Raw genomic sequence first — 57,671 nt, forward strand, 5'->3', positions numbered from 1 at the left:
GTTTATATTTCTGTTTTCAAAAGTGGAGGGAGTATTCCTAGAGGCATAAGCATACACCATTGCTTCTATTAGAGATTTCACCCAGATGTAAAGTTGCGTTTGGGCGAATCCATCCACTATTATCAATCATTTTGAAGGATTTTTTTCTCTCACGATTCAATACTAAGTTAATTATCATTTTTCATCTTTATAAATGTACAGTGGAATAGTCACCAGAATGACTATTCCACTAAGGTGCCAGTTAGCGAATGCCCCTGGCATCAATGAATCCAATTCCACCCTTGTAGTTATCTACCCAATATGCCATAGCTTTATCGTCTAGAATAGGGTCCTGTACACCAGTAATAAACGCATGATAAGAAGCGACTGTAAGCCTGAAGTTAGAATCATGGAAGTGCTTCTGTAGCGATTTAAGGATCTTGTTCCATGCTTTTTCAGTATCCTTAATGCTGGGTTTGATGGGATCGTTGACCAACTGCTTGAGTTGATTTTTCAGTCCCCTTGCCTTTTTCTCTGCCTCAGGGGTGAAGAATGGATCAATCTCAGCAAGAAGCTTTTCACGAAGTTCCTTCTCCTTGGCAGTTAGCTTTGCCTTCAGAGGGTTGGACCATGCTTCCGTAGTAGACTTCATCAGGTCGGCAAACTTCATCAGGAATCCTTTTCTAAACAAACAAGGGTGATATAAGATTTTATATCTTTTTAATAGTATCATAAAGAATTATGTCCTACTAAAAACACTCGAAACTCACTAACCATTTATTCCTATAAATTTCACTAGTAAAAATTACTTATTAAGTATTATATTTAAATTAAATACATTATTTTATATCGATGCTGTATCTATTTCTTCGCTTGCTTTTTTATTGATGGAAAAGGTGCTATAGTAAAAACCATAAGAAAAAGCGGAGTGTGGGCTATGCAGAAACATAATGAAGTACAACTTATTGTAGTAACAGGTATGTCAGGAGCAGGAAAAACAGTTGCAGCTCAGTGCTTTGAGGATCTTGGTTACTTTTGTATCGATAATCTTCCACCAATTCTAATCTCAAAATTTGCTGAGCTATTAGGGCAGTCAAATGGAAAGCTACAAAAAGTAGCACTTATTATTGATCTGCGAGGCAGGGCATTTTTTGCAACATTGTTGGATTCATTAAAGCAGTTAGAGGAACAATATGGAATAGCACACCAAATTTTGTTTTTGGAAGCTGATGATGAAACACTTGTGAGAAGGTATAAGGAGACCAGAAGAAGACACCCTTTGGCTATTGAAGGGACTCCGTTGGATGGAATTCGTCAAGAAAGAGTATTATTACAAGAGCTTCGTGAACAAGCAGATAATGTGATTGATACGAGTAAACTTCGTCCTTTAGAACTAAAAGAAAAGATCAAAATATTACAAAGCGATTCAAATACCGATGTGTTTGTAACCTTCCTTTCTTTCGGTTTTAAACATGGAATCCCTATTGATGCAGATTTAGTTTTCGATGTCAGGTTTTTACCAAATCCTCACTATATTGATGAACTTAGACCACAAACTGGTCGTGAAAAAATTGTATCAGATTACGTAATGAAGTGGGAAGAAACAAAGATTTTCTTAGAAAAAATCACAGATTTGCTAACTTTTCTTATTCCTCAATACAAAAAAGAAGGTAAGTCGCAAGTTGTTGTTGCGATTGGATGTACGGGTGGCAAGCACCGTTCTGTGGCAATTGCCGAGCATCTATATCATACATTGAAGGATCAGGAAAGATGCCAAGTGAAACACCGAGATATGGAGAAGGGCGGTTAACACATGTATGAAACGGAATAGACAGCACCCGCGCATTGTCTGTATTGGTGGGGGGACAGGATTATCCGTCTTATTGAGAGGACTAAAAAAGTTTCCTGTTGAAATTACAGCAATTGTAACGGTTGCAGATGATGGAGGAAGCTCCGGTAGACTGCGTAATGATTTACAAATGCCTCCACCAGGTGACATACGTAATGTTCTCATTGCGATGGCGGACACGGAACCGCTTTTAGAAAAAGTTTTTCAGCACCGTTTTCAAAATGGAAATGGATTAGCAGGTCATAATTTAGGAAATTTGATGATTGCTGCTATGCAAGAAATAACGGGTGATTTTACTACGGCTATTAAAGAGCTCAGTCGTGTACTAGCGATAAATGGCAGAGTTTTCCCAGCAAGTGAGCAAGATGTAGTATTGCTTGCAGAAATGGTTGATGGTTCCATCGTAAGAGGAGAATCACAAATACCAAAAGCAGGAAAAAAAATCCGGCGTGTCTTTCTTCATCCACCTAGTCCCAGACCGCAAGCAGAGGCGATTGAAGCTATTCGTGAAGCTGATGGTATCGTTATTGGACCTGGAAGCCTTTATACGAGCATTTTGCCTAATCTTCTTGTTAAAGGTATGGTAGATGAAATCCGTAAATCAAATGCATGTAAAATCTATATTTGTAACATTATGACACAGCATGGAGAAACGGATGATTTCTCGGCAAGTGATCATATTCGAGTTATTTATGACCATATTGGGCCAGAGTTATTTAATTTCACTTTATTAAACAATGAAGTGCCACCTTCTTTTCTCAAGGAAAGGTATGCTAGTAGTCAACAAAAGATGGTATTACCTGATTTGGAAGAAATTATGAGGCTGGGCTGTCATCCAATTATGGACAATTTGTTACTATATCGTTCTTTGCTTCGCCATGATGCATATCGAATCAGTAAACATATCTTGAGAATCGTACGTGGAAGACTCCGTGAGTATCAAAGTGTAGAGTTGCAGTCATAAGGGAAAATCCTTTAAAATGGATGGTAAGTATAGGTAGTAGAAGGGATCAATCATGTCGTTTACTTCGGATACAAAAAAAGAACTAACAAAGATGGAAACCAAATCATGCTGTAAACGAGCAGAGCTCTCTGCTCTGGTTCGCATGAATGGAATGCTTGAAATTAAAAATAAACAATTGATGGTAGAATTGGTAACGGAGAGCCCTTCTACAGCTAGACGAATGTTTTCATTACTTAGAGGTTTATATCATGTTCAGCCAGAGGTGCTTGTACGAAAAAAAATACGATTAAAAAAAAATAATGTATATTCAATCCGCCTTCATCAGAATTCAGCAAAGATACTTACCGATCTAGGGATCTTTGAAGGGATTGGTTGGGAAAGAATTTCAGGAATTTCTCCAGAATTGATATCCAAGTCTTGCTGTAAGCGGTCCTATTTAAGAGGTGCTTTTTTAGCAGGCGGTTCGGTGAATAATCCAGACAGTGGTTCGTACCATCTGGAAATCATGACTACTTATCACGATCATGCAGAGGCATTGCAAAGCCTGATGGAAGAATACCATCTTCATGCCAAAATGATTGAACGAAAAAAAGGGTACATTGTCTATATGAAAGAAGGCGACAAAATTGGCGAGTTCCTAAACATAATAGGTGCTCATCCATCACTACTACACTTTGAAAACGTTCGCATTATGAAAGATATGCGAAATTCGGTCAATCGACTAGTTAACTGTGAAACTGCAAATCTAAATAAGACAGTTCAAGCAGCGATGAAACAAAAACAAAATATTGAATTGATCGCTGAGCATCTCGGATTGGAGAATATACCAGAAAAATTAAAAGAAGTAGCAGAGCTGAGATTGCAATATCCAGAAGTGAATTTTACTGAACTCGGAGAACTAATCCCCAGCGGAAAAATAAGTAAATCTGCGGTGAATCACCGTATGCGAAAGATTGATGAGCTGGCCAAACAACTACGAGAAAAAATGGGGGAAACAGAAAGTGTATAAACAAAACGTAACGGTTCTATTAGATGTTGGCCTACATGCCCGTCCAGCTGCATACTTTGTTCGAGAAGCTAGCCGTTTTTCGTCGGAGATTTATGTAATCAAAGGTACAGCCAAAGTGAACGCCAAAAGCATCATGGGGGTTATGAGTTTAGCAGTGTCCAAAGGTACAGAGATTACAATAGAAGCGACAGGACGGGATGAACAAGAAGCGGTTGAACGTCTGGTAAAGATTGTACAAGAGAAAAATTAAATATAGTGTCACAATTGTAATGAAAAAAAACTTTTCTTTTTGTTATGATGTAGGGTGATAGAAGAATATGTGGAGGACAACATGGATATTCTACTTTACCCTCTTTTTTTTGTGGGTTGTATTGCATTACTCTTTTGTTGTTTTCGCTTCTTTCAGGAATCCCCTTTTTGGGGAACCGCATGGGTATTTTTTTTGGTCATTACCCTTGCATATGATAACCTGATATTAGCGTGTGGTCGATGGATCGGGTTTGGAGATACATTAGAAACGTTGAGTTTGATACGCTATCTTCTGCATGTTTTATTAATACCAACATTGGTATACGTTTCGCTTGATTTTATCCGTCGGACTGCTGTACGATGGGTAAAAAGTGTGATGGTGCAAGTATTGTTTCATCTTTATACATTAGTACTAACGATCGTGGGTATATTCCATGATTTTTTATGGGTGCATATGGAATCTATTTCTATAAATGGGATTGACAGGTATGTTATTAGTGATTCTCCATTTTCGTTAACTTTTTTCTTTTCCATGATTCCAATGATGATTGCTTCGATTATCATTTGGAGGAAAGTGGAGTGGTCCGTTTTATTACTAGGATGTACACTGACTCTTTTATTAGGATTTGTCTCTTATTTCTTTTCATTTTATGCACTCGGCTCATTTACAGAGCTTGTGTTTATCGCGGTACTAGTTATGACAGAATATAGACTGAAACAGGAAGATTATATTGCCAACCTATTTGAAGCATGAAGATCATTCCACCTAGACAAACTATGTTTAGGAGGTGAAACCATGCTTCGCTATCTAGGTTGGATTATTTTATGTATAGGATTATTATTAACTGGATGTCAGCGTTACTCTGCTCCTGAAAAACGTACTGGACTGGATAATGATACACATTCGTATAGTTATGTTAGTTATCCTGAGACGAAAATGGTACAGGCAGCAAAAACAGTTACTGCTGTGCATCGAGCAAAATTACATTATACAGGCAGAAATATTATAATGGATGTATATGTGAAACCAGGGGTAAAACCAAGTGATTATGCGCTGATTGAGGCTCAGGTGAGAAGAAAGGTCACGCAATCAGCACCACTCAATCCATTTATCCTACATATCCATCCAACAGAAGAAAGCCGAACCTAGAAGTAGGTTCGGCTGTATTTTTTATATTGGGTGGCTGGACGATAGATTAATATCGCCCAGCCGTGAATCCCAATGAGCTGCATCAAGATCGTCATGCCACATTTAAGACACCGGCAACCTCAGATCGCCTCCATCGGAGTATTCATATTATAATAACATTTCATTTATTGATTGTAATCAATTAATTTAATAATATACTTCAGATAAGCAAATTTATTAATTATCCAAATTCGCTTATCCACCCCACTCGCGAAGCGGAACCAGAGGTTCCAAAGTATTACTTTTTGAGAAACCGCCCTAGAGGTCCACTTTGCGAATGGAATATGCCTGCGGAGTTCCTAATATCCAATATGCACTCCGTCTTTCATTTCTTTCCTAAAACGAAAACGATTTAACCTTTATTCCCATGGGGGAACAACTGTTAAATAACTAGCTAATTGTTTGCTCTCTTGCCTTCTTATTTTGCGTATTTCAGCTCTAGCTGGAGCAGTTTCATGTAGTTTCTTTTCTTCTTCCGTTTCGGGCACTACTTTTGGAACTCGCACAGGTCGATTATTTTCCCCAAAGGCAACAAATGTGAGGAAGGAAGTAGCAGCTATTTTTTTTTCGCCATTGTACAGATCTTCTTTGATTACTTTAACAAATACTTCCATAGATGACGTTCCTGTCCATGTAACATAAGCTTCTAAACTAACAGAATCACTCGGCCTAATAGGCTGCAAAAAATCCACAGAGTCTGTTGAGGCAGTTACGACTGATCTTCGACAATGTTTGGTTGCAGCAATCGAGGCAATGTCATCGATATAAGACATTAACTTACCACCAAATAAAGTATTGTGATTATTTACATCAGTGGGAAAAATCCTTGATGTTTTGTAGCATCTTGATTCTCGTGAAAACCGCTGTTCCATGATCATTTTCTCTCCCAACATCTTTGCATGTGAGTATGTTTTCCTTTGATTACTAAATTCATTAAACGAACTTTTTTAAGCGGTTCACCTACTCCTTTCTTATATTCTTTTTATACTCAAATACTTTAAATTTCTTCAATCCATACATCCATTTTTCCGATCATATGCACTCTGATTCGCCTTTTATTTAATCGTCGTTCTAGTTCACGGAAACTAACAACATTATAGCATTTCAAGCGAGAAACCCTACGGTTTAAATGGTGGGCTGAAAGCGAGCGTGGAACGAGGGTGAGAAATTTCCCTTTATCTGTTTAACATTTGGAAAAAGTAAGTTTTCAAACAAAATATATGTATAGTCCCGACAGACGAAAAACCAAGTCTGCTCGTGGCAAAGAAAAAATCTACAAACATAAACTCGTTGGCACACGGGGATAGCTTGGTAATGAAATAGCCATGAGGCTATAGTCCCAAGAAACCAACGACTTTAGCTGTATGGAGTTGTCATTTTATAATTTGCGAGTGACTTAAAATAGGACGTCCCATTGGTTTTTCGCTTTGGCTCAACAGGGTATGTATCTTAGTACAATCCAATCGATATTAAGAAAGCCGAACCTAGTGATAGGTTCGGCTGTATTTTTGATATTGGGTGCCGGCCGCACGTCTTAGTAGAGGAGATCCTGTACCTAGACTTTGCGACCGGCGCCAGCCCGTCTCGTAGAGTTCTTCCCGAACAGAACCGAGAGAATGGTTGCCACTCCTGTCTCATAGGGATGTTTCCGAACGAAATTAGAGTATTCGGCTACCGGGTGTCCTTGTAGGGGTGTACTGTACAGACCTGACTGGCTGTGCAAGAAACTTCGAAGGTGGTAGGATGACCTTCCTTTGCCATCCCAAAGTCCACATCTCCATTGTCTCTTACGATACTATGACATAGTTAATTAGATTATAAGCAGAGTACAATCCTTTGTAAAGATTATTATCTATTTTTCGACTTCTTCTTTTTATCCATAAAACGATTTTTTTGTTTTCCAGATGCAAAGTTTCCACCTTTGTTACTAGGTCGTTTTGTCTTAGGAAAAGTACGTTTTTCTGTACGTCTTTCTGTTTTTTTAGGTGTACGCAGTCTGCCAGGAGCATTGAGATCTGACAAGCTGACTTTGGTTTTATTCGGTTCCTTTGTTATCATTTTTAACGCAGCGGCAACAATTGCTACGGAATCATGATCTTCTAATAATTTTTTAGCTAATTCTCGATATGCACCAAAGTTTTTTTCTTCCACAGTATTACGCAAGTTTTCAACTGCAGTGAGTTGCTGTCCTTCGAAAGCTTCATGTAGAGTGGGAATTGCTTCACGTTTGATTTTCTTTTTTGTCATTCTTTCGATATAGCGGAGATGATCCATTTCACGATAACTGACAAAAGTAATAGCTACTCCGGTTTTACCGGCTCTACCGGTTCTTCCAATTCGATGTACATAGCTTTCTGGTTCTTGAGGAATATCAAAGTTATAGACATGGGTTACGCCCGTGATATCGAGTCCACGCGCTGCGACATCAGTAGCCACCATAATATCGATTGTACCCTCTTTAAAACGACGTACAACGGTGTCACGGCGGGTTTGTGTTAAGTCGCCATGTAAACCCTCAGCAGCATACCCACGCTTGTTAAGAGCCTCTGTGAGTTCGTCTACACGTTTTTTTGTACGCCCGAAAACAATAGCTAGTTCTGGTGATTGAATATCAAGTAAATTGCATAATACATCAAATTTTTGTTTTGGTGCTAGCTCGATAAAAGACTGCTCGATATTTGGCATTGTTACTTCTTTTGCTTTCACTTTTACTTGAGTCGGATCAATCATAAATTTGCTTGCTAACTTGCGGATTTGCTCTGGCATCGTTGCAGAAAAGAGCAGCGTTTGGCGTTCCGTTGGTGCTTGATCTAAGATGGCTTCGATATCTTCGATAAAACCCATGTTCAACATTTCATCTGCTTCATCGAGTACAACGATCTGGGTATTCTGAAGGCGGATGGTTTTCCGGCGAAGGTGATCTTGTAATCTCCCAGGTGTACCTACAATGATTTGAGGGCGTTTTTTCAATGCTCTAATCTGTCTATCGATATCTTGACCGCCGTAAACTGGTAATGCACGAACTTGTTTAAATTGCCCGATTCGATTTAGTTCTTCTGCAACTTGAATCGCAAGTTCCCTTGTAGGGGCAATAACAAGTGCTTGGATACTTTCGTTTTGTGTATCAATGCGTTCGACTAAAGGAATACCAAATGCAGCGGTTTTTCCTGTTCCTGTTTGTGCTTGCCCGATTAAGTCTTTACCTGCTATTGTGATAGGGATTGTGTCTGCTTGGATATCAGTAGCTTCCTCATACCCCATCTGGTGAATGGCTTGAAGTAATTGAGCACTTAATCCTAGCTCAGAAAATGGTTTCAATTTGTTTAAAACTCCTTTGTGTGTAATTGATTTTTATTATTTGTATAAAATCTCATCCTATGTTGCAGGATGTAAAATTTAACTCTGATGAGCAAAGACACTAATTTGAATTGTTTCTTCTGCTTGATATATTTGTTGTTCTTACAAGGCGACTTATAAGAACATAAAAGATATTGTACCAAATATATCCTCGCTAAAATTTTGCTCAATTATAGAATCTAATCTTTTATCCCGCAAAAAATCCACCCAGCAAGGGTGGATTTGACTCAATTTATTTATTCATCTTATTTCTTTTCAATAACTTTGTCAATCAAACCGTATTCCAATGCTTCTTGTGCGCTCATAAAGTTATCACGATCTGTATCTTTTGCAATTCGTTCAATGGGTTGACCAGTGAATTCAGAGTACAAGTGGTTGAGTTTATCACGCATTTTGATAATACGTTTTGCACGTATTTCTATGTCAGATGCCTGTCCCTGTGCACCGCCAAGTGGTTGGTGAATCATCACTTCACTGTTTGGGAGAGCAAATCGTTTTCCTTTTGCACCAGCTGCAAGCAGGAAAGAACCCATAGAGGCTGCTATCCCAATGCAGTTTGTTTCCACATCAGGTTTGATGAATTGCATTGTATCGTAAATGGCCATCCCAGCAGTGATAGAACCGCCTGGAGAATTGATATATAGATGAATATCTTTTTCAGGATCTTCTGCTGCCAAAAATAACAATTGAGCTACAATTACATTAGCAACATCATCATCAATGGCACTGCCAAGAAGAATGATACGGTCTTTTAGCAATCGAGAGTATATATCATAGGAGCGCTCACCACGGTTTGTTTGTTCTACTACCATTGGTATTAGGTTGTTCATCATGTCGTCTCCTCCATATGTAGGAAATATTTTGTTTACAGAACTATCATACCCCATTGGTCAAAAAAGGTCAAATATAATATTTGACGAATTTACTTTTTGATTATCGGTTTAAACACTACAACTTTATACTTGTTTGACTATATTTGTGCTAAGAGTAAAGTTGTAAAATTCAAATTTTCTTGTTCTTTGTATTATACAACCTGTAGTGATTTTTGTTTACAAATCGAAAGTCAGTGATTTTTTTGAAATGTTTGCTGGCAAAAGGTATAGTGGATTCATAGGAAAAGGTGGGTTATTTCTAGAAAAGCAGTGATCTAATCTGATTTCTTAAAGGAATAAGAAGAAAAAGGTTTCTCTAGTTTAGAAGCAGCTTATTGAATCTCTTACATTATTATATAAAAATCAAAAATTTTTTATTGTGGTGATGAAATTGAAAAGAGCAAGAATAATTTATAATCCCTCTTCAGGAAGAGAGATTTTTAAACGAGAGTTACCTGACGTTTTGGTGAAGTTTGAGAAGGCTGGCTATGAAACCTCCTGTCATGAGACAACAGGTCAAGGAGATGCGGAGGCAGAAGCTAGGTTGGCTTCGAATCGGGGCTATGATGTTGTTATAGCTGCTGGTGGCGATGGTACGATTAATGAGGTGATTAACGGGTTGGCAGAAGCATTGGTACGACCGAAGTTTGGCGTAATTCCGGTAGGGACGGCAAATGATTTTGCACGGGCGCTTCATATTCCCCGGGTAATAGATAAAGCTGTAGATATCATCGTGCAAGGAAATTCTATACCAGTTGATATCGGAAAAATGAATTCCCGATATTTTATAAATATTGCAGGCGGAGGTGATCTTACAGAACTAACCTATGAGGTACCAAGCAAACTAAAAACGAGATTAGGGCAACTTGCCTATTACTTAAAAGGGATAGAAAAATTTCCATCACTAAAGGCAACTGAGGTTTCCATTGAGTATGATGGCAAGTTTTTTGATGGAGAAATTATGCTGTTCCTTGTAGCAAATACTAATTCTGTTGGCGGAATAGAGAAGCTGGCTCCAGATTCCAATATTCAAGATGGTAAGTTCTCCATGATCATATTGAAAAAGACAAATCTAACTGATTTTATCAGAATCGTAACTTTAGCAATTCGTGGTGAGCATCTCAATGATCCAAATATCATTTATGATAAAGCCAGCAGGATAATCGTAAACACGAAAGAAAAGATGCAGTTAAATATAGATGGGGAGTACGGGGGGGACGCTCCGGCTAATTTCATAAATCTGCAGCGGCATATGGATGTTTTTGTGCCGAGAAGACAAATAAAATAATGGTAGTATAGATGGGTCAATCTCCATTTTTCGCAATTAATCCAAATAGAAATATGATTTAAGATGATAGAAGTGCATCAATTTTAGATTGGAAAAAATTTTTGTTAATTAGTTGACAAGTCAACGTATTGTGAGTTACACTACTTATAGTTGATAAATCAACTTATTATAAAACCGCAGTGCCAGTTATATGCTGTGGCGGTTTATTACAGAAGGGTGCGAATGATATGTCTAGCGAAACATTTTCTAACAAAAAGAAGCGACTACAGGTTTTGGATTTGGAGATGGCATATGTAGAGGTAGGAACTGGAGATCCGATCGTCTTCTTACATGGAAATCCATCCTCTTCTTATCTCTGGCGGAACATAATTCCCTATGCACAAAAATTTGGACGCTGTATAGCACCGGATCTGATAGGAATGGGTGATTCTGATAAGCTATCGAACAGTGATTCTGATTCTTATACTTTTGTCCAACATCGAAAATATCTTGATGAACTTCTTAATAAACTGGGGGTTGATAAAAATATAATTTTTGTTGTACATGATTGGGGTTCAGCTTTGGGGTTTGATTGGGCGCGCCGTCATCCTGGGGCAGTAAAAGGGCTAGTGTACATGGAGGCGATTATTAAACCACGCAGTTGGAATGAGATGCCTGAACAAGGACGTAAAATTTTTCAAGCATTGCGTTCCTCTGAAGGAGAAAAGATGGTGTTGGAAGAAAACTCTTTTCTCAATGTTAATCTTCCAGTAAGTATTATACGAGAACTGACAGAGGAAGAAATGACAGAGTATCACCGTCCCTTTGTAAAAGCTGGTGAAGGACGCCGTCCAATGTTATCATGGGCGCGGGAGTTGCCTTTTTATGAAGACCCGTCTGAAGTGATTGACGTTGTGAATGCATATGGTAATTGGCTAGCACAAAGTACGATTCCTAAACTATTCATTCATACAGAACCTGGGAGAACTCCAAAATCCCACCTGGATTTTTGCCGCAGCTGGCCTGAGCAGACAGAAGTCGCCGTGTCGGGGCTTCATTACCCAATGGAAGATGCACCGGGTGAAGTAGGGAGTGCAATTGAAGTCTGGTTGAAAAAGATAAAATAGTTATTATCTAATCTGATAGTTATTTTGACTTCCTTAAAAACTATCAGATTTTTTCTTTTATAGATGACTTGAAAAAGGATTTTACCGAAGTTTGAAAGGATAAGCAAGATAATAGATTGACAATTCAAGCAAGAGTAGATACGATTATGATTAGAATTCTAACTAGATGTACTGAGTAGCAAGGGACGTGAGAAATTATGGAAACTTCCAGCTGGGATTGGAAGGATGGATCTCTTGGACGATTAATTAAAGTTTCCTATATCACCTTGCGTCGTGGAGTAGAGGATCAATTAAAGTCTATAGGCCTAACTCACACACAGTGGAGTGCGCTAGGGATTATTTACTATTTTCCAGGGATTACACCTTCGGAGATAGAGCCGATCTTAATGATTGAACGACCAAGTGTAACAAGTCTTATCAATGGTTTGGTCAAAAAGAATTTAGTGATGCGTGTAGATCATCCAAAGGATGCACGTTCAAAACAAATATTTTTAACAGATGAAGGAAAACAACTTGCCGTAAAAACACAATATTTCGCTCAAGTAGTAGAAGATCAGATAAAAGAAGGATTTACTTCTGAAGAGTTGGAAACACTTAAAAAGTTGCTTGTAAAAATGGTTGGTTTCTTTCCGAATAAGCCTTGATCAACCAAATTTTTTTGTTTATATAGTTAGAATTCTAATTAAAATAAGGGAGATAAATAGATGAGTAACGAGATGATCAAAGATCCAAATTGGCTAGGATTTCATCATATTGCTTTGGTTACAGCAGATTTAGATGCTACATTGACACTTCCCATGGCTGAAGCCATGGGATTCTTGGGACGGTAGCCTTCTGACTACTTCATTACCAAGCTAACTCCGTGAGCCCCACGGTTGAACAGAGTTTTTGTTGCTACGTCATAGCAAAGACTTACTGCTTGGATTTCGCATTTCAGTCTAGCCATTTTTCGGTACACATAGCATTTTACGTGCAAAACGATTGGTTTGCACAACCCTATATACTATCCACTTTTCAAAGAGCAACTGTCGATAGTCTAACAATAGAATGTATGTTTGTAACGTGTTTTTTGAAAGATTTGTCAGATTTACGAGAGGTAGAAACCTCCCTCATCTGAAAGTGAGACTTGCCACTTTAGTGGATTGGCGAAACTTGTGCTCCCGTTGTAGTGATGCTCGCTAACATCCCACGATTCAAACCGTGGGTTTTCTCACTCGCAAGATTATAAGTTTTTATCGAGATGTCCTTAAGATGAAAATAGGGCCAATTATTTCAGCTGCAAGACAACGTGGACGTCATTGTTTTATCAAGCCGGGTGATGTGGATACCTGGGGGATTCATTTTTTTGAAGACCCAGAAGCCCTAATTTTCCAAAGTATTGATGCATTGAAACAACTAGCAGAAAATCCAAAATCAACAGGGAGATTCGGCTTCCTGCCAGGTGCCATGCAACACATTGCTTTTCGTCTGAAAAAGAGGCTGCCTGGTCAAAGTAGTAATTTATAGACGGTTAAGTTTGAAAAGTTAATTACCTCTTTTTACAGACAATAGTTTTGTTCATCAGGTTTGATGTTAGATGATTCCATTATAGCATGTCGGAGCATGATTTTTACTTGCTTCATAACATCAAAAAGTCACAGTGCATGCTGTGTTTCACTGGTACATCTATACCGTTTGTGTTTTACTCCGCTGGATTTATCTTCTAAAGTATGGTATAGCAATAATAAAAAAGTTCTCCCTTCGTCTGATACAGACGAAAAGGAGAACATGTTACACTTACATTTGTTTCATTAAACGCTTTTAAAAAGATAACACATCATTAGAAATGTGGCTGTTTCATCAATATGGTGCGCCTACCAGGATTCGAACCTGGGCACCCGGCTCCGGAGACCGGTGCTCTATCCCCTGAGCTATAGGCGCATGATAGAACGACCATCATTATATCACGATATCAATCCATAGTACAACAATAAAAAAAGTGTACAATTTGTGGTTTACCTATACCCTAAAATATAGTAATTTAAAGAAGTAAACATTTTGTTGACAATGATTGATCCTATACATCATTTCTCATGATGATGATAGGAGTTGGTAGATGGCGATCTCATGAATGAACGATAATTTTTATCGTATATAGAGATAGTAAGCGGTTTCCATAAGGCATTTTGTCTTACACCTTAGAGATCAGTCAACGTATATCAACTCCCATTAGAAAGGATGATGGGATGCCATTCATCGTTAACAGTCCACTTGGACTGTTTTATTTATTTGAAATGGCATTTTTTTGGTCATACTACTAAGGAATGCATATAAGGAGGAAGTATGTATGGGTAAAGGTAGAGTTGCAATTAATGGATTTGGAAGAATTGGGCGTAATGTTTTTCGATCTTTGATTGATCATCCTAACTTAGAAGTAGTTACTGTAAACGATCTTACAGACAACAAAACATTGGCTCATTTACTTAAATATGATTCTGTACATGGTACATTGGATGCGACGGTGAAAGTGTCCGATAACGGCTTTAAAGTAAATGATCACGAAGTAAAAGTAACAGCTGAACGTGATCCTGAAAAACTTTCATGGGAAGAAGATAATATCGATATAGTAATTGAATCGACTGGGCGTTTTACCAAGCGTGCAGATGCAGAAAAACATCTCAAAGCCGGGGCGAAAAAAGTAATTATTTCTGCGCCTGCTACGGATGAAGATATTACGATTGTCCTAGGTGTAAATGAAGATAAATATGATGCACAAAGCCACCACGTGATTTCCAATGCATCATGTACCACGAACTGTTTAGCTCCAGTTGCAAAAGTACTGCATGAAAAATTTGGTTTGAAGCGTGGATTTATGACTACTGCACATGCATATACCAATGATCAGCAAATTTTGGATCTGCCCCACAAAGATTTAAGACGTGCCCGCGCTGCTGCTATGTCCATGATTCCGACAACAACTGGTGCAGCGAAAGCGATCTCTCTTGTTCTCCCTGAGCTAAAAGGTAAACTCAATGGTATGTCAATACGCGTTCCTTCTCCAACGGTATCCATTATTGACCTTGTAGCAGAATTAGATAAAGATGTGACAGCAGAAGAAATCAATAGTGCACTAAAAGAAGCAGCAGAAGGTGAATTGAAAAATATACTGGATTATTCCAATGAACCACTTGTATCAATTGACTACAAAGGAAATCCGCATTCTTCAATCGTAGATGGATTATCCACTATGGTATTAGAAGACAGCATGGTCAAAGTTCTCGCTTGGTATGACAATGAGTGGGGCTACTCCTGCAGAGTGGTAGATCTCGTTGATTTCATCTTAGAAAAAGGTGTTTAATCCTTTATTTGAGAAAGAATCTACATGTGTTGCTACTAAGGGAGGAATCATCTTTGAAGAAGCTTACTGTCTATGATGTAGATTTACAAAGCAAGCGAGTGTTTTGTCGAGTAGATTTTAATGTCCCATTGGCAAATGGTGAAGTGGCAGACGATACAAGAATTCGTGCTGCCCTTCCCACCATTAATTATCTACGCGAGCAAGGTGCAAAAATTGTTTTAGCAAGCCATTTAGGGAGACCAAAGGGAAAAGTAGTCGATGAATATCGATTAACCCCTGTTGCAAATCGTCTTTCTGAGCTTCTTTCTGTTAACGTAAAGAAAGTCGATCAAGTAGTTGGCCCGCAAGTAACGGAATCAGTAGAAAAGTTAAAAGATGGCGATATTCTACTATTGGAAAATGTCCGTTTCGAAGCTGGTGAGGAGAAAAATGATCCAGCTTTAGCTAAAGCGTTTGCCGATTTAGCAGATGTATTTGTTAATGATGCATTTGGTGCTGCCCATCGAGCACATGCTTCTACTGCTGGTGTGGCGGCTTATATCCCTGCTGTTGCTGGCCTATTATTACAAAAAGAACTAGAAGTGTTAGGGAAAGCGATAGGGGAACCGGATCGTCCTTTCACTGCCATCATCGGCGGTGCAAAAGTAAAAGACAAAATTGACGTAATACAAAATCTACTGCAAAAAGTAGACAATCTGTTAATCGGCGGTGGTCTAGCCTACACTTTTGTCAAAGCAGAAGGTTACGAAATTGGCACTTCTCTATTGGAAGAAGATAAAATTGATCTTGCAAAAAGTTTGATTCAAGAGGCCAAAGATCGAGGCGTGAAATTGTATCTTCCGATTGATGCAATTATTACTGACCATTTTGGAGAAGATGCAGTAGGAACTGTGGTAGATATTGACCAAATCCCTCCCAATCAGATGTCCCTTGATATCGGTCCCAAAACAAGAGAAAAGTTTCGAGACGTTATCTTACATTCTCAATTGGTGCTTTGGAATGGACCAATGGGCGTTTTTGAAATTGATCAGTTTGCCCAAGGTACTTACAAAGTAGCGGAAGCACTTGCAGAATCGGATGCTTATTCGATTGTTGGTGGAGGAGACTCTGCAGCAGCACTAGTGAAATCGGGTTTAGCAGATCAAGTGGATCATATATCAACCGGCGGCGGGGCATCATTGGAATTTTTAGAAGGTAAAGCACTTCCTGGTGTTGTGGCCTTAACAGATAAAGAATAGGGGGGGGAATCATGCGTAAACCAATTCTTGCAGGAAACTGGAAGATGTATAAAAATATTCTGGAAACAAAGGACTATTTAAGACAGTTTCATGAGAATGCAATTCCTGATGATCGTGAAGTAGTCATTTGTGCACCTTTTCCATCCTTGCCTTGGTTAACAGAAGCTTGTGAAGGGACTGCCATTCAAATAGGTGCACAGAATGTGCACTGGGAATTAGAAGGCGCTTTTACGGGTGAGGTAAGTGTGCAAATGCTAAAAGCTCTTCATGTGACCCATGTGATTATCGGGCATTCGGAGAGACGGGCATACTTTGCAGAAACCGATGAAATGATTGGGCGAAAAGTTCGTACATCCTTAACTGCGGGCCTTACTCCTATTTTATGTGTGGGAGAAACCTTGGAAGAAAAGGAATTAGGAAAGACAAATGAAGTAGTCAAACGTCAATTGCGCACTGCTCTAGAAGATATAAGTCCAGTAGAAGTGGGCAGACTAGTGGTAGCATATGAACCAGTATGGGCAATTGGATCAGGACTTGCAGCAACAACCGACGATGCAGAACATGTTATATCCTATATTCGATCTTTACTTCCAGAAAGATGTCAGGACAAAGTGAGAATTCTTTATGGTGGCAGCGTGAAACCTGAGAATATAGCAACATACATGAGTCAGCCAAATATTGATGGGGCACTTGTCGGTGGTGCTAGTTTAGATCCGGTCCAATTTCACCGAATGTTAGATGAGGTGTAAATCATGCATAAACCAGTAATGCTCTGTATTTTAGATGGATTTGGTTTGCGCGAAGAAACCAAAGGAAATGCAGTAGCAGCAGCTAAAAAACCAAACTTTGACCGTTATTGGAGCAAATTCCCACATACAACACTACAAGCAAGCGGTCACGCAGTTGGTTTGCCAGATGGACAGATGGGAAATTCAGAAGTAGGTCATTTAAATATCGGTTCGGGCAGGATTGTCTATCAAGATTTGACCAGAATAACAAAAGCAATCAATGATCGGTCTTTTTTTGACAATGAAACCTTTATTCAGGCGATTAAACATGTAAAAGACAATAATAGTAGTTTACATTTGTATGGATTACTTTCAGATGGTGGAGTACATAGTCATATCAAGCATCTGTTTGCTTTATTGGAATTAGCAGCTGAGGAAAAATTAGAAAACGTTTTTGTGCATGCTTTTTTGGATGGCCGCGATGTATCTCCTGATAGTTCGGTCAAATATATTCGTGATCTTCAATCGAAAATGAAGGAACTTGGGGTAGGTAAAATCGCTACGCTGCAAGGTAGATATTATTCCATGGACAGAGATAAACGATGGGAACGTACAAAAAAATCATATGATGCGATGGTATATGGAGAAGGTCCGACTTACCAAGATCCAGTTCAAGCTGTACAGGAATCGTATGAAAAAAGTGTTTATGATGAATTTGTTATGCCTACCGTTATTGTTGATGAGAACGGACAAGCAATCGGAAATATTAAAGATAATGATGCCATTATATTTTATAATTTTCGACCAGACAGAGCGATCCAAATATCCCAAGCGTTTACGAATGAAGATTTTCGTGGATTTGATCGTGGGAATCATCCGCCAAAAAACTTATTCTATGTTTGTCTTACAAAGTTTAGCGAGTCAGTAGGGGGATATGTTGCATATAAACCTACAAACTTAGATAATACATTGGGAGAAGTCTTAGCACAGAATAGATTGCGTCAGTTAAGAATTGCGGAAACAGAAAAGTATCCTCATGTTACCTTTTTTTTCAGTGGTGGAAGAGAAGATCCATTTCCAGGGGAAAAACGCATTTTGATCAATTCTCCCAAAGTAGCAACTTATGATTTAAAACCAGAAATGAGCGCATATGAAGTAACCGATGCATTGTTGACAGAGATAGAAGAAGAAAATTTTGAAGTGATTATCTTAAATTTTGCTAATCCAGATATGGTAGGACACTCTGGAAAAATGGAACCTACAATCAAAGCAATCGAAGCAGTGGATGAATGTCTTGGAAAAATAGTAGATGCCTTATTATCCAAAAATGGAGTTGCGATTATTACTGCCGATCATGGGAATTCCGATATGGTAATCGATGAAAATGGCAATCCATTTACTGCTCATACTACCAATCCAGTGCCATGTATTGTGACATTACCGGAAACAAAATTACGTGATGATGGAGTATTGGCTGACCTTTCACCAACTATTTTGGATTTGCTAGATGTAGAAAAACCAAAAGAAATGACAGGAAGGTCTTTACGATTAGGAGGGGATACCAAATGACAACGATAGAAACCGTTTATGGCCGCGAAGTATTAGATTCACGTGGTAATCCAACTGTAGAAGTAGAAGTGACACTAGAATCAGGTATTGTAGGACGTGCTATTGTTCCATCTGGTGCATCTACAGGAGCACACGAGGCAGTAGAACTGCGTGATGGCGAAAAAGACCGTTATGCAGGGAAAGGTGTGTTACAAGCAGTTCGCCATATCAATGGGATTATCGCTGAGGAATTAGAAGGTATGGATGCTTTGGATCAGTTGATGATTGATCAAGCGATGATTCAACTTGATGGTACGCCTAACAAAGGACGTTTGGGAGCAAATGCTATTTTAGGTGTTTCCATGGCTGTGGCTCGTGCAGCTGCAAACGCACTTGGGGTTCCATTATACAATTACTTAGGTGGTTTTAATTCCAAGGTGCTGCCTGTACCAATGATGAACATTTTGAATGGCGGTGCACATGCTGATAATAATGTTGATATCCAAGAATTTATGGTTATGCCAGTGGGAGCCAGCAACATTCGTGAAGCAGTAAGAATGGGAGCAGAAATATTCCATTCTTTGAAAAAAGTATTGAATGAACAGGGACTTTCTACCGCTGTAGGAGATGAAGGCGGATTTGCTCCAAACCTAGCTTCCAACGAAGAAGCATTAAAAACGATTGTGACAGCAATTGAACGAGCAGGATATAAACCTGGAACAGAAGTAAAACTCGCATTGGATGTAGCTGCAACAGAAATATATCAAGATGGAAACTATCACTTTGCTAGCGAAGGAATTACCCGTACTGCCGAAGAAATGATCGCTTTCTATGAGGATTTGGTTTCTAAATACCCAATTGTATCCATTGAAGATGGACTAGCTGAAGATGATTGGGATGGATGGAAATTGCTGACCGAACGTCTTGGCGAGAAAGTCCAGCTTGTTGGAGACGATTTATTCGTTACCAATACCGAGCGCCTAGCAGATGGAATCAGCCGTGGGGTAGGAAATTCTATCTTAGTAAAAGTAAACCAAATTGGTACATTGACAGAAACTTTTGATGCGATTGAAATGGCGAAACAAGCTGGGTATACTGCCGTTATCTCTCACCGCTCCGGCGAAACAGAAGATACGACGATTGCAGATATTGCAGTAGCTACTGGAGCAGGCCAAATCAAAACAGGTGCACCGTCTCGTACGGATCGTGTGGCAAAATATAATCAATTGATGCGGATTGAAGATGAACTTGCCTTCACTGCTGCATACTTAGGAGATAAAGCTTTTTACAACCTCAAGTAATTGTGGTACATTGAATGAGGCGAGGAGGTATGGAAATGGTACTTGCAACAAAAATTTTGTTTAGCATTGTTAGCGTAGCACTCATCGTTGTCATTCTTATGCAATCGAGCAAAAGCGCTGGTTTATCTGGTGCCATTGGTGGCGGCGCTGAACATAATATGGGCAAAGCAAAAGCAAGAGGTATTGACTTACTGTTGTCTCGTTTAACAGCAGTATTGGCAGTGTTGTTTATGGTTCTTGCTCTAGCGGTCGGATATTTTATAAAGTAATTAATTAAATCGAAAACAGCTGATACAGCTGTTTTTTCTTTTTGTTTCTTTATTATTAGGAATAGTTGAAAAAGGGGAAGAGTTTCTTTATAGTAAATTAAGGGGAATTTTCCCTTTCATAGACAGAAAGGTCACATCCCCATGGCTAAGATTACAGACATTGAGAAATTGTGAAAACTGACTAATGCTGAGCTGAAGGAGCTACTGAAGTCTCTTAACTTCGACAATAGTGATGTAAATTTTATTCTTGAGCTGTTTGTAATGAATCAGAATACTTTTAGGGAAGATCCGATCACAGAAGAGATCATTGACTCTATTCCGCATTATATGGATCAAGCGAAGGCAGTCCAGAAGAAGCTCTAGTCTTTATTAATCAAAAAGCAGGGACAGAATTTCTTTTCTGTCCCTGCAGTGCGTTTTGTAATAAATTTTATTAGGAATATTCTTTTATTATTACGCAATTCTTTAACAAATAGTTTGACAATTCCATACGGCTAAAGCCGTTGGATTCTTGGGACGATAGCCTCATGACTATTTCATTACCAAGCTAACCCCGTGCGCCATACGGTTTATGTTTGTTGTTTTTTCTTTGCCCCGAGCAAACTTGGTTTTCGTCTGTCGCGACTATACATATATTACCACGAGAACGTTTGTTTGTAAATCTATTTTTTCCAAAGGTTGAACTGCTGAAGGGAAATTCCTTCCCCTCGTTCAACGCTCGCTTTCATCCCACGATTTAAATCGTGGGTTTTCTCGCTCGCAATGCTATAATAAACAATAACTGACCACTCTTAACACAAGGCAGGGACAATGCTTACAGAGCAGGAAAAGCGTGTAGAGAGGAACAGCAAGTTTCTTGCGAAGGTTCTTCGACACAATCCGGAGCTGGTGGGTATCACACTGGATGAAGCCGGATGGGTTCTTATAGCAGTTCTGCTAGCTGCATGTGCAAACAGCGGTCGGCAGATGACAAATGCTGAGCTATTTGAGACAGTCGAGCTCAATAACAAGCAGCGGTTCGAGCTCTCACAGGACGGGCTTTCTATCCGAGCTACCCAGGGCCATTCGATTACAGTAAATCTCGATCACCCAGTGAAGAATCCTCCGGAGGTTCTCTTCCATGGAACCACTTGTGAAGCTTGGCGAAAGATCAAGCTGGAGGGATTGAAGAAGGGAAAGCGTCACGATGTTCACCTTTCTTCGTCTAAGGAGACAGCTACCCAAGTTGGATCGCGTCATGCAAAGGACGAGAACGACCTTGTAATCCTGCAGGTAGACACCAAGGCAATGGTACAGCAGGGACACGAGTTTCGGGTTACTCCGAATGGAGTCTGGCTGATCGAGCATGTTCCGCCTGCGTTTCTGTCAAGGGTGGAGTTTGACAACCTGGGTAACTAGGTTGTGGGGGTGATGTTCTGTTGTCACCCCGCATAATATTATGTCTAAACAAATAAAACTGCTGTGTATAGGATGCACCGCAGTTTTTTTAAATAGCATGATTTATTTGAGCAATTTTTCGATAGCCGATTTCTCCGTTGTTTTTAGCCAAGTATCGAAATTCATAAGATCAGGGACAATTTGTTGTAATGCCTGAAAATTTACTTGATAGCCCACTTCATTATAAAATTGATAGATTTTAGCAACTTCTTCACTATGCTGATATACAAGATCTAGAGGTACTTCTTTGTATTGAATAGATCTTCCAATTTTCTCAGACAACAATTGTACAATTTGTGGTGGTGTCATGGAGTCTCCAGCGATTTCGATCGTTTTACCAATAAACTTATTTGGAGAATGAAATGCAGTTGCTACGAATTTCCCAATATCTTCTACACTGATCATTGGCACTTCTACATCAGATTTTATCGGAATCGAGAAGAATCCATCGGGTGAAATAAATCGTGGACTGACCAATTCCTCCATAAACGCTGCTGGACGTAATACGGTAACAGGTAAACCGAGTTCAACCATATGTTGTTCTAACTCCCATTTTGCGACACTTCGATAAGCAGATTGCCCTTCTGATCCTCCAACAGAAGAAAAAACGAAGTGTTCTATACCATTAGATTTTGCAGCTAAAGCTACATTTTTTCCAAATCGGAGTTCATCATCGTAGTCACTAATAGGGAGCATAAAGAAAATACCATATACGTCTTTACTGACTTCTTTTAATGAATCTACATCATTCATATCACCTTGAAATAATTCAGCACCCATATCTGATAACTTTTTCGCTACTGCTGATTCTGAGTTTCGAGTAAGTGCTCGTATTTTCCATCCAAATTGTAACAAATGATGTATAACAGCTCCTCCTTGTTGTCCTGTAGCTCCTGTAACAAAAATCGTTTTCTTTTCTGTTTTCATATTCATTTCTCTCCTTTATATAGTTTCTCAAAAATATAAAATCGAATAACGCTATATCCGTATTAATTAACTGTTTTAAATGCATTTCGTATCGACGCTATGGTTTGGTCTGATATATTTCGAATAGTGGATTGGTCTAACTCCTTCCAGTTTTCTATCAACCAATTATCGCTTGCACCGTCGATTGCAATCATCCATTCCAATAGTAGCTCTTTTGGTAAATCAGTTCGAATGACTCCGAGTTCTTGACCTTTTTTTATTAGATTCATGGCGTGTTCTTTACTTTCTTGAACCAGTGATGCGAGTCGTTCGGATGGATCTGTAATCTTAGGGATTACACCGAATATTCTAAAAAGCCAAGGTCGGTCAAATGATCGTGAGATAGGCTCGTAGTGTTGTTGTTCTATGGTTTTCCAGAAATTATTTGCAGTCAAAGTGTTTAAATCTAATTCTAGATTGGATAGGCATAAACATTCATTCACATATCCCACTACTGTACAAAATAGATCAGCTTTGTCTTCAAAATAGTAGTAAGCAGCTCCTTTGCTCATATTCGATTTTTCAAGGATTCGATTAAGTGAGGATCGCTCGAATCCATAGGTTGAAAATTCTTGTGCTGCTTGTTTCAAGAGAATTTCTTTCTTCTCATTCGAAAGTTTTTCAAATCGTGGGTACGGCACTTGGTTACCTCCAATTCAAATAGACTGATTGGTTAGACTTGGTGGTCTGTATCTGTTAATAACATTATTACTATTAATCATAATTGTAAATATAATTAGAAAAATAATTTAATAGCAAATGAAAACGCTTATTAACTACATTGTTATCAATATTGTTGGTTCATTCAGTCAATCAGTAGAACTATTATTGTTTGTTTTTTGCGATTTGTTTCCTATCATGGTATAATTTCATAAGAGTTTCCAGCACTTTTCCTATTCAAGACGACTAAAGCGACTCCGGCAACGAGTCGCTTTCATTATAAATCGGAGCTGAATGTGATGCAGAAAGTAACCCGCTCAAAAGACCCTTTTTTTTATTCTGGAGGAAAAACGGGTATCCTACTAATACATGGATTTACTGGTACTCCTTCTGAATTAAGACCGATGGGAGATTATTTGTATAGTAAAGGATTTACTGTATCTGCACCGCTTTTAACAGGTCATGGAACAACACCAGAAGACATGCAACAAACTACTTGGCAGCAATGGGTGAGTGATGTAGAAACTGCTTATCGTGCGTTGAAGAAAGCAGATATCGATAAAATTTATGTTGCAGGGCTCTCTATGGGGGGAATATTAGCATTTCATTTAGCGTTAAATTACCAGACAGAATTAAGCGGATTAATTGCTATGTGTGCTCCAATTAAAGTGAAAGATTTTCGGGCAAATTTTGTTCGATTGATTCATTGGTTTATGCCATTTTCGTTAAGAAGCGAACCTAAGCACCCCGATATTGAGCAGCATCTTATTCCATATGATCGAACACCACTCAAAAGTGTTGGAGAGTTAAATCGATTGATCCGTTATGTACGAAAAAGATTGAGTAAAATCGAACTGCCTGCCTTAATTGTGCAGTCACGGAATGATGAAACAGTATCTCCGCAAAGCGGACCGATTATTTATAACAGTATTTCATCTCCAGATAAAGCGTTCACTTGGTACGAAAAATCATCACATATTATTACGGTTGATAAAGAGCGAAAAAAGTTATTTAAAGAAGTAGAGCAATTTATATTGCGAACTTCTTCTGAAAGGGAGTAATTTAGGTTGTTAACTACCCAAAAATTATTGCAGTTTTTAGATCAAGAAGCATATAAACCGCTGACTTTCCTTGAAATTATGGAAGCGCTTGATTTAAAGGCTCATGAGACAGAACTAAGAACCCTATTACAAGAATTGGAAGCGACTGGTCAAGTAGTCAAAACCAAAAAAAATAGTTACGGCACTCCAGAAAGAATGAATTTAGTTCGTGGAAAAGTTCAAGGGAATGCCAAAGGATTTGCTTTTGTCATTGCAGATAGTAGCGATTTAAAAGATATCTATATCCATGCAAGTGATATGAATGGCGCGATGGACGGGGATATCGTTCTTGTTCGTGTGTTCCAAAAGAAGAAACAAGACCGTCGTCCCGAAGGAGAGATTGCGAGAATCGTTAAGCGTGGTCGTTCACAAATTGTCGGCGTTTTTCGGGCGATTAATGAACATTTTGGATTTGTTGTTCCAGACGATCGCAGATTACCGGCAGATGTATTTATTCCAGCTGAATATCGTATGGGAGCGAAAAATGGGCAAAAGGTAGTAGTGAAGCTAAGTCATTTCCCTTCAGATCGTAATAGTGCAGAAGGTGAAATAATTGAGATTATTGGAAACAAAAATGATCCAGGTGTGGATATTGTATCTATCATACGCAAACATGGACTACCAGAGCATTTTCCTCCTGAAGTGGAATTGGAAGCAGAGTCTATAAGTGAAACAATTCAAGAGGAGGATCTCATCGGAAGAAAAGATTTACGGAAACGGATCATGGTTACGATTGATGGAGAGGATGCAAAAGACCTTGATGATGCTGTTTCTGTAGAACAACTGGCGGGTGGAAATGTACGACTTGGCGTTCATATTGCAGATGTTGGCTACTACGTGAAAGAAGGCAGCGCGTTAGACCGAGAAGCATATGAACGGGGATGTAGTGTATATTTGGTAGATCGTGTAATTCCGATGTTACCGAAACGCCTATCCAATGGTATTTGCAGTTTAAATCCACATGTTGATCGTCTAACAATGACTTGCGATATGGAAATCGATAATCGCGGTGAAGTTTTACAGTATGATATTTATCCATCTGTCATCTGTACCAATGAGCGAATGACTTATCGCAATGTGCAAAAAATATTGGAAGAAAATGATCAAGAACTGATCGAGCGTTACAAACCATTGGTTCCTCATTTTGAGTTGATGGCACAATTAGCAGGAAAACTCCGTTCCAAACGAACAAGACGCGGTGCTGTAGATTTTAATTTTACAGAAGCGAAGATTGTTGTAGATGAAAATGGAAAACCGATTGATATCGTCAAACGTCCACGTTCTGTAGCGGAAAGATTAATCGAAGAATTTATGCTTGCAGCAAATGAGACCGTTGCTGAGCATTACAATCGCCTTGAAGTGCCTTTTGTATACCGGATCCATGAAAATCCGGATGCAGAGAAACTGCAATCCTTCTTTCAATTTGTTACAACTTTTGGCTACCGTATGAAGGGAAAGGCAGATAAAGTAAAACCAAGAGCTCTCCAAGATTTATTGGCGAAAATTAGTGGAAGACCAGAAGAGACAGTTATCAGTACTATTATGCTTCGTTCGATGAAACAAGCAAAGTATTCTACACAAAACGCAGGACATTTCGGATTAGCAGCAAATTTTTATTCGCATTTCACTTCGCCTATTCGGAGGTATCCTGACTTATTAATTCATCGGGTGATGAGAGAAATATTCAATGAAGGAAGCCTATCAGCCGAACGAACAGAGCAACTGCAGATATTTCTTGCCGATGCTGCAGATCAGTCTTCTATTCGTGAGAGAATTGCTGTAGATGCTGAGCGCGAAACGGATGATCTCAAACAAGCAGAGTATATGACTGAGCATGTTGGTGAAGAATTTGACGGTATTATTAGCGGAGTCACAAGCTTCGGCGTGTTTGTGGAGCTGGAAAATACCATCGAAGGTCTGGTGCATGTTAGCTTTTTAAACGATGATTATTATCGTTATGAAGAGAAATATTATTGCCTAATTGGTGAACGTACAGGCAGAGTCTTGCGTATTGGGGATAAAGTTAGAATCAAGGTCAGCGGAGTAAATATGGAAGATCGTAAAATTGACTTTGAACTTTTGGAGCATATACCACAAGATATCCCATTGCCAACTTCATCCAAGGAAAAAGAAAAGAAAAAGAAGAAGCCAGTAAGAAAAAATCAGCAATCTGCAAAAAAAGTTCCTACACGTAAACCAAGAAACATAGCAAAAAAAGAGGATGGAAAAGACGATACAGCAAGTAATTCTGGCAAACGTCGCAGAAGAAAATCAAAAAAGCCGAGTGTAAAATAAAGGAAAAAGGCTTACTGCGTAAGATGCAGTGAGCCTTTTAGTGAAAATCGCATGATTAGGATTGTTTTGCAAAACGACGGTATGCAAGCAGTGAACCACCTAATACGAGAAGCACAAGACCAGTTACCATGCCAGTCGGATTTGCTGTAGCAGTTTTTGGCATTGGTCCGCCTTTTTTGGTGTTTTTGATAACTTGATCTACTGCACCTTTATCAACTGGCTTTGTTGGCTTATAATCGGATGGAGGTGGTTTGATGTCTCCTCCATTGCCCTCTTCTGTAACTTCTAATGTCAAATATTTAATCACAAATGTATCTTCACCGTCTACTTTCCCTTCAAAGGCAATGTATACAAGATAAGTGCCTTTTTTAATACCAGTAAAGGTATGGGAGAAAGTCGTTCCTTTATAGTTTTCTACATTTTTTTCAGCAATAAGTTTATCGCCGTTTTGATCTCCAACAGCGATTCCCCATTGACCTACTGCATTTTTCGCTGGATCCAGTGTGCCAGTGAATTTATCGTTATTTCCAATTTGTGTATAGTCAAATTTTAAATCTGGTAGCGTATGTGTGCCTTCTACTTTATTATCTTTACCATCTGTCTTTCCTTCGAAAATAACTTTGACATCATGTGATTTTGTTTCTCCATCATTCATATCATCATCCATCGATAACTGGAAAGTAACAGAGGTTTTTTTATTTTGTTTTGTGCTTTTTTTCTTACCATCAACATAAAATGTCCAAGTTCCTTCAGCGGACTTTACATCTGTTAATTTTGCATGGATAGCATATCCGATATCACTAAATTGCCGGTGAATTTCCAGCTTTGTATCCGTAACAGGAGTAGTGTTTTCTGTATTCGTTTTATCTTCTTGATTATTTGCAGGAGTTTCTGTGCTAGGTTTCGTTGTTTCTTTTTCTTTTGAATCATCTGCTGGATTTTGGGATTTATCATCAGCAGGTTTTTGCTCAGCAGGTTCATCTTTTGTAGACAGAGGTTGTTCCAATGTAGTTACTTTTTGTTCTGATTTTGTTTCTTCTGCTTTCACAATGGTATGTAATGGGGAAAGTGTGAAAATTAATGCTAGTGAGAAAACAGAAATAAGTAAGCGCTTCATCACGCAGTTTTCCTCCTTGAGGTAAATGAAATTATATTTAAGACTAGCTAATTATATGTTTTTAAAATGGGCAAATCAACTAAAATATCAAAGAAAGGTGGAGAAAATGTCGGTTTTTCGTGTATAGTTTGTGAAGTTTCATTCGTTATTCGTAATATTCGGGATGGAAATATTTTAGAGTAGATAAATTTTGAATCAAATTGTCAATTTCCAATTTTTATGTAATTATATAATTAACAAGTGAACTTCTATGAGGTGGAGATTATAAATCCTTCCTTTTTTTATGTTATTGTCATAGTTGTTGCAGCCATTGTCTTCTTGCGAAGAACACGTTCGATGTACAGACCTATGTCTGGAGATGGTTTTCGATTGCTTTTTCCGATCCTGCTTGTGATTGTGATTAGTGTGCCATATCTATTGAATTCAAAAGTACATCTTGCTCCTTGTATCTGGTGCAGTGCAGTTGGAACTGGTATTTTATTATTCATACCATTGATGTATACAACAAATTATGAAATTCGATCAGATAAGCTGATTTATGCTGTTAAAAACAATGGATTCATTGTCTCCTTTATCATCGTTTTTCTGATTCGGTTTTTACTTCGAGATTATTTGAGATTTCTGGGTCCGGACAAAGAGATTGCTTTATTTCTGGTGCTTGTGTTAGCATGTGTGATTCCTTGGAGGGTTATTTCCTTTCTGAAATTTCGCAAGCTTAAAGCAAGTGTAAACGATATATCAGTTGTTGCTGCATCTTGAAGTTTGATTTTGACATTTTATTGATGGTAAAATATAATAATAAGGTGTTATTCCATTATAAAAATTTAAATTTGGGGTATTAGCTCAGCTGGGAGAGCGCTACACTGGCAGTGTAGAGGTCAGCGGTTCGATCCCGCTATACTCCACCACCTAAACCTCTTGATATACAAGGGGTTTTGCTATGTCCCGAAGTTAGTATCAGGTGCTAAAAAGTGGCAATTTACCACAAATTTACCACGCACTTGGGTACAGTAAGGTTACAGGAGGAGATTTGGGCTTATAATAGAACCAATAGGCTTGTTTTTTATCGTAATTCAAATAGACATATTTTTAGGTGATAATTATACATATTTTTGAACGCCACAATCTGTCGTAAAAGAGAACAAAACCCTTGGTATACATTCCAAGAGTTTTGTTCTCTTCTTTATCTTATATTTTGTTTTCCAAAGTGTAATTTCTTGTTGGATTACACCAACTTTATAATGGTAATGGCTGCGGAATCTCCGATTAGAGTTCCTCCTGCAGTTGGATCAAGAATAATACTACCGGGTGCTGCTGAACTGTTATTTACTAAAGTTAGAGTACTTGGGGCAACAGTAACAGTAAAAATAGTTATACCCGAATTAATATTTTCGTTCGACATTTGTCCAAATCTTCCTCCCGGTATAGGTGATCCATTTAAAAAGAAAGAAAACTGGTTGTTCTCACGAGCAGAAAGACGAAATTCAGCTAGGTAAACCCCTGTTGATCCAACTATAATAGTTGGCGTTCCAGCTACGTGACTAAATGGAGCAGAAATTGGACCATTTGTGTTAAAAGAAACGCTTCCACCAATAGGGACTGTTTGGGTGGTTGTATCATAAACAAACAGATATCCAAGAGATGCTGTTCCAGTAGCGCCAGTAGTACCAGTAACCCCAGTAGCCCCAGTAGCGCCAGTAGCCCCAGTAGCTCCGGTTACCCCATTAACACCGAATGCTCCAGTAGGCCCAGTGACCCCAGTAGCGCCAGTAGCCCCAGTAGCTCCGGTTACCCCATTAACACCGGATGCTCCAGTAGGCCCAGTGACCCCAGTAGCGCCAGTAGTCCCAGTAGCTCCGGTTACCCCATTAACACCGGATGCTCCAGTAGGCCCAGTGATCCCAGTAGCGCCAGTAGCCCCAGTAGCTCCGGTTACCCCATTAACACCGGTTACGCCAGTAGCTCCGGTTACGCCAGTAGCTCCGGTTCCCCCGGTAGTCCCGGTTACGCCAGTAGCTCCGGTTCCTCCGGTAGTCCCGGTTACGCCAGTAGCTCCGGTTCCGCCAGTAGTCCCGGTTACGCCAGTAGCTCCGGTTACGCCAGTAGCTCCGGTTACGCCAGTAGCTCCGGTTCCTCCGGTAGTCCCGGTTCCCCCAGTATCCCCAGTTACTCCAGTAGAACCAGTAACCCCAGTAGCTCCGGTTACACCAGTAGTCCCGGTTACTCCAGTAGAACCAGTAACCCCAGTAGCTCCGGTTACGCCAGTAGTCCCGGTTTCTCCAGTAGAACCAGTAACCCCAGTAGAGCCGGTTCCCCCAGTAGCCCCGGTTACGCCAGTAGCTCCGGTTTCTCCAGTAGAACCAGTAACCCCAGTAGCTCCGGTTACACCAGTAGTCCCGGTTTCTCCAGTAGAACCAGTAACCCCAGTAGCCCCGGTTCCGCCAGTAGCTCCGGTTCCGCCAGTAGCCCCGGTTCCTCCAGTAGTCCCGGTTTCCCCAGTAGAACCAGTAACCCCAGTATCCCCAGTTCCGCCAGTAGCTCCGGTTCCGCCAGTAGCTCCGGTTCCGCCAGTAGCTCCGGTTCCGCCAGTAGCTCCGGTTCCGCCAGTAGCTCCGGTTCCGCCAGTAGCTCCGGTTCCGCCAGTAGCCCCGGTTACGCCAGTAGCCCCGGTTACCCCAGTAGAGCCGGTTACCCCAGTAGAACCGGTTCCTCCAGTAGCTCCGGTTCCTCCAGTAGTCCCGGTTCCTCCAGTAGAGCCGGTAACCCCAGTAGTCCCGGTTCCTCCAGTAGTCCCGGTGATCCCGGTAGAACCAGTAACTCCAGTAGCCCCAGTAACTCCGGTAGCCCCAGTGGGACCAGGAGGTCCTCCTGATGGACCAGTAGGACCAGTAACACCAGTAACACCAGTAACACCAGTAACTCCTGTGGGTCCAGTAGGGCATATACATGGCTGAGGTGGGAAAATCCCTAAACATTGTTGAGGGGGAGTTACGAATTGATTACAAGAATTGCGTGGTCTGGGTCTAATCATAAGGATTAATCTCCCTGTAATTTAGTGATATATCAATTTATGTTAGATGGCATTTGTTTGTAAATTGAATATACCCATTTGATAAATAAGCTAGTTTATAGCCGGGGCTTATGTCTTTCAAAAAATTGAGTTACCAATACCTCTTGTGCGAGTAATGTATAAGGGGTTGGAATTAAGATAAAGACCATGTTGACCACAAAAAGACCACGCACTTATGATAACTGGGGTAAACTAGAGGGGACTAAACAGCAAATGAAACCTTGAAACCCTGTACAACGATTCACTTGTGTACACTAAGATAATCTAGAATCCATTAGTAAGTTACACTGGCAGTGTAGAGGTCAGCGGTTCGATCCCGCTATACTCCACCACAGATGTTATAGTCGTTGGTGTACCGTTATTCTACCGTAGTGTTAATGTTCGCTCTTCGGAAGTGGTAGCGGTACACTTTTTATACAACCCTAAACCTTCTTACACGTATATACGCGTGATAGGAAGGTTTTTTATCTGCCAATGTGATTGAAAGACAATCTTAATATGATTAATAAGAATGTTGATATTGCTGTTCTTTTGGATAAATGGGTTGTTCTGGAATTGTCGCCTTTGGTCGGGTTTTGGCTCTTGCAACCGTTTACGTGTGGAAGCCTTTTGAGCAGTTTAAGCAGTATTCATTCTATATAATTTTAATCATAGAGGAAGCGTAAGTAGTGGCTTGTAATCAAATCCGACAAGTGGATTCATCAAGCAATCTTCGAAGTTGAAGAGCAAATCAAATATAAACAAGTATTTTATACCTATAAAGGAGAACAAGTATGTGTTTTCTTTCCAGCGAAAAACTGGGTAAATATAACGATTTTTCCTCGTCTACAAGTGAGACTTGCCACTTTAGTGAACTAGCGAAACTTGTGCTCCCGTTGTAGTGATGCTCGCTAACATCCCACGATTCAAACCGTGGGTTTTCTCACTCGCAAGATTATAAATTTTTAGAGATAAATTGAGGTACGCTTCAAATGATTAATATGTGCTTGCATACCTTCACTAAATCTTGTAAAAGTCCTCTAATATTTTTAGAGGACTTTTATTATTGATTGTATTTAGGTCACTTTTTCTAATCGACGGCAAAAAATGGAGAGTTGAAGATCAAAAAACTCATTTTACAATTCATCAAAACCATTATCATCGTCAACCTTTGTGTATTGACGAGATTTTCCTTCGAAGAAGTCTTGTTTGGAGTCATCAATGTCTTCAAAATAACGAATCCATTTCATAGGGTTTATTGTAACTTCTGGATAAGGTTTTTCTCCAATTAGTTGCATACAGCGTTTATTTGCTGTGAATTTTAAATATTCCTCCATTGTATGGGGATCAATATTATCAAAACGATCTCCAATAATGAATTGACTCCATTCTGTTTCCAGTTCTGTTGCTCTGGTGAATGCATTTAACACGAATTGCCTTAGTTTTGGTGTGTCCAATTCTGGATAATCGGTAAGAATAGCGTGGAAGGTTTCAGAAAATAAACGGACATGTTGATTCTCGTCCCGATTTATATAATTGATCATTTGACTGGAAGCGGTCATTTTCCCTTGACGTGCAAGGTCATAGAAGAAAGCAAACCCAGCATAAAAGAATAGACCTTCCAAAATAACGTCAAACACGATAGATTTCACCATATTTTCTGGAGATGGACTCGTTGCAAATTCTTCATAACCACTAGCCACAAAGTCATTTCGTTTTCTTAGCACAGGAAGAGTCTTCCAGTATTCGAAAACCTCATCTTGAATATGTTTGGGAACCAAAGAACTCAATACGTAGGAATAAGAATGATTATGTACAACTTCCTGTTGTGCAAGGATAATCATCAGAGCATTTACACTGGAGTCTGTAATATAATCAGCAACTTTACCAGCATAATCAGTTTGAATAGAGTCAAGTAAAGCGAGAAGCCCAATAATTTTCAAGAATGTGTCTTTCTCGTTCTCTGTCAATGTATCTTCCCATTGTTTAATATCCTGAGACATATCAATTTCAAAAGGAGTCCAGAAGTTACCTAGCATTGTTTTATATAATCCGTATGCCCAAGGAAAACGAACGTCGTCCCAATTTAAAACATTAGAGCTGGCTCCTCCAATTATCTTTGTTGATTTGTTTGGTGCTGTTACATCATATAATTTTCTTTTTTTCATTTGTTTTGTTCCTCCATATATCTATTAAGTCGTCCAACGAAAAAGAAAAGGAGCTGTGACCAGCTCCTAGAAAATTTATTGGCAGGATTCACATTCATCAATTACTTTTTGAGAAGTGGAACGAACATAGTAAGTTGTTTTCAGATGAGCTTTCCAAGCATGTATATGAATATCTAAAAGCTCTTTCGCTTTAATCGTGTTTTTTACATAAAAATTGAAAGACAGCGATTGATCAATGTGTTTTTGACGACGAGCATTTTGTTCAATACTCCAATGTTGATCGAGTAAATAAGCCGACTTATAAAACCATGTGGTAGAAGGATTTAAATCTGGAACAACAACTGGAATTTTAATTCCTTTCTTCTCTTCTGTGTATATTTTCTTAAACACCGGGTCAATAGAAGCAGTGGATCCAGCAATAATGGAAGTGGAACCATTTGGTGCAACTGCCTGTAAATATCCATTTCTGATACCCTCATTTTCAATTGCTTGCTTTAACTCAACCCAGCGTTTTGATTTATAACTACGTCTTTCAAAAAAATCTCCATTATGAAAGTCGGAACCCTCAAAATAAGGATAAGATCCTTTTTCTATCGCAAGTTCATGGGAAGCTTTAAGAGATAAATAAGTAATCTCTTCATAAAGCTTATCGTTGTATTCAATGGCTTCTTCGCTTTCCCAGTGAATGTTTTTAAGAGCAAGTAAGTGATGGAGTCCAAATGTACCAAGACCAATAGCACGGTAACGGTCGTTTGTCTCTTCTGCTTGAAGAACTTCCAATCTACCTTTGTTTAGATCAATTACATTGTCTAACATACGAACTTGAATGGGGATCAAACGATCAAGTACTTTGTTTGGAACAGCACGACCTAGGTTAATACTCGACAAGTTACAAACAACAAAGTCTCCCATTTTTTTTATGATAACAAGTTTTCGTTCTCCGTCACGGTCTTCAATGAACTCTTGTTCAATTGTGGTTGGACTCATGTTCTGCATGATTTCTGTACATAGATTGGAGCTGTAAATCATACCTTTGTGTTTGTTTACATTATCCCGATTGACCGTGTCTCGGTAGAACATATAGGGAGTCCCTGTTTCTAGTTGAGACTTCATAATTGCTTTCATAATATCAATAGCAAGAACACGTTTTTTGGAAAGGGTTGGATTGTTCACACATTCAAAGTATCTGGAACGGAATGAACCAGAACCGCGTTTTTCATCATAAAAGTCTTCTAAACAATATCCCATGACTCTCTCGACTTCATGGGGATCAAACAAGTACCATTCCCCAACACTTTTTCCATTCTCGTCTCTGACTTGAAGTTGTTCCATGAATAGATCTGGAACACAGACCCCAGTGAAAATGTCATGAGCACGTTTTCTCTCGTCACCATTGTTCAATTTCAGTTCAAGAAAGGGAATAATATCTTTGTGCCAAGCATCCAAATAAACTGCAATTGCTCCTTTACGAGTGCCCAGTTGGTCAACAGAAACAGCGGTATTATTTAATTGCTTGATCCAAGGAATTACTCCAGATGAAGCTCCTTTAAAACCTTTAATATCGGAACCGAGAGAACGTACTTTTCCTAAGTAAACACCAATTCCTCCACCGTTTTTCGATAGACGAGCAACATCGGTATTGGAGTTGTAAATACCTTCAAGAGAGTCTTCTACTGTATCAATGAAACAGCTCGACAACTGACCGAAACTTTTTCCTGCGTTTGATAATGTTGGAGTTGCAACGGTCATGTAAAGGTTTGAGAGTGCCCAATAAGCTTCTTGAATCAACTTCAATCTTTTTTCAGGGTCTTCATTCTGAAGTAACGTCATGGCGATAATAATCCAGCGTTCTTGAGGGAGTTCGAATAAATTACCATCATAATCTTTTGTCAAATATCGGTCAGCCAAGGTTTGAAGACCAGCATAGGTAAATAGATCGTCTTTTGTTGAATCAATCATGTTTTCAATTTCGTTGATTTCATCAACAGAGTATTTCTTCAACAAATTTGGGTCATATATACCTAGCGAACCTAGCTTTTTCAGCAGCCCAAATAAAGAACTGTATTTCTGGTTAGCACCATAAGAACGGTTACGACTTGCTTCTTTGTACATTTCTTTCAACTTTACGCGGACAGCGATTTTATCCCAACTAGGTTCTTCCATTGTCATTTCTTCCAAAGCATTTAAAATCATTTGTTTGGAAATGGCAGAAGCTTTGTATTCCTCACGATTTTCAATAGCACGAATGATTTTCTCTTTGAAATGTATGGAGTCAAGTCTCACATCTTTGAATAATTGATCAATAAATCGTTCTAGTCTTGGTCGGTCAAATGGAAGTTTTCGAGAACCTCTATCTTTTGTAATTACTGTCATGTACGGATCCTCCTTTTTGTTGTCGCACACAAAACAACGAGACCACATATCAAGTGTGCTCTCATTTTTCATTATGTAATTGATTGAGTCTTGTTTGAATATTGTAAAGAGCTACACTATAGAAATAGGTAGCCTCTCTTCCATTCCCAATAGTTGTAACTGATATTACCCTTTAAAACAATCTATAACAGTATAACATTGCGAGCGAGAAAACCCACGGTTTAAATCGTGGGTTTTCTCGCTCGCAATGTTATAAGATAGCTCTTTTGAATCATGCAGTTTTTTTATTTCAAATATAGACTGATATTTAGTTAATAAATAGAAGAGAGGGAAAACTGTGAACACATTAGATGTGGGGATTTTTTTGTTTGAAGATGTAGAGGTACTCGATTTTGCAGGCCCGTTTGAAGTTTTTGCTGTTACCGAATTCGATCAAGAACAAAATAGAGAAGTAAAACCTTTTCATGTCACTACTTTTTCTGAAAATGGAAAAATTGTTTTTGCAAGGAATGGTTTGAAAATTCAACCGAATTATAGTTTCCAAACTGCTCCGCCTTTTGACATTATTATCATTCCAGGCGGGCCTGGAACTCTCAAAGAGTTTGAAAATAAAACGGTTATCCAATGGATTAAAGATAGGATGGAGAGCGTTCAGATTATGGCATCCGTTTGTACAGGAGCTTTTCTATTGGCTCAGGCAGGTTTACTAAAAGGGAAACGTGCGACAACACATTGGGCCAGCATAAAAGAGTTAGAGAGTAGATTTCCAGAAACCACTGTCATGCAAACTGTGAAATTTGTAGATGAAGGGGACATTCTAACTGCTGCTGGAGTTTCTGCAGGTATTAATATGTCTTTGCATATTGTAAATCGTTTGTTGGGATTGGAAGTATCAAAGGCAACTGCCAAGCTTATGGAATATGACGTCCTAATTTAATGAATCAGGGAGATTTTTATGTCCAATCAGATTACTAGATTTAAATTATCCGCTTTCTTCCGTCATCGAGTGGTAGGGGTTATTCTTGCTGCAATATTATGTTCTCAAACAGGCATTTGGATTCGCTTTTATGCTGTTATGATGTTTGTAATGACGAAAACGAACAACGATCCGGTTGCGATTTCAATGTTGACTGTTGCAGAATTTGCGCCAGTTGTACTTTTTTCCTTTATAGGTGGTACATTTGCAGATCGATTGCAGCCTAAACGAAAGATGATTTTGTCTGATTTTTTAAATGCTGTTTTTGTGTTTGCGATTCTCATTGCTGTGATTTTTGTTTCTTGGAAAGCAGTATATTTATTGCCTTTAGCATATGCAACTTTGATGCAGTTTTCACAGCCGGCAGGTTTAAAACTGTTTAAAAAATATTTACCGAAAAATCAAATACAAGCAGGAATTTCCCTCTATCAAACTGCTTTTTCTATATTTGTTTTGATTGGCCCGATAATGGGCACATTTGTATTTCAACAGTATGGAGTAAACACAGCGATTGTTTTAATGGGGGGAATGTATGTAATATCTGCTTTTCTGCAATTTTTGCTTCCATCGGATCAAAAAACGGAGGAGAAGGTCGAAAAACCACTCATTTTTTTTGAAATGAAGGCAGGTTTTTATTATGTGTGGTCTAAAAAAACACTAAAGATGCTAACTGGATGTTTTGTTATTACCTATATAGGCTTCGGATTAGTTCAGCCCTTACAAGTGTTTTTGGTTACTGATCGATTGAGATTAGGCAACGAATATCTTCAATGGCTGCTCACAGCTAATGGGGCAGGAACTATTCTGAGTGGTTTACTTATCATAATTCTCACAAAAAAGGTTACACCCATACAATTAATCTTTGTAGGAATCATTGTGAACGGAATTAGTTGCGTCACATCTGTTTTGTCTAATCAGTTATGGTTGACATTAGGATCACAATTTATTTGTGGGTTAGTAATGCCTAGTATCCAAATTGGACTCAATACACTTATTTTACAAAAAACAGAGACGAATTATTTTGGAAGAGTAAATGGTATTCTCGTTCCGATGTACACTGCATCTTTGATAGTAGCAAGTTTCACAGCGGGTTGGTTAAAAGATCAATTAACTTTGTTTGGTATTTATGGTATCACGTTATTTTTATTTGTTATTGCATTGTTTTTCGTCGTTCCTTTACTTCGTATACCTTTCAATAGTGACGTGGAAAAAGAAGTAATCAAGCTTATAGAGTAGGATAACCTTCCAGATGACAACGTTATTTTTAAGATTTCAATCATATGGTCATCTAAAATTTATGAAAATGGCCTGTTTATTGATTACGACACAATTAATGTCTTCGTTTCTATTAAAATCGGAAATAGTTTAAAAATAAAATCATATTAAAGTATTTATTGACGAAATAAATATTCTATAATATTATTAAAAATGTTAAATCGAAGGGATGATGAGGCCGATGATCTACTAATTTTATCTTTTAAAATGTTTGTAATGATAAACAATAAACATTTTTTTGATAGGGTTAGTATGAGCTAGGCTTGCATTTATATATAAATGAGCAAACTTGATCTTATACATAAAATTAATTTGTCTTTTTATGTTGCCTAACTCCTATCTGAAAAATGGATATGGGGTTTTTTATGTTGAGAAAATGAATCCAAAGTGTATTGATTATTCAGATAAGAGGGGTAAACGTTTATGACTACCGAACTAATTTACCATGTAGCAGCAACAGCTGATGGTTTTATTGCAGATATTAATGGGGTTGCAGACAATTCTATTTTTATTTATGATGATGAGCATGTTCCAGATTTCATTGCTGCTATTCAACAATATAATGCAGTTTTAATGGGCGGTAAGACGTACGAATATGGCTTTCAATATGGGAAAAAACCAGGAGAACCAGGATATGATGGACTTAAACATTATATATTTTCAAAAACAATGGAGTTTGAGTCAAATGAAGAAGTAGAACTAGTAAAGGATAATGCTGTTGATTTTATTCGAAATCTAAAAGAGAATACGAACCAAAAGATATGGCTTTGCGGTGGAGGACAACTGGCTGGTTCACTACTAGATCATGAATTAATAGACACGCTCATATTAAAAGTAAATCCTGTAATGATAGGGGAAGGGATTCCGCTTTTTGGAACTAGTAAGAAGCAAATTCGTCTTGAATTAGTAAATCTTAAGCAGTATGGAAATGGGGTTATCATGCAAAAATATAAAATTATTTATAATTGATTTTTATAATGAGTGAGCTATTGTTCGATGAACAAAACTCCTTGGTATCCAAGGGGTTTTCTATTTACAAATTTAGCATCATGTGAAAAAGGTAAAACCACATATCTTCGAATTTTTTGGAGGGGTTCTATAACGATTACAGAATATTCATGTTAGATGTGGTTTTTTTAAAATATCGAATAATAATATGTTAAATTATTAATATATTTATTAATATAGAGTTGGATATCGATATGTATTTGAAAGAGGGAATCAGATGTCAACAGTATCTAAATGGAGAGATATCTTATCCATGGTATTACTTTTGTTATGCGCAGTTGGTGCGTTAGCGTCGGTTTTTTTGAATTTAACACCAGTAACAGAAGCTGAACCGATTAGAAAAATCGTTGAAATTTGGCGGTTGTTTGGTTTCATTGTGTTTACTGGGCTTTTTCTTCTTTTAGCATTTTTTCCAAGGCATTATGCTGGAATCTGGGAATTGGTTATTTTCCACAAAGCAGCAGTAGCTGTTACAGTCCCTTTGTTAATAAACAAAATTACACCAGATATTCAATCTGTATATCTTACAGACGGAGTACTTGCAGTTATTCTTATCATTTCTTATGTTTTAACAAAAGGATACACAGCTTGGAAAATAGTGAAAAAATAGTTGTTTTCAATAGTAGGTCAGGTTGATCTAGACTTGGAAAGGGTTGTTCGAATACATTTTAAGTAGTTTATTAGCGAAGGGCAGTTTTTTTAGTATGCATTTAGATGAAGAGATAGTTAGCTGAGATGAATATTACCATTGAAAGAGCATCTGTTTCTGACAGTGAAGAAATCCTTGCACTACAAAAACTCGCGTATAGAAGCGAAGCAGAAATATACAATGATTTTGGCATTGAACCACTTGCTCAAACTCAAGTGGAATTTAATAAACAATTTGCAGATCATATCATTCTTAAGGATGTAATAAATGAAACAATTGTTGGGTCTGTCAGGGCGTATGAAAAAGATGGGACATGTTATATTGGAAAGCTGATTGTTCATCCTGAAAACCAGAACAGAGGCATCGCCAAAAAACTAATGGCAGCCATGGAGAAATTGTTCTTGAGTTCCAGATTCGAATTATTTACTGGAGACAAAAGCGAAAAGAACATTGCTTTGTATGAGAAGCTGGGTCATCGAATCTTCAAATCGCTCAGAGCAGCTCCTTGTTTTAATCTTGTATACTTAGAGAAGTGAAGATCAAAGTCTTTTATGATAGTTCATTTGATTGCGTGTAGGAGATAAAAGCGAGCATTTCCTAAAAAAGAAAAGAAAGACTTTGTGTAATAAAAAATCCCACTGTTTATAAGCGGAGGGGTTTTTTTCTGTATAATTTTTTGATACAGGCACCTCATTACTGCTAAAGCCAGGGGTTCTTAGAAAGGCAGTTCTTGAGTCCTTCATTACTAATGATATAATCACGTTAGTATTATCTATATTTATAAAAATTTGTCTTGTATTTTTGGTACGATGTGGTTTTTTAAGAATGATTTGACTCAAGAGATTTTAAATACGATTTGAACACAGTTAGGAAGAAGATGGAATGACCAAAAAAGTTACTTGGCTTGAATTATTCTATGATCTTATATTTGTTGCAGCCATCTCAAAAGCAACACATGTATTATTACATGAACATCATGGCGTGATCCCTTTTGAATTTTTATGGAAATTTCTATTGATGTTTGTACCTATTTGGTGGGCATGGGTAGGGCAGTCGCTTTTTATGAATCGATTTGGAGAAGATTCACTAAAACAACGTTTGTTTATGATTGGACAAATGTTTTTTGTTTTGTTGATGACAGCGAGTCTAAACATCGATTTTGATAAGTATTATTTAACCTTTTTGATTGGATATATTGGTGTTCGTTTGTTCACTTCATTGCAATACTTATGGATTAGTCATTATGAGATTGATGCAAGGAAACAAGCGGCAAACTATTTAGGGTATGGTTTTCTCATGGGGATTGTTATTTCTCTTTGCTCTTTGTATTTCGATTCATGGATGAGATATGTCATCTTATATCTAGGAATTTTAGTCGATGTAGTACTTCCGATTTTAGGGCGGAAATATTTAAAAAAAGCTCCTACTCATTTGGAACATTTACTTGAGCGGTTCGGATTATTTACGATTATCTTGTTCGGCGAATTGATCGTTAGTCTGATTGCTGTGCTTCATCTCGAAGACTTGGAATGGAAGTCAATTGTATTTGCTTTGGTTTCGTATCTTGTTGTAATTGTCATGTGGTGGCAATATTATGATAATCTTGAAGAAAAACTAGATAAACAATTGGCATCATCTGGTCAATCTATCATTTATGGGCATTTATTTATTTTTTTATCAGTAAGTGTCATTGCATCAACGGTTCAACTTTCTTCATTATATAGGATGGATTACCACTTCTTATTATTTCTCACTTTTTCATCAGTATTTGTATACACCGTATCCACTATCTTGGTATTTCATAAGTATCGAATCGAAAAACATCGACTTCGTTTTTCTCACTTGTGCTTGTTAGTTGGTGTTTTTGGGGTGTTTTTCATCTTCGATTTTTTTGTTATTGTTCCTCGTATTGTCATATTTTTCCAACTAAGTATCTTTTTTCTTGTTTATAAAAAGATAAGTTAGATTAATTAGGAGTAACCTTTTTGCTGGGATCAAACTCTCAAATATTTTAATCGAAACAAAGAAGAGACAACAAATGAAATAAGTTGTCTCTTCTTTGTACAAATTGTTACTTAGCGAGCATCTCGTATTCAAGACTGAGTATTTTTACACCAAAAAACCAAAAACGATGCGTGACTTGTAATCGACCGTACTCATCAACCCAAATGAGAAAATGTTCGTTTAAAGGAAGGCGAATGGAGAAGTTTTTAATCATGAGATAATTCCCCTCATCTCCAATGCCTCCTCTTCTTGGAATAGAAGTTAACTGCAACGAACCATCTAGACCATGTTCTAGCCGATAAACAGTGACTCGGTTGGAACCAGTAATTGGATAGGTGATGTTTAAATAGCGTTCTCCATTATGTATATGATCGGCATAAATTCCTAGAAAAAAAGTATCATCAGAATCTTTGTAGCTACAGACCCACGCATGTAATCTTTTATTCCAATATTGCTCGTTATTGATAACACTTACAATTTCACTATGAATTTGTTTCGCACTTTCATTTGGTGAAGGTACATTTGTTTGCTGCATTTTTTTGGACCAGGCTTTGTGGCATTTTTCGAAGAGCCAAGAAGCTTTTGTCCATTGTGCTTGAATAGCAACATCATATAGAGATGTATTCTCAAAAAAAGAGATTACTTTTGGATGCAGCAAGTTGGGAATTAAATCACTTCTTGCAAACTTATCTAGATTGGTCATGATACCAGCATGTGCGGTTTGTTGATCTTCATAATTATTGCGTTGCAGAAAATCTTTTCCTATGTATGATTCGCCATTTATACCTATACTGGGGAGTTGGTATATATTGTTTTTTTCTACTGGTTTTCGATAATACCAACCAAAAATGCCTAGAATAAAGCCTATTACGATAGGGATCTCATGATACCATTTCCATTGTTCTGCTACAATCCACGTATATCCTTGCAGTTGGAAAATGCCATGGACAACAGACAAGACAGTTGATATTAATAAGATTACGGCAGATAAACAAATACAGAGACTTGTAAGCATATTCTTTTTTTCTATATATAAGAGTACAAAAAAGTTATAGATTATAATACATATGAAGTAAATCCAAAGCCCTATGTTTTGAAACCAATCATTTGTAAACATACCAATACCAATAAATAGTGGACTAAGCATCATCCCTCTTGCTGCCCATCGATAAAAAAATGTTACTTTTTTTTCTATCGAAAGTGTCCGTCCAACTAATCCAATAAATAAAGCAGAAAAGATAGCGCTTAAATGAAAATGAATAGCAGATGTCAGAAAGAGAGAAGCAATCGTTTTATTTGTTGAAAAACAATAGGCGCTTAGGGTAATTCCACCGATTAGAGCATATAAAAAGCTCATATCAATAGCATTTTCTTCTATCATATACCAACCGCGTTCCATAAACCTTCTAATCCCGTAACCAAATAATAAAAGTGTATAGACAGCCCAAGGTATCGAGAATATTCCAGAGAAGATGCTTCCATTCGAAAATAAACATGCGATTCCGATGGTTACTGCTATGTAAAGGTGAGAGTTTAATAGAAGCAAATGGAATTTTGAGCTGCTTTCATCACGTTTAATAGTAGGAACAAGAGAAAGCAGCATTGGTATCAAAAGAAAAATAGAGATCAGTAATATCTTTTCTAGACCATCTACTAGTAAAACAAAGGTGATCAATATAAGAGTAGAAATTATCAAATTTCTGGAAAAAGAATTTTTCATAGGATGTAAAGTTCCTTTTCTTTTTCTGAATAGTTTACCATAGGCAATCTCCAATAAACACATTAAAATTGAAAAGAAAAATGGAGATTAATTCAATTATGAACATTCTAATGGGAAAACAAATTAAATATATAGATAATACAAATGGAATTAATTTTAAAATAAATGAGATATCCAGAAGAAAAAGAACAAAAAACACGTTGACATATGGATAACTCGAGAATATAATGACTATATGTTCATTCATTAATGAGGTGAATCAATTGAGCAGACAAAAAGAACGTTTTGAAGCAATGCGAAATGAAACAACCGAAAAAATATTATATGCAGCTGCCAGATTATTTGCTAGAAATACATTTTTTAAGACAACCATTCAAGATATAGCAGATGAAGTAGGAATAAGTAAAGGTTTAACTTATCGCTATTTTTCTTCAAAAGAAGAAATAATGAATCAACTGATTGAAATAACAATCCCTAGTTTTGATAAGATGGCTGAGTTATTTCAAAAAGAAGGCGATGAAAAAGAAATATTATTTCATGCATCTAAAATGTTGTTGGAAAATTTAATGGATGATCCCTCTTCTGCAGATGGTTTACTTCTTTTGAGTCAAATTGAAAGTTTTTCTGAACATGAATTAAATCCAACTATAAAAGCTGATTATGAACGTTCCTTGTTGAATTTGGCTAATAGTTTGTCTAACCTAATTTCATCTGGGCAAAAGAAAGGTCATTTTATAGAAGGAGATCCAAAGGAACTAGCATTTTTCTATTATAGTTCGTATCATGGTATTGCATTTTGCAGTCGTATTTTTAAGAAAAATTACGTTTATCCTACTGTAGAGGTATTTTTAAACTATTTAATCAAAAAGTAGGTTTAATTTTTTTAATTTTAAAATGACTAAATGATTAGTCATTAATTTGGAGGTATTTTTATGATAACAAAGGAAAATTGGAAAACATCTGCTTATCTTTTTATTATCGGTCAATTCTTTTCATTATTCGGCTCATCCATTGTAACTTATGCGATAACTTGGTATATATCAATGAAAACAGGTTCTGGTCTTTGGTTGATGTTAGGGATGGTAGCTGCTAATTTACCGCTAGCTATTTTTTCACCTGTAGCAGGAACATTAACCGATCGATACAACCGAAAAAAATTAATCATGTTAACGGATGGGTCCATTGCTCTAGTAACATTGCTTGCAGCTATTCTTTTTAAAATTGGATTCGAAAGTATTATTCTATTGCTTGTGATTACTTTTGTCCGTTCCATTGGTCAAGCAATTCAACAATCAGCAGGGAATGCTTTGATTCAACAAATGGTTCCTGAAAAAGAGCTGATGAGACTCAACGGGGCTTCGCAAGGATCACAAGCATTAATTATTTTGTTGGGTCCGGCAATTGGTGGGTTTGTATTTGCTGAGTTTGGATTGCAAGCAACTTTTTATATCGATATCGTTACTGCAATCGTTGAAATTAGTTTACTCGCTTTTATTACTGTACCAATTCTAATCACAAATAAAAAAGAAACGAATTCATTTTTTCGGGATTTTAAGGAGAGTATTACCTATATTAAATCATCGACACTATTGAAAAAAATGTTTACGACTGCCATTGTTGTTAATGCACTTTTGACACCAGTTGCTTATCTTGCTCCTCTCTTTATACAACGCACTTTTGGAAAAAGTATTTCATATTTATCCATTGGAGAATTGGCATGGGGGATTGGTTCGCTGGTTGGAAGCATTGTTTTAATAAAAATAAACACCATCAATAAGAAGTTGCGAATACTAGCAGTCGCAATGGCTGTATTTGCAATACTGACCGCAACTATTGGATTTTTAACTTCCTTCCCCGTATATGTTGTCATGATTGTGTTAGCTGGTTTATTTGTACCTGTGATAACAACGATCTTAACAGTGGTCATTCAGGAAAATGTTTCTCCGGAATATATGGGTAGAGTTTTCTCTTTGGTGATTGGAGTCGCTTCTTGTATGTCTCCAATAGCTATGATGATTGTCGGACCACTCAGTGATCAAATGAGTATCAAGTGGATTTATATTGTATCGAGCTTTTTATTGGTGATATATGCTTTGATATTGAATAGACCAAGTGAAAAATTTGATAAAGGGATGGAAAATGGGATCAGAATGGAATAAGTGATTAAAGAAAACTTCTCACTAGTAACGATAGTGCGAGGTTTTTCTTTTTTAAACAGCTTTTCATTTTTCTTTTGGGTTAAAATCGCTTTATGGATGAATTAGGCCCTTTCTTGATTTTAAACGATTTTGCTTTTCGAAAGGGCGGATGGCGGGTGCATTTTACTTTTTTAATATTTTCATCAGCAAATCGAGGTTTATTTCTGCATTTGGTTGAAGCATGAGACCAGTAAGGACAGAGAAATAACTTTGTAATAACTGATTGGGATCCTCTAAACAAAACTCCCCTGATTCTTGTCCGCTTTTAATTACTGGAATAAGTTGTTCTAACCATTTACTAGAAGGATTTTGACGAATTATTTCCTTTGCTTCATCTGGAACACCATCTGCAAATTGTATTTGTTGAATTAATAAAAAAGCTGGTCTATTACTTTCCTCTAATAATTGTTCGGAAATAGAATGCATTATTTCCGTTGGCGTACCAGTAAGATTGGCAATAGACGCAAATGATTGATTTGCATCTTCTACTGCTTCCCGTACTAATTCCACATATAACTCATCCTTGGATGAGAAATAACTGTAAGAGAGACCCAAACTGATTTTTGCTTCTTTTGCAATGAGTCTCATTGTGGTACCAATCAACCCTCTCCTAGCAAGTACATGTAAAGCTGCATGTTTAATCTGCTCTCTACGTTCATCTCTTATTTGACTAAGTTGATGTTCGTTTAAAGGTGACATTTTCATTTCCTCCGTTTATTTTATACAACATTAAGAACAGGTTGTTTGATATGTTGTTCGCTTATTTTCCATAATTTTTGGGCTAGTTCTTTACTTTGGGCTATTTGTGCTGGCTGTACAATCTTTTTATCACAATAGTAGTATCCACTGTGATTTTTAACTTCATCGGAATCAGCGAGCCATACCATTGTTTCAGCACCCTTTTCTGGAGGACGTGCAAACCATTTAAACACAGTCATAGTGGCTCTGGCAAGCCATCCGTTTTCTTGGTTAAAATTGGTGGCAACTAATCCAGGATCATAGCAATAGGTATGAATATTGGTATCTGCAACTCTTCTGGCTAATTCTGAAGTAAATAAAATATTTGCTAATTTGGATTGTCCATAACGTAAATTTGCCCCCATAAACAAACCATTTATTCCCCTATATAATTTATCAGCACGTACATCGGATAAATCAATTCCTTTACTAGCCATTTTATGACCATGAGAAGCCGTGCAAATGATCCGTGTATGTTTCTGTTCTTTTAACCTGGGTAGCAGTAAATTCGTGAGTAGAAAGGGTCCAAGATGATTGACAGCCCATGTTTTTTCTATTCCATCTTCCGTAATTTTCTGTTTTACAAACATTGCACCTGCGTTATGGATTAAGACATCAATGGAAGTGCATTGTTCCATAATTTGTACTGCTACTGCTCGGATGGATGACAGCCTAGCCATATCTGCTAGAAAGATATCTGGTATGGTGTGTCCATTTGTTATATTTTTTATTTCTTCTACAGCGATTTTTGCTTTCTGTTCATTTCGTGCAATAATTCCAAGTTTTGCGCCCCGCTTCGCAAGTTCTTTTGCAGCAGCTAAACCAATACCACTGGTTGCACCAGTAATTAATACATATTTATCTTTTATAGTCCATTTTTCATTTGCGAACATATCATTCTCTCCCTTATTATTTTTGAACGAACAGTTCGTTCAAAAATAATATTACAATATGTATAAATTTGATGTCAATATAATTTTATTTTTATTTTCAGTGAGCTTTTTAGTTTACTATTTCCATCGATTTCTCATTTGGTATACAATAAAAGTGCCAACAATAGGAGGAAAAATGGGCAATCGCAGTTCGAAAACGGTTAAAGCCTGTGTAGATGGCAAAGACTATAAAGCGAAGTGGGTCAATGGACAGCTCCGTTCTGTCTCCATCCGGCGCGGCTTGATCTGGCATCAGCTGTCTCCATTCGAGGCAAGTAATATTGCCAGTAGAATGGAGCGCAATGGTCCTGGTGTCGATAAACGTCGCGTCATTGCTAAAAATCGAAGTGACGGCGACATTGACCAAAGAGGCTGAGGTTCCCGCTTGATTTCCTGTTTTGTCTTTCATTAACTTTTTTACGTTGGTGAAAGAGGGATGCCTTGTTGTTAGATATCCCATAATATGTAAATATGGAAAATTAGATAGATATTTTCACCAGCTGCCCTCTGATGTAGCTGGTTTTTATTATTTTCGAGTCAGTACCATAAACCATACTTACTCCTAATAAACTAAGTACTTATGTTTTTATTTTCAACCTGTCATAATCATTGTAGGAAATAAAAAATATATGAAGGCAGATGAACAAAGTTGAAAACAATGATTATGATCGCACATCCTGACTTAGAGGTTTCTCGTGCGAATAAAATATTAAAAGAGGAGATATTAAAAAATTCGGATATATTGGTACGTGACTTATACAAAGAATATCCCGAATGGCGTATAGATGTGGCAAAGGAACAGCAATTGCTGCTAGCTCATGATCGCATCATTTTGCAGTTTCCGTTTTATTGGTACAGCTGTCCTCCACTCTTAAAAAAATGGTTTGACGATGTCATGCAGTATGGCTGGGCATATGGTCCAGGAGGGGAAAACTTAAAGAACAAAGAGTTTATGCTTGCAACTACAACAGGAGGATCTCATAAAGCATATCAAGCAGGTGGAGAAAATTACTTTACAGTAAGTGAGTTACTCAAACCAATGCAAGCGACGATTAGGAAATGTTATGGTACGTTTCTTCCTTCTTTTGTTTCCTACGGCGCAAGTAAACTGGACGATGAAGATCTACTCAAAGAAGCGAAAAGATATAGTGAATATATCGTTATGGCTGCAAAACAATTAGTCCATTAATCCTGCTTGTTATCTAACTGGTTCCTCCCCCAATCACACATCCCTTTTAAAATAGGTTGTAATGAATTTCCTAAGGAAGTCAGTGTATATTCTACCTTTGGAGGGACAGTTGGGTATACTTTTCTTTGAATCAATCCGTTGTTTTCCAGTTCACGCAGTTGGGTAGTTAAAACGCCTTGTGTGATCTCGGTCATGATTTTTCGAAATTCCCCAAAACGCTTTGTTCCTTCTTCTAAAAGGATAAATAATATAAGCGGTTTCCATTTTCCGCCGATTAATTGAAGAGTGTATTCTACGGGATATTGATAGTTTTTATTGGAAGGCATATCTATAGACTCCTTTTTGATGCAGTAGTTATTTCATTTTTGTGGATGATGTTTGTTATACGAAAAAATTTCCCCACAATATTTTATCATAAGCTAATAGTATTCACTTTAGGTTTCACACCATCATAATGTTAAGCAGCTCTCGATAATAATTAAAACTCCCAAAAAGGGAGTTTATTTATGTTTTTTCACTTGTGTAAATACTTGAAAGCATATTCCGAATTTGTCTTTTACAATGCCGTATGCAGGGCTGAACGGCATTTCACACATTGGCAACAGGATGACTCCTTCTTCTATTAAAGCTGCATATATTTTTTCTGCTCTATTTCGATCATCTGCAGTAACACAGATGTTCACTTGTGTTCCAGTCTGATATGGTATTTGTTCGATTTTATCAGAGAGCATGATTTGACTGTCACCAATATTCAATACAGAGTGGTCAACTCTTTCACTATCTTCTTGAATAAAAACAACTTTAGCATCAAAAACTTCCTTATAAAATTTGATCGCCTCTTTTGCGTTTCCATTCATCATAATAAATGGGATCATTTCTAAATTCATTTTTTCCATCTCCTCTGTTGTTTTATAGATTTAGTATATCTTCTAATAGTGACAACTATTGTCTTAGTTAAATCATGAAATTTTTTCACTGTATTTGTATGCTTTATCTAATCTTCGTTCATAATAATCGGCAACTGGAGGGATATGATATGGATTTTACACTGGAAGAATTGAATGTTTTATCAGAAAAACTAGAGAAAGAAAAAGCGGAAATTTATCAGCAACAAGCAGATGAATCAAATGAAAATGATGTCCATCATTTAGAGATACTCGCTTACTTGCAAGAACGTCTTTCTGATCATAACCAAGAACTTTATCCTGAAGAAAAACAATATATAGCCAGTTTGATCACAGATGAAATGCAACATATTCATGGGAATGCAGTGGGGGTTTATGAATCTATTTTAAATAAAGTGCAATAAGGGATATAAAAAAAGGCAACACCAAATTCAGGTGTTGTTTTTTTTATAGGAAGGGCAATGTGGTCATGAAATAAATCAATATAAATATGAAAAGGAAGTCAATAGGAAGATGAATGGGGATGATAATGCCTTTAACTAATGAATAACAAAGCCATCATAGTAATAAAGACATGATATTTTTTATTGTAAATAAAATTGCCCCCCTCGATTTTAAATTCAAGGGGGGTAGCTGGACAAATATCCAGCTTAATTTACTCCTGATGGATCTACTGAATCTTTACTCGAACTTCGAACACCTTGCTGAGGTGTTCTGCAGCAGCCTTCAGACGCTTCTTGTCAGGCTTGTAAGTTCCAGAGTTGCCGTTGAGGCAAAGGACACGTTCCCCGTTCTCCATCTCTACCCACGTCTCACCTGCAAATGGCACATCTTCCTCGTATCCACCTGCAGTGATGAGATGCTTGGACATGATCCAGTTGATGATTTTGCGGTCTCGGCGGTCCTTGTTCTCCAGTCGAGAGATTCGAATACCTGACCTCTTTAGGACCAGATTGTAGACGAATCGATCAGAACCGTCGCCGACTTGAAGCATCTCGATTACGGCGCGACGAGGGACATCGTAGTACTCGAACTTCGGAGAGAGATGACGATTGATCAGCCATGATACCGGCCGAGAGAAGAGAATGTACCTCTTCAGCTTGGTTACACGGTCCAGCTTTCCGGGGAATGGATGGAGACTTTCCTGAAGTGCTGGATCAGTTACCACCTCTGTAGTCTCCGCAATGAAAACAGGACGCTCGCCGAGCAGGAAACCCATCTTCACGCCCAGCCACGAGGGAATACTGACTCCAACCCTTACGAGTTCGGTGTCATCTGTCCAACGTTCGATAGACATTCCTTCGGCCGGCTCCAGCTTGAACGCCGGTGCTGCATGTGTGGAATGGTTTCGCATGAACTTCTTCTTCACCGAACGGCAAAGGGAAGTAAACTCCTTTTGCCAGACACCAAAGAAGTGAGCGCTGGCTGCTCTTCCGGTCAGAAGGATACGGATGGAAACTTCCTGTCCCTTATATTCAAGACCGTTTTTCCAAAGAAGAGCGGCAAGATGGGAGGGACGATAGACAGCCTTGAGTGACTTTCCACCACATGTGAATCCTGCAGCAGAGAAAAGGCGGGCGTTCGCATTGGCACAACTGGGTGTACGTCGTCCTTGCTGCTTTGTCATCTCCTGGCGAAGAGCGTCAATTGCTTCGTCGGGCAGACCCTGCAGGTCAAAGTAAACACCTACCTGCATACGCTCCACGTTCTTCGCGATGTAGGAACGCTGTCGAAAGAACATGAAAGCACTGAACTTGTCCCATGTTCCATCCTTTTCCATACTCGGGAGCATGGTGAAGACATTTGGAACACCGATGCCGATAAACACCGAGTTTGAATTACGGAACACGGAGTTCACGGAACAGAAGGGGAGATTTGTTCGCTCGTCGATCTTGGATTCGACAGGAACATGTACCACTAGACGGCTCCTCTGGTGTCCCAAGACAGTGGGAGCAAGACGGCTGCCCTTAGGGAGTTCGCTGATCTCCAGCATGATGATCCTCTCAGAAGTGTTGAACAAGAAGAGAAGAATTTACTCTACTTGTTGATTTATCTATAAATTATCATTCTGTGTTTTTGAAATCAATTGAATCCAGGCTATTTTCCCAACATGTTAGTGATACAAAATGTATCCATAAAAATTACCAATTCAAAAAGTTACTATTTTCGATAAAATAGCGTATAAGGAATCGAGCTTTGTGTGCTATAAGGAGAGGGTTTGAATGCAGCAAGAGAAGAAGAAAAGACATAAAGGTTGGTTGATTTTAGGCTATATTTTAGTTGTATTTACAGTCCTACTGGTACTAGGAGCAATTAATAATTTGGCTACCTCAACTAGTAGCGGGGATGCAGCAGAAAACATGGGAAGAATTGTTGGAACAATATTATTTCCAGTAATAGTTGGATTTTTCGCCAGATATTGTATAAAGAAATCAAGAAAGTAAAAAAACAGCCACTATTATCCTTTATGTGGCTGCTTTTTTCTTTTTTTTCGTCTTCCGTATAAAATGAATAGCTCCATGATCACGAGACAACCGATGGATATCCATAGTTGGCTTGAGATAGATGCTACTTCACTTGCTAATACAGGAGGAAGCCAGCCAGATGGGTACTCCTTCACATTATATTTTTCGCCTGTTTTTAATGTATCTGTGCATCCAGTAACGTCAGTTAACGTGAATACTTTTGATGTATCTTTCGTATCTACAAGTGTACAGCTGAAACTTTTACTTGACGGATTAGTGGTATATTTACTAACTAAAATGGCAGTATGATTTATCCCATTTTGCTGCATGGCAGCATCATTTAATACAGGACCAATAAATAGCAGGAACGCAAATGCGCTTATAGCGACAAATGTACCTAGAGCCGCACCGCTAAAAGGCCAAATGATCAGGACAATTAGAATAAGTAAAAAAGATGCTAACAGCGTAAAAGAGGGATTTTGTGCTAGCCAAGCGCATCCAATAAGGAGTAATGGTGCAAAAATAGCAATACATACAGTGATCCATTTCTGAGATTTCATATTTGAAGACTCTTTTCATTAGGGGTATTATGATTTCATTCTATATGAAGTTATATTTATTTTACCTTTATTTTAATGACTGTACCATCAGGATAATCTTTAACTTTATTAGAAAACCAAGATCCTGCTCCTCTATTTTCTTTTGGTTTGATGTATCGTATATCTGCACCTTCTCCTCCTTCTTCACACATTGCCATTGGGTATTCATCGCGGTCATAGCCTTTTTTCGGTGGAATATTTTTTAGCGATTTTTCTCTATTTTTTTCTGCTCCCTTGCGATCGATGGTACAAGTATTTGGTTCTCCTTTTTTTGTTGCGTCTTTTATATGATCAGCAATATGTGGATATTTTTTTGATGGAAAAGTAATGGTTACGGCATTTGATTGTTGAATTGGTTTATTAATAGGAACGTCTCTTTGATTGGAACATGAGGAAAATATACCAATCACAAATATACATCCGAGAAAAAACGGAAAAATATTCTTTTTCAATTCAAACACTCCCTCTGTTGTTGACGGTAAAAAGCTTCATAAGAACGATCTTGAATGAGGAGAAGATTGTATTAAAATAATAATTATTAGCAAAGGAGGGATAAGTTTGCAGAAATTTTTTCAGCAAATCAATGGTGAAACATGGTTAGTGGAAGATGATCGAAATAACTTAAAAGTCAGTTATCGCATTAAAGAAGTATTAGTAGCAGAACAGTCAGAATTCCAACATGTAATGATTGTTGATACATATGATTTTGGACCAATGTTAGTCTTAGATGGCGTTGTGCAAACGACATCACTGGATGGTTCTATTTATAATGAAATGATTACGCATGTACCACTTTCCATCCATCCAAATCCAAAAAATGTACTAATCATTGGCGGAGGAGATTGTGGAGCAGCTCGTGAGGCTGCCAAATATAATCAAATTGAACGTATTGATATGATAGAAATTGATGAATTGGTTGTCCGATTCAGTAAAGCATATCTACCTGCTGTGTCTGGAAATTTATCTGATCCAAAAGTGAATTTTTTATACAAAGATGGAATGATTCACGTGAAAGAATGCAAGGATACATACGATGTTATCATTGTTGATTCGTCAGATCCAATCGGACCGGCACAAGGGTTGTTCCAACGAAGCTTTTATCAAGATATTCATCAAGCGTTAAAAGCGGATGGGTTAATGGTGTGTCAGAGTCAATCTCCTTTGTTTAATGCGGAAATAATGAAACAAACTTACCATCATATTGGAGATTTGTTTGCTCACCGGAAACTCTATACAACTACTGTTCCTACCTATCCTGGAGGTTTGTGGAGTTTTACGCTTGGTTCAAAGAAATATCATGAGATCAATACCAGCGCTTTTCATTTGGATACACTGTTTGTAAATCAAAAAATCTTAGAAAATTGTTTTTCTCTCCCTAACTTTTTAGGAAGAATGCTAGTGGAATAGTTTTCTATTATAAAATTCATGTTTTTGGAATAATTATCTGTACTGAAAAATAAGCAACCCTTATTCTATCAAGGGTTGCTTATTTTATAATCCAGCCTGTCTCAAGTGCTTGTACAAGTAAAGTACCAGTGGACTGGTTAGTAGCTAATGGTATCCCATAAACATCACATAAGCGTAGGAGCGCACTTATATCTGGTTCGTGTGGCTGTGCGGTAAGCGGATCACGGAAAAAGAAAATGAGATCAAGATCGCCGTTGGCGATCAGCGAACCAATCTGTTGATCTCCTCCAAGAGGACCTGATTTTAACAGATGGATATTTAGTTTCGTAGCTTCCATTATCCGTTTTCCAGTAGTTCCAGTAGCAAAAAGGGAATGAGGCCGGAAAATAGGTTCATATTTCAACATGAAATCAACCATTTCTGCCTTCTTTTTATCATGTGCAACCAATGCAATTTTCAAAAGGCATCCCTCAATTATTATGATCTGTAGAAAAGGAGTTAGTATAACTAATTTCCATTTCATTATATACGATTTGTAGATGAAAGAAACGTTATTAACTCCACATCAATCAGATGCATAATTATGAATCGATTTCCATAATTATCAATAATATCTCGTAATTAATTATGTAAAAATAATACCAAATGGCTAATTTTCCGATATTTATATTGACGAATCTACTTATTTTTAATAGTCTTATATAGGTTTGAAATATAGATAGAGAAAGGATTGAAAACATTGGATTCTTATTATTATTTGGAAACGCAGATCAAAGAAACAAGAAGTGATATTTTTAGAGAAGTGAACAACATTCCTAGAACTGAATTGGAGTCAACCGTTCCAGCTGGGACAAAAAGTGTTGCTGGATCCAGATGGACAAACTGGTTGCGTGTTATTCCTTTTCTGAAATTTTAACTTCTCCGCCTCTTGCTTTAAGCTGCATTTTGTTCCGCGTTTTCACACCTAAACTATTTCTCTTATATTCCTTAAGCAAAAAGACAGTTTATAAAGGTACAAATAAGGTTGGTGTGCCGAGTGATAAGCTGTCTTTTTTATTTGTGTTTGAAAGCGATTTCTACAATCTATTTTTATCTACTATTTGTATTTTGTCAAATGTTTTTTTGTATTTTTAATTCTCTTTTTGATCTCTATTGTAATGAATCCCGTTATATCGGGCATACTTACCACCGAAATGATTTATTTTATTAATTTTTATATTTTTATTTGACATTATAAATAAAAAGGATTTATAGTAGAAATACATTTTAACTGGTAATGACATCATGATGTTCTAACCAGTTTGGGAGAATTATAAAAAATGCAGATAGACAAAAACAGTCGTATCCCACTCTATGTACAGATGATGGACATTGTTAAACATAAAATTTCATCAGGAGAGTGGAAAGAAGATGATCAGCTTCCTTCCGAACGAGAGTGGTGTGAGGTATATGGTGTTAGTCGCACGACAGTGAGGCAAGCAATGATTGAGCTTGAGAATGAAGGTCGGATATATACGCAACATGGAAAAGGCAGCTTTGTAGCAAAAAAAAGCTTCACCCAAAAACTCAATAAGTTTTATAGTTTTTCGGAAGAAATGAACAAACTAGGAAAGAAACAAACGAATAAAGTTACTTCTTTTCAAGTTATTCCTGCTAATAGCATGATTGCACGGAAGTTACAAATAATAGAAGGAGACAAAGTGTACGAAATTAAGCGTCTGCGTTTGGTAGATAATGAACCGATTTTGATGGAGACAACATACTTGCCACAGGAACTTTGTCCAAGTTTAAAACAGGCAGATTTAGAAAGCAGGGCATTGTACAGCATTTTGCGGACGGATTATCAAATATTGGTTCAAAAAGCAGAAGAGAGTTTTCGTGCTGTAAGTCTTCCAACAGAAGAAGCTCATTTTCTGCAAGTGGAGGCTGGAAATCCTGGAATGCAGATCGAACGAATTGCCTATCGATTTTCTCAGGTTATCGAATTTACGAAAGCGTTTGCACACGGAGAGAAGTATTCGTTTACAACAGAGTTAGAGTAGTCGCAGAGATATGAGGTGAACAATATGTTTTTACATGTAACAGAAGAAGTAGCAAAGAAACACGGAGTATCACTAACCAAAAAGGAAATTTTACAGCAGTCTCAGGTATGGCTGGAAGCATATGATTATATCTCTAAAAATAGAGAAACCATCCAGAGGTTTTTTGAAGCTATTTTAGATCGACATCAACAAGTAAAAGTCATATTTGCAGGTGCAGGTACTTCAGCATTTATCGGTGAGTGTATCACCGCTTATCTAAACCGGCAAAATAAGATAGAAAAATTAACTTTTGAGCATGCAGCAACTACCAATATTGTTTCTAATCCCACTTACTATTTAGATACAGATACACCTACTATCATGGTTTCGTTTGCCAGATCTGGCAGCAGTCCGGAAAGCGTGGCTTCTGTTGAGTTAGGGGAAAAGCTGATTCGAGATTTTTACAAACTGCACATTACTTGTAATCCGGAAGGACATTTGGCGAAAAAATATAAAAATGACACTCGATCATTGTTACTGCTAATGCCTGATGGTAGTAATGATAAAGGTTTTGCCATGACAAGCAGTTATTCATCGATGATGTTAAGCAGTCTGTTAGTCTTTCAACTGGCTGAATTAACAACTTTACATTCATCTGTACAGACAATTGCAGAGTATTGTCAATGGATTCAAGACTCATATGAAGATGAGATTAATCAAGTCGTATCTGAACCGATATCCAATATTGTTTACTTAGGTTCAGGACCATTGCTTGGTTTGGCGCATGAGGCATCGTTAAAGATGTTGGAACTCACTGATGGAAATGTATTTACATCTTTTGATTCACCGCTCGGCTTTCGGCATGGTCCTAAAGCTATTCTTCAAGAGAACAGTCTAGTCGTGATGTTTATGAGCAATGATCCATATACGAGAAAATACGATATGGATTTGTTGAAGGAAATATCACGTGAAAGAAAAAGTACTGGTTTTAAAATTATGGTTTTAACAGAAGAGCGAATAGAGGAGCTCGCTTCTTATAGTGATTATTATCTTTCGGTTCAATCACAAACGAAGAAAGAAGCCCTAGAAGATGTGTATCTGGCATTTCCTTATATTTTTGTCGCACAAATACTAGCAGTCAGTAAATCACTTCAATTGGGATACACTCCTGATAATCCATCAACTAGTGGGTCAGTTAATCGTGTAGTACAGGGAGTTACTATCTATCCAATGGAAAAGGTATAAAAGGAGGTGACCAAAAGCAAATGAATATCTCTTACGCAAAAAGCAATGACCAAATGAGCAGGGATGCAGCTTTATTTCTCATTCGCGTCATGAGTCAAAAAGATCATGTAAATATTGGCTTAGCTACTGGGAATACGCCGACTAAGATGTATGAAGTGCTGTTAGCTTATCTGCAACAAGGTTTCTCTATGGATCATGTTCATTTTTTTAATATTGATGAATACAGCAATGTTACTGGACAAGAGCCAGGTACTTGTCGTTATTATTTGGAGAAAAATTTCTTTTCCAAAACAGCAATTGCAGCAGATAACATTACTTGGCTTTCTGATCAAAATGTTGAAAGTTTTGATGTGATGCTGGAGGATGCAGGCGGGCTCGATGCCATTATTTTAGGGATTGGGGAAAATGGACATATTGCTTATAACGAACCGTATACATCTTTCTCCAGTAAAACCCATGTTATCGAATTGACAGATGCATCAAAAAAGCAGCACAGTGAGGAATTTGGCGGATATGATCGTGTTCCCGACCATGCTGTTACAATGGGGATCAAAACAATCATGCATGCAAGGCAAGTAATGCTCATGGCAAGTGGAGAACGTAAGAAGTACATTTTGCAGGATGCCTTATTTGGAGAAGTGCTGGAAGCTCTGCCAGCTTCGATCTTACAACTTCATCCCAATCTACATGTTTTTACAGATCAACAGGTGAAGTGAGTAGATTGTTTTCATAGATATGTTAGCGCTTTCTTATTTGAGCTGTTTATTTTTTAGGAGGATTGTTTTCATGGGAAAACCTAATATTTTAATGACGAGAATTGATAATCGCTTGGTTCATGGACAAGTAGGGGTTACATGGACTACATCCTTAGGAGCGAATTTGTTAGTAGTCG

Annotated in this window: 58 protein-coding genes and 2 tRNA genes (1 of these 60 running past the window's edge); 40 read left to right on the top strand and 20 right to left on the bottom strand. The window is 37.8% G+C overall.

Annotation, left to right across the window (positions count from 1 at the left end):
- Positions 1-241 precede the first annotated feature (241 nt).
- Positions 242-649, bottom strand: a complete 408-nt coding sequence (locus AC5WOC_RS16475) for a hypothetical protein (protein ID WP_496056513.1) — start codon at positions 647-649, stop codon at positions 242-244.
- A gap of 267 nt (positions 650-916) precedes the next feature.
- On the opposite strand from AC5WOC_RS16475, the gene rapZ reads away from it, so the two are divergent.
- The 6 genes from rapZ (at position 917) to AC5WOC_RS16505 (ending at position 5,200) form a co-directional block, all read left to right on the top strand.
- Entirely contained in the window at positions 917-1,789 is an 873-nt protein-coding gene (gene rapZ / locus AC5WOC_RS16480; protein WP_496056514.1) for an RNase adapter RapZ, read from the top strand.
- 7 nt (positions 1,790-1,796) lie between these two features.
- The gene (locus AC5WOC_RS16485) at positions 1,797-2,792 is read left to right on the top strand and encodes a gluconeogenesis factor YvcK family protein (protein WP_496056515.1); all 996 of its coding nucleotides are present in this window, start codon (positions 1,797-1,799) and stop codon (positions 2,790-2,792) included.
- A 52-nt stretch (positions 2,793-2,844) separates the two neighbouring features.
- Entirely contained in the window at positions 2,845-3,801 is a 957-nt protein-coding gene (gene whiA, locus AC5WOC_RS16490; protein ID WP_496056516.1) for a DNA-binding protein WhiA, read from the top strand.
- A complete protein-coding gene (locus AC5WOC_RS16495) occupies positions 3,794-4,051 on the top strand; it encodes an HPr family phosphocarrier protein (protein ID WP_496056517.1) in 258 nt (85 codons plus the stop codon). The genes whiA and AC5WOC_RS16495 overlap by 8 nt, the downstream gene beginning before the upstream one ends.
- 81 nt (positions 4,052-4,132) lie before the next feature.
- A complete protein-coding gene (locus AC5WOC_RS16500; protein WP_496056518.1) occupies positions 4,133-4,804 on the top strand; it encodes a hypothetical protein in 672 nt (223 codons plus the stop codon).
- A gap of 42 nt (positions 4,805-4,846) precedes the next feature.
- A complete protein-coding gene (locus AC5WOC_RS16505; protein WP_496056519.1) occupies positions 4,847-5,200 on the top strand; it encodes a hypothetical protein in 354 nt (117 codons plus the stop codon).
- 398 nt (positions 5,201-5,598) lie between these two features.
- Here the strand turns inward: AC5WOC_RS16505 and AC5WOC_RS16510 are convergent, their stop codons facing one another.
- The 3 genes from AC5WOC_RS16510 to clpP form a co-directional block, all read right to left on the bottom strand.
- Positions 5,599-6,111 (bottom strand): acyl-CoA thioesterase, encoded by a 513-nt coding sequence (locus AC5WOC_RS16510; protein ID WP_496056520.1) that lies wholly within the window; start codon positions 6,109-6,111, stop codon positions 5,599-5,601.
- A 976-nt stretch (positions 6,112-7,087) separates the two neighbouring features.
- Positions 7,088-8,557, bottom strand: coding sequence for a degradosome RNA helicase CshA (cshA, locus tag AC5WOC_RS16515; RefSeq protein ID WP_496056521.1), 1,470 nt, complete (start codon positions 8,555-8,557; stop codon positions 7,088-7,090).
- A gap of 284 nt (positions 8,558-8,841) precedes the next feature.
- Complete coding sequence (clpP, locus tag AC5WOC_RS16520) at positions 8,842-9,429, bottom strand: ATP-dependent Clp endopeptidase proteolytic subunit ClpP (RefSeq protein WP_496056522.1); 588 nt, start codon at positions 9,427-9,429, stop codon at positions 8,842-8,844.
- 430 nt (positions 9,430-9,859) lie between these two features.
- Between clpP and AC5WOC_RS16525 the strand changes: the two genes are divergently transcribed.
- The 5 genes from AC5WOC_RS16525 to AC5WOC_RS16545 all read left to right on the top strand — a co-directional run bounded on the left by AC5WOC_RS16525 (position 9,860) and on the right by AC5WOC_RS16545 (position 13,368).
- Positions 9,860-10,756: a diacylglycerol kinase gene (locus tag AC5WOC_RS16525; protein WP_496056523.1), complete on the top strand. Its 897-nt coding sequence runs from the start codon at positions 9,860-9,862 to the stop codon at positions 10,754-10,756.
- Positions 10,757-10,983: 227 nt separating this feature from the next.
- Complete coding sequence (locus AC5WOC_RS16530; protein ID WP_496056524.1) at positions 10,984-11,862, top strand: haloalkane dehalogenase; 879 nt, start codon at positions 10,984-10,986, stop codon at positions 11,860-11,862.
- A 197-nt stretch (positions 11,863-12,059) separates the two neighbouring features.
- The gene (locus AC5WOC_RS16535; RefSeq protein ID WP_496056525.1) at positions 12,060-12,506 is read left to right on the top strand and encodes a MarR family winged helix-turn-helix transcriptional regulator; all 447 of its coding nucleotides are present in this window, start codon (positions 12,060-12,062) and stop codon (positions 12,504-12,506) included.
- 60 nt (positions 12,507-12,566) lie between these two features.
- On the top strand, positions 12,567-12,692 hold the full coding sequence (locus tag AC5WOC_RS16540; RefSeq protein WP_496056526.1) for a hypothetical protein: 126 nt from the start codon (positions 12,567-12,569) through the stop codon (positions 12,690-12,692).
- 421 nt (positions 12,693-13,113) lie between these two features.
- Positions 13,114-13,368: a hypothetical protein gene (locus AC5WOC_RS16545; RefSeq protein ID WP_496056527.1), complete on the top strand. Its 255-nt coding sequence runs from the start codon at positions 13,114-13,116 to the stop codon at positions 13,366-13,368.
- A 339-nt stretch (positions 13,369-13,707) separates the two neighbouring features.
- Here the strand turns inward: AC5WOC_RS16545 and AC5WOC_RS16550 are convergent.
- A tRNA-Arg gene (locus tag AC5WOC_RS16550) sits at positions 13,708-13,782 on the bottom strand.
- 406 nt (positions 13,783-14,188) lie between these two features.
- Between AC5WOC_RS16550 and gap the strand changes: the two genes are divergently transcribed.
- From gap to AC5WOC_RS16585, 7 genes are all read left to right on the top strand, one after another.
- Positions 14,189-15,199, top strand: a complete 1,011-nt coding sequence (gene gap, locus AC5WOC_RS16555) for a type I glyceraldehyde-3-phosphate dehydrogenase (RefSeq protein ID WP_496056528.1) — start codon at positions 14,189-14,191, stop codon at positions 15,197-15,199.
- Between the two features lie 53 nt (positions 15,200-15,252).
- Complete coding sequence (locus AC5WOC_RS16560) at positions 15,253-16,437, top strand: phosphoglycerate kinase (protein ID WP_496056529.1); 1,185 nt, start codon at positions 15,253-15,255, stop codon at positions 16,435-16,437.
- A gap of 11 nt (positions 16,438-16,448) precedes the next feature.
- Positions 16,449-17,186 (top strand): triose-phosphate isomerase, encoded by a 738-nt coding sequence (tpiA, locus tag AC5WOC_RS16565; protein ID WP_496056530.1) that lies wholly within the window; start codon positions 16,449-16,451, stop codon positions 17,184-17,186.
- Positions 17,187-17,189: 3 nt separating this feature from the next.
- On the top strand, positions 17,190-18,734 hold the full coding sequence (gene gpmI / locus AC5WOC_RS16570; RefSeq protein WP_496056531.1) for a 2,3-bisphosphoglycerate-independent phosphoglycerate mutase: 1,545 nt from the start codon (positions 17,190-17,192) through the stop codon (positions 18,732-18,734).
- Positions 18,731-20,014 carry a phosphopyruvate hydratase gene (gene eno / locus AC5WOC_RS16575; protein WP_496056532.1) on the top strand — a complete coding sequence of 428 codons (1,284 nt, stop codon included), beginning with the start codon at positions 18,731-18,733 and terminating at the stop codon, positions 20,012-20,014. Before gpmI ends, eno begins: the two co-directional genes overlap by 4 nt.
- 35 nt (positions 20,015-20,049) lie before the next feature.
- A complete protein-coding gene (gene secG, locus AC5WOC_RS16580; protein ID WP_496056533.1) occupies positions 20,050-20,283 on the top strand; it encodes a preprotein translocase subunit SecG in 234 nt (77 codons plus the stop codon).
- Between the two features lie 810 nt (positions 20,284-21,093).
- Complete coding sequence (locus AC5WOC_RS16585) at positions 21,094-21,681, top strand: RNA 2'-phosphotransferase (protein WP_496056534.1); 588 nt, start codon at positions 21,094-21,096, stop codon at positions 21,679-21,681.
- A 102-nt stretch (positions 21,682-21,783) separates the two neighbouring features.
- Here AC5WOC_RS16585 and AC5WOC_RS16590 read toward each other — a convergent pair whose 3' ends face one another.
- Both AC5WOC_RS16590 and AC5WOC_RS16595 read right to left on the bottom strand, forming a co-directional pair.
- A complete protein-coding gene (locus AC5WOC_RS16590; RefSeq protein WP_496056535.1) occupies positions 21,784-22,647 on the bottom strand; it encodes an NmrA/HSCARG family protein in 864 nt (287 codons plus the stop codon).
- A 62-nt stretch (positions 22,648-22,709) separates the two neighbouring features.
- Complete coding sequence (locus AC5WOC_RS16595; protein ID WP_496056536.1) at positions 22,710-23,327, bottom strand: TetR/AcrR family transcriptional regulator; 618 nt, start codon at positions 23,325-23,327, stop codon at positions 22,710-22,712.
- Positions 23,328-23,645: 318 nt separating this feature from the next.
- Here AC5WOC_RS16595 and AC5WOC_RS16600 point away from each other — a divergent pair, with 318 nt between their 5' ends.
- Together AC5WOC_RS16600 and rnr are read left to right on the top strand one after the other, a co-directional pair.
- Positions 23,646-24,407, top strand: coding sequence for an alpha/beta hydrolase (locus tag AC5WOC_RS16600; RefSeq protein WP_496056537.1), 762 nt, complete (start codon positions 23,646-23,648; stop codon positions 24,405-24,407).
- Positions 24,408-24,413: 6 nt separating this feature from the next.
- Positions 24,414-26,741 carry a ribonuclease R gene (gene rnr, locus AC5WOC_RS16605; protein ID WP_496056538.1) on the top strand — a complete coding sequence of 776 codons (2,328 nt, stop codon included), beginning with the start codon at positions 24,414-24,416 and terminating at the stop codon, positions 26,739-26,741.
- Between the two features lie 55 nt (positions 26,742-26,796).
- Here the strand turns inward: rnr and AC5WOC_RS16610 are convergent, their stop codons facing one another.
- On the bottom strand, positions 26,797-27,861 hold the full coding sequence (locus AC5WOC_RS16610) for a hypothetical protein (protein WP_496056539.1): 1,065 nt from the start codon (positions 27,859-27,861) through the stop codon (positions 26,797-26,799).
- 252 nt (positions 27,862-28,113) lie between these two features.
- On the opposite strand from AC5WOC_RS16610, the gene AC5WOC_RS16615 reads away from it, so the two are divergent.
- Both AC5WOC_RS16615 and AC5WOC_RS16620 read left to right on the top strand, forming a co-directional pair.
- Positions 28,114-28,617, top strand: coding sequence for a CcdC protein domain-containing protein (locus AC5WOC_RS16615; protein ID WP_496056540.1), 504 nt, complete (start codon positions 28,114-28,116; stop codon positions 28,615-28,617).
- Between the two features lie 73 nt (positions 28,618-28,690).
- Positions 28,691-28,766, top strand: a tRNA-Ala gene (locus AC5WOC_RS16620).
- A gap of 317 nt (positions 28,767-29,083) precedes the next feature.
- Here AC5WOC_RS16620 and AC5WOC_RS16625 read toward each other — a convergent pair.
- From AC5WOC_RS16625 to AC5WOC_RS16635, 3 genes are all read right to left on the bottom strand, one after another.
- A complete protein-coding gene (locus AC5WOC_RS16625; protein ID WP_496056541.1) occupies positions 29,084-30,889 on the bottom strand; it encodes a hypothetical protein in 1,806 nt (601 codons plus the stop codon).
- Positions 30,890-32,043: 1,154 nt separating this feature from the next.
- Positions 32,044-33,075, bottom strand: a complete 1,032-nt coding sequence (locus AC5WOC_RS16630) for a ribonucleotide-diphosphate reductase subunit beta (RefSeq protein WP_496056542.1) — start codon at positions 33,073-33,075, stop codon at positions 32,044-32,046.
- Positions 33,076-33,150: 75 nt separating this feature from the next.
- Positions 33,151-35,448 (bottom strand): ribonucleoside-diphosphate reductase subunit alpha, encoded by a 2,298-nt coding sequence (locus AC5WOC_RS16635; RefSeq protein WP_496056543.1) that lies wholly within the window; start codon positions 35,446-35,448, stop codon positions 33,151-33,153.
- A 337-nt stretch (positions 35,449-35,785) separates the two neighbouring features.
- Here AC5WOC_RS16635 and AC5WOC_RS16640 point away from each other — a divergent pair, with 337 nt between their 5' ends.
- The 6 genes from AC5WOC_RS16640 to AC5WOC_RS16665 all read left to right on the top strand — a co-directional run bounded on the left by AC5WOC_RS16640 (position 35,786) and on the right by AC5WOC_RS16665 (position 41,321).
- Positions 35,786-36,385: a DJ-1/PfpI family protein gene (locus AC5WOC_RS16640; RefSeq protein WP_496056544.1), complete on the top strand. Its 600-nt coding sequence runs from the start codon at positions 35,786-35,788 to the stop codon at positions 36,383-36,385.
- An 18-nt stretch (positions 36,386-36,403) separates the two neighbouring features.
- On the top strand, positions 36,404-37,660 hold the full coding sequence (locus AC5WOC_RS16645) for an MFS transporter (RefSeq protein ID WP_496056545.1): 1,257 nt from the start codon (positions 36,404-36,406) through the stop codon (positions 37,658-37,660).
- A 462-nt stretch (positions 37,661-38,122) separates the two neighbouring features.
- Complete coding sequence (locus AC5WOC_RS16650; protein WP_496056546.1) at positions 38,123-38,668, top strand: dihydrofolate reductase family protein; 546 nt, start codon at positions 38,123-38,125, stop codon at positions 38,666-38,668.
- 256 nt (positions 38,669-38,924) lie between these two features.
- Positions 38,925-39,317: a hypothetical protein gene (locus tag AC5WOC_RS16655; protein WP_496056547.1), complete on the top strand. Its 393-nt coding sequence runs from the start codon at positions 38,925-38,927 to the stop codon at positions 39,315-39,317.
- A 125-nt stretch (positions 39,318-39,442) separates the two neighbouring features.
- Positions 39,443-39,892 (top strand): GNAT family N-acetyltransferase, encoded by a 450-nt coding sequence (locus tag AC5WOC_RS16660; RefSeq protein WP_496056548.1) that lies wholly within the window; start codon positions 39,443-39,445, stop codon positions 39,890-39,892.
- A 346-nt stretch (positions 39,893-40,238) separates the two neighbouring features.
- Positions 40,239-41,321 carry a low temperature requirement protein A gene (locus tag AC5WOC_RS16665; RefSeq protein ID WP_496056549.1) on the top strand — a complete coding sequence of 361 codons (1,083 nt, stop codon included), beginning with the start codon at positions 40,239-40,241 and terminating at the stop codon, positions 41,319-41,321.
- Between the two features lie 106 nt (positions 41,322-41,427).
- Here the strand turns inward: AC5WOC_RS16665 and AC5WOC_RS16670 are convergent, their stop codons facing one another.
- Positions 41,428-43,080, bottom strand: coding sequence for a YndJ family transporter (locus AC5WOC_RS16670; RefSeq protein WP_496056550.1), 1,653 nt, complete (start codon positions 43,078-43,080; stop codon positions 41,428-41,430).
- A gap of 263 nt (positions 43,081-43,343) precedes the next feature.
- Between AC5WOC_RS16670 and AC5WOC_RS16675 the strand changes: the two genes are divergently transcribed.
- Positions 43,344-43,952 (top strand): TetR/AcrR family transcriptional regulator, encoded by a 609-nt coding sequence (locus AC5WOC_RS16675; protein ID WP_496056551.1) that lies wholly within the window; start codon positions 43,344-43,346, stop codon positions 43,950-43,952.
- 60 nt (positions 43,953-44,012) lie between these two features.
- Entirely contained in the window at positions 44,013-45,239 is a 1,227-nt protein-coding gene (locus tag AC5WOC_RS16680) for an MFS transporter (RefSeq protein WP_496056552.1), read from the top strand.
- Positions 45,240-45,401: 162 nt separating this feature from the next.
- On the opposite strand, the gene AC5WOC_RS16685 is transcribed toward AC5WOC_RS16680, so the two are convergent.
- A complete protein-coding gene (locus AC5WOC_RS16685) occupies positions 45,402-45,977 on the bottom strand; it encodes a TetR/AcrR family transcriptional regulator (protein ID WP_496056553.1) in 576 nt (191 codons plus the stop codon).
- 20 nt (positions 45,978-45,997) lie between these two features.
- Positions 45,998-46,909, bottom strand: coding sequence for an SDR family oxidoreductase (locus tag AC5WOC_RS16690; protein ID WP_496056554.1), 912 nt, complete (start codon positions 46,907-46,909; stop codon positions 45,998-46,000).
- Between the two features lie 154 nt (positions 46,910-47,063).
- Between AC5WOC_RS16690 and AC5WOC_RS16695 the strand changes: the two genes are divergently transcribed.
- Both AC5WOC_RS16695 and AC5WOC_RS16700 read left to right on the top strand, forming a co-directional pair.
- Positions 47,064-47,324 carry a hypothetical protein gene (locus AC5WOC_RS16695; protein WP_496056555.1) on the top strand — a complete coding sequence of 87 codons (261 nt, stop codon included), beginning with the start codon at positions 47,064-47,066 and terminating at the stop codon, positions 47,322-47,324.
- A gap of 273 nt (positions 47,325-47,597) precedes the next feature.
- On the top strand, positions 47,598-48,137 hold the full coding sequence (locus AC5WOC_RS16700; protein ID WP_496056556.1) for an NAD(P)H-dependent oxidoreductase: 540 nt from the start codon (positions 47,598-47,600) through the stop codon (positions 48,135-48,137).
- Here AC5WOC_RS16700 and AC5WOC_RS16705 read toward each other — a convergent pair.
- Positions 48,134-48,463: a winged helix-turn-helix transcriptional regulator gene (locus tag AC5WOC_RS16705; protein ID WP_496056557.1), complete on the bottom strand. Its 330-nt coding sequence runs from the start codon at positions 48,461-48,463 to the stop codon at positions 48,134-48,136. The two genes, AC5WOC_RS16700 and AC5WOC_RS16705, sit on opposite strands and share 4 nt — an antisense overlap.
- A 174-nt stretch (positions 48,464-48,637) precedes the next feature.
- Positions 48,638-49,024, bottom strand: a complete 387-nt coding sequence (locus AC5WOC_RS16710) for a VOC family protein (protein WP_496056558.1) — start codon at positions 49,022-49,024, stop codon at positions 48,638-48,640.
- A 149-nt stretch (positions 49,025-49,173) separates the two neighbouring features.
- Here AC5WOC_RS16710 and AC5WOC_RS16715 point away from each other — a divergent pair, with 149 nt between their 5' ends.
- Positions 49,174-49,446 carry a hypothetical protein gene (locus AC5WOC_RS16715; protein WP_496056559.1) on the top strand — a complete coding sequence of 91 codons (273 nt, stop codon included), beginning with the start codon at positions 49,174-49,176 and terminating at the stop codon, positions 49,444-49,446.
- Between the two features lie 266 nt (positions 49,447-49,712).
- On the opposite strand, the gene AC5WOC_RS16720 is transcribed toward AC5WOC_RS16715, so the two are convergent.
- Positions 49,713-51,035, bottom strand: coding sequence for a hypothetical protein (locus AC5WOC_RS16720; RefSeq protein WP_496056560.1), 1,323 nt, complete (start codon positions 51,033-51,035; stop codon positions 49,713-49,715).
- 229 nt (positions 51,036-51,264) lie between these two features.
- Here AC5WOC_RS16720 and AC5WOC_RS16725 point away from each other — a divergent pair, with 229 nt between their 5' ends.
- Positions 51,265-51,486: a hypothetical protein gene (locus AC5WOC_RS16725; RefSeq protein WP_496056561.1), complete on the top strand. Its 222-nt coding sequence runs from the start codon at positions 51,265-51,267 to the stop codon at positions 51,484-51,486.
- Positions 51,487-51,500: 14 nt separating this feature from the next.
- On the opposite strand, the gene AC5WOC_RS16730 is transcribed toward AC5WOC_RS16725, so the two are convergent.
- Positions 51,501-52,067, bottom strand: coding sequence for a hypothetical protein (locus AC5WOC_RS16730; RefSeq protein ID WP_496056562.1), 567 nt, complete (start codon positions 52,065-52,067; stop codon positions 51,501-51,503).
- Between the two features lie 56 nt (positions 52,068-52,123).
- A complete protein-coding gene (locus AC5WOC_RS16735) occupies positions 52,124-52,558 on the bottom strand; it encodes a NucA/NucB deoxyribonuclease domain-containing protein (protein ID WP_496056779.1) in 435 nt (144 codons plus the stop codon).
- 100 nt (positions 52,559-52,658) lie between these two features.
- On the opposite strand from AC5WOC_RS16735, the gene speE reads away from it, so the two are divergent.
- Positions 52,659-53,513 (top strand): polyamine aminopropyltransferase, encoded by an 855-nt coding sequence (gene speE, locus AC5WOC_RS16740; protein ID WP_496056780.1) that lies wholly within the window; start codon positions 52,659-52,661, stop codon positions 53,511-53,513.
- Between the two features lie 79 nt (positions 53,514-53,592).
- Here speE and mgsA read toward each other — a convergent pair whose 3' ends face one another.
- Entirely contained in the window at positions 53,593-53,973 is a 381-nt protein-coding gene (gene mgsA, locus AC5WOC_RS16745; protein WP_496056563.1) for a methylglyoxal synthase, read from the bottom strand.
- 270 nt (positions 53,974-54,243) lie between these two features.
- Between mgsA and AC5WOC_RS16750 the strand changes: the two genes are divergently transcribed.
- From AC5WOC_RS16750 to agaB, 5 genes are all read left to right on the top strand, one after another.
- Positions 54,244-54,429 (top strand): hypothetical protein, encoded by a 186-nt coding sequence (locus tag AC5WOC_RS16750; RefSeq protein WP_496056564.1) that lies wholly within the window; start codon positions 54,244-54,246, stop codon positions 54,427-54,429.
- A gap of 403 nt (positions 54,430-54,832) precedes the next feature.
- The gene (locus AC5WOC_RS16755; RefSeq protein WP_496056565.1) at positions 54,833-55,555 is read left to right on the top strand and encodes a GntR family transcriptional regulator; all 723 of its coding nucleotides are present in this window, start codon (positions 54,833-54,835) and stop codon (positions 55,553-55,555) included.
- Between the two features lie 24 nt (positions 55,556-55,579).
- The gene (locus AC5WOC_RS16760) at positions 55,580-56,779 is read left to right on the top strand and encodes an SIS domain-containing protein (protein ID WP_496056566.1); all 1,200 of its coding nucleotides are present in this window, start codon (positions 55,580-55,582) and stop codon (positions 56,777-56,779) included.
- 20 nt (positions 56,780-56,799) lie between these two features.
- Positions 56,800-57,495, top strand: a complete 696-nt coding sequence (locus AC5WOC_RS16765) for a glucosamine-6-phosphate deaminase (protein WP_496056567.1) — start codon at positions 56,800-56,802, stop codon at positions 57,493-57,495.
- Positions 57,496-57,565: 70 nt separating this feature from the next.
- On the top strand, positions 57,566-57,671 hold the 5' portion of the coding sequence (gene agaB, locus AC5WOC_RS16770; protein WP_496056568.1) for a PTS galactosamine transporter subunit IIB. Its footprint extends 368 nt past the window's final position; the window shows 106 of its 474 coding nt (coding positions 1-106); its start codon is at positions 57,566-57,568; the stop codon falls past the right edge of the window.

The sequence above is a fragment of the Shimazuella sp. NTD247 genome (assembly GCF_059510415.1).

Bases quoted from the DNA above. Each gene is read 5' to 3' on its own strand.
- AC5WOC_RS16660 (WP_496056548.1), top strand. From the start codon at position 39,443: ATGAATATTACCATTGAAAGAGCATCTGTTTCTGACAGTGAAGAAATC.
- AC5WOC_RS16765 (WP_496056567.1), top strand. From the start codon at position 56,800: ATGAATATCTCTTACGCAAAAAGCAATGACCAAATGAGCAGGGATGCA.
- AC5WOC_RS16545 (WP_496056527.1), top strand. From the start codon at position 13,114: ATGAAAATAGGGCCAATTATTTCAGCTGCAAGACAACGTGGACGTCAT.
- gpmI (WP_496056531.1), top strand. From the start codon at position 17,190: ATGCATAAACCAGTAATGCTCTGTATTTTAGATGGATTTGGTTTGCGC.
- AC5WOC_RS16590 (WP_496056535.1), bottom strand. From the start codon at position 22,647: ATGAAAACAGAAAAGAAAACGATTTTTGTTACAGGAGCTACAGGACAA.
- AC5WOC_RS16530 (WP_496056524.1), top strand. From the start codon at position 10,984: ATGTCTAGCGAAACATTTTCTAACAAAAAGAAGCGACTACAGGTTTTG.
- AC5WOC_RS16540 (WP_496056526.1), top strand. From the start codon at position 12,567: ATGAGTAACGAGATGATCAAAGATCCAAATTGGCTAGGATTTCATCAT.
- AC5WOC_RS16650 (WP_496056546.1), top strand. From the start codon at position 38,123: ATGACTACCGAACTAATTTACCATGTAGCAGCAACAGCTGATGGTTTT.
- AC5WOC_RS16505 (WP_496056519.1), top strand. From the start codon at position 4,847: ATGCTTCGCTATCTAGGTTGGATTATTTTATGTATAGGATTATTATTA.
- AC5WOC_RS16655 (WP_496056547.1), top strand. From the start codon at position 38,925: ATGTCAACAGTATCTAAATGGAGAGATATCTTATCCATGGTATTACTT.
- AC5WOC_RS16710 (WP_496056558.1), bottom strand. From the start codon at position 49,024: ATGAATTTAGAAATGATCCCATTTATTATGATGAATGGAAACGCAAAA.
- AC5WOC_RS16475 (WP_496056513.1), bottom strand. From the start codon at position 649: ATGAAGTTTGCCGACCTGATGAAGTCTACTACGGAAGCATGGTCCAAC.
- tpiA (WP_496056530.1), top strand. From the start codon at position 16,449: ATGCGTAAACCAATTCTTGCAGGAAACTGGAAGATGTATAAAAATATT.
- rapZ (WP_496056514.1), top strand. From the start codon at position 917: ATGCAGAAACATAATGAAGTACAACTTATTGTAGTAACAGGTATGTCA.
- AC5WOC_RS16585 (WP_496056534.1), top strand. From the start codon at position 21,094: ATGCTTACAGAGCAGGAAAAGCGTGTAGAGAGGAACAGCAAGTTTCTT.
- whiA (WP_496056516.1), top strand. From the start codon at position 2,845: ATGTCGTTTACTTCGGATACAAAAAAAGAACTAACAAAGATGGAAACC.
- secG (WP_496056533.1), top strand. From the start codon at position 20,050: ATGGTACTTGCAACAAAAATTTTGTTTAGCATTGTTAGCGTAGCACTC.
- AC5WOC_RS16755 (WP_496056565.1), top strand. From the start codon at position 54,833: ATGCAGATAGACAAAAACAGTCGTATCCCACTCTATGTACAGATGATG.
- AC5WOC_RS16725 (WP_496056561.1), top strand. From the start codon at position 51,265: ATGCAGCAAGAGAAGAAGAAAAGACATAAAGGTTGGTTGATTTTAGGC.
- AC5WOC_RS16680 (WP_496056552.1), top strand. From the start codon at position 44,013: ATGATAACAAAGGAAAATTGGAAAACATCTGCTTATCTTTTTATTATC.
- AC5WOC_RS16760 (WP_496056566.1), top strand. From the start codon at position 55,580: ATGTTTTTACATGTAACAGAAGAAGTAGCAAAGAAACACGGAGTATCA.
- AC5WOC_RS16500 (WP_496056518.1), top strand. From the start codon at position 4,133: ATGGATATTCTACTTTACCCTCTTTTTTTTGTGGGTTGTATTGCATTA.
- AC5WOC_RS16485 (WP_496056515.1), top strand. From the start codon at position 1,797: ATGAAACGGAATAGACAGCACCCGCGCATTGTCTGTATTGGTGGGGGG.
- AC5WOC_RS16635 (WP_496056543.1), bottom strand. From the start codon at position 35,448: ATGACAGTAATTACAAAAGATAGAGGTTCTCGAAAACTTCCATTTGAC.
- AC5WOC_RS16630 (WP_496056542.1), bottom strand. From the start codon at position 33,075: ATGAAAAAAAGAAAATTATATGATGTAACAGCACCAAACAAATCAACA.
- AC5WOC_RS16705 (WP_496056557.1), bottom strand. From the start codon at position 48,463: ATGCCTTCCAATAAAAACTATCAATATCCCGTAGAATACACTCTTCAA.
- AC5WOC_RS16685 (WP_496056553.1), bottom strand. From the start codon at position 45,977: ATGTCACCTTTAAACGAACATCAACTTAGTCAAATAAGAGATGAACGT.
- clpP (WP_496056522.1), bottom strand. From the start codon at position 9,429: ATGATGAACAACCTAATACCAATGGTAGTAGAACAAACAAACCGTGGT.
- AC5WOC_RS16670 (WP_496056550.1), bottom strand. From the start codon at position 43,080: ATGAAAAATTCTTTTTCCAGAAATTTGATAATTTCTACTCTTATATTG.
- AC5WOC_RS16600 (WP_496056537.1), top strand. From the start codon at position 23,646: ATGCAGAAAGTAACCCGCTCAAAAGACCCTTTTTTTTATTCTGGAGGA.
- AC5WOC_RS16715 (WP_496056559.1), top strand. From the start codon at position 49,174: ATGGATTTTACACTGGAAGAATTGAATGTTTTATCAGAAAAACTAGAG.
- AC5WOC_RS16535 (WP_496056525.1), top strand. From the start codon at position 12,060: ATGGAAACTTCCAGCTGGGATTGGAAGGATGGATCTCTTGGACGATTA.
- AC5WOC_RS16625 (WP_496056541.1), bottom strand. From the start codon at position 30,889: ATGATTAGACCCAGACCACGCAATTCTTGTAATCAATTCGTAACTCCC.
- AC5WOC_RS16645 (WP_496056545.1), top strand. From the start codon at position 36,404: ATGTCCAATCAGATTACTAGATTTAAATTATCCGCTTTCTTCCGTCAT.
- AC5WOC_RS16720 (WP_496056560.1), bottom strand. From the start codon at position 51,035: ATGCTGGAGATCAGCGAACTCCCTAAGGGCAGCCGTCTTGCTCCCACT.
- eno (WP_496056532.1), top strand. From the start codon at position 18,731: ATGACAACGATAGAAACCGTTTATGGCCGCGAAGTATTAGATTCACGT.
- gap (WP_496056528.1), top strand. From the start codon at position 14,189: ATGGGTAAAGGTAGAGTTGCAATTAATGGATTTGGAAGAATTGGGCGT.
- AC5WOC_RS16690 (WP_496056554.1), bottom strand. From the start codon at position 46,909: ATGTTCGCAAATGAAAAATGGACTATAAAAGATAAATATGTATTAATT.
- AC5WOC_RS16730 (WP_496056562.1), bottom strand. From the start codon at position 52,067: ATGAAATCTCAGAAATGGATCACTGTATGTATTGCTATTTTTGCACCA.
- AC5WOC_RS16510 (WP_496056520.1), bottom strand. From the start codon at position 6,111: ATGGAACAGCGGTTTTCACGAGAATCAAGATGCTACAAAACATCAAGG.
- AC5WOC_RS16665 (WP_496056549.1), top strand. From the start codon at position 40,239: ATGACCAAAAAAGTTACTTGGCTTGAATTATTCTATGATCTTATATTT.